General features: G+C 72.5%; 51 protein-coding genes (1 of these 51 only partly in view). 20 read left to right on the top strand and 31 right to left on the bottom strand.

What is annotated here, in order from left to right; translation table 11 throughout:
* The 3 genes from AB0G15_RS27745 to AB0G15_RS27735 form a co-directional block, all read left to right on the top strand.
* A protein-coding gene (locus AB0G15_RS27745) for an amino acid permease (protein WP_362845381.1) crosses the window boundary here: on the top strand, positions 1-68 show its 3' portion. 1,357 nt of this gene lie to the left of the window's left edge; the window shows 68 of its 1,425 coding nt (coding positions 1,358-1,425); the start codon falls outside the window, past its left edge; its stop codon occupies positions 66-68.
* 407 nt (positions 69-475) lie between these two features.
* A complete protein-coding gene (locus tag AB0G15_RS27740; RefSeq protein ID WP_329424589.1) occupies positions 476-970 on the top strand; it encodes a transcriptional regulator in 495 nt (164 codons plus the stop codon).
* 217 nt (positions 971-1,187) lie between these two features.
* On the top strand, positions 1,188-2,321 hold the full coding sequence (locus AB0G15_RS27735) for a PP2C family protein-serine/threonine phosphatase (protein WP_362845379.1): 1,134 nt from the start codon (positions 1,188-1,190) through the stop codon (positions 2,319-2,321).
* Between the two features lie 258 nt (positions 2,322-2,579).
* On the opposite strand, the gene AB0G15_RS27730 is transcribed toward AB0G15_RS27735, so the two are convergent.
* Positions 2,580-3,029, bottom strand: coding sequence for an SAV_6107 family HEPN domain-containing protein (locus AB0G15_RS27730; protein ID WP_362676510.1), 450 nt, complete (start codon positions 3,027-3,029; stop codon positions 2,580-2,582).
* 405 nt (positions 3,030-3,434) lie between these two features.
* A complete protein-coding gene (locus AB0G15_RS27725) occupies positions 3,435-4,238 on the bottom strand; it encodes a L,D-transpeptidase family protein (protein ID WP_362845377.1) in 804 nt (267 codons plus the stop codon).
* A gap of 119 nt (positions 4,239-4,357) precedes the next feature.
* Here AB0G15_RS27725 and AB0G15_RS27720 point away from each other — a divergent pair, with 119 nt between their 5' ends.
* Complete coding sequence (locus tag AB0G15_RS27720) at positions 4,358-4,834, top strand: YbaK/EbsC family protein (RefSeq protein WP_362676514.1); 477 nt, start codon at positions 4,358-4,360, stop codon at positions 4,832-4,834.
* A 94-nt stretch (positions 4,835-4,928) separates the two neighbouring features.
* Positions 4,929-5,477, top strand: coding sequence for a GNAT family N-acetyltransferase (locus AB0G15_RS27715; protein WP_362845375.1), 549 nt, complete (start codon positions 4,929-4,931; stop codon positions 5,475-5,477).
* Between the two features lie 199 nt (positions 5,478-5,676).
* Here the strand turns inward: AB0G15_RS27715 and metF are convergent, their stop codons facing one another.
* Entirely contained in the window at positions 5,677-6,609 is a 933-nt protein-coding gene (gene metF, locus AB0G15_RS27710) for a methylenetetrahydrofolate reductase [NAD(P)H] (RefSeq protein WP_362845373.1), read from the bottom strand.
* Positions 6,610-7,024: 415 nt separating this feature from the next.
* Between metF and AB0G15_RS27705 the strand changes: the two genes are divergently transcribed.
* Positions 7,025-8,092 (top strand): polyprenyl synthetase family protein, encoded by a 1,068-nt coding sequence (locus AB0G15_RS27705; protein WP_362845371.1) that lies wholly within the window; start codon positions 7,025-7,027, stop codon positions 8,090-8,092.
* Positions 8,093-8,215: 123 nt separating this feature from the next.
* On the opposite strand, the gene thiE is transcribed toward AB0G15_RS27705, so the two are convergent.
* Genes thiE through AB0G15_RS27690 form a run of 3 tightly spaced genes read right to left on the bottom strand, consistent with a single transcriptional unit; the run spans position 8,216 to position 10,423 of the window.
* On the bottom strand, positions 8,216-8,857 hold the full coding sequence (gene thiE, locus AB0G15_RS27700; RefSeq protein WP_362845369.1) for a thiamine phosphate synthase: 642 nt from the start codon (positions 8,855-8,857) through the stop codon (positions 8,216-8,218).
* Positions 8,835-9,209 carry an Rv2175c family DNA-binding protein gene (locus tag AB0G15_RS27695; protein WP_362676524.1) on the bottom strand — a complete coding sequence of 125 codons (375 nt, stop codon included), beginning with the start codon at positions 9,207-9,209 and terminating at the stop codon, positions 8,835-8,837. The genes thiE and AB0G15_RS27695 overlap by 23 nt, the downstream gene beginning before the upstream one ends.
* A 50-nt stretch (positions 9,210-9,259) precedes the next feature.
* Entirely contained in the window at positions 9,260-10,423 is a 1,164-nt protein-coding gene (locus tag AB0G15_RS27690) for an FAD-dependent oxidoreductase (protein WP_362845367.1), read from the bottom strand.
* Positions 10,424-10,764: 341 nt separating this feature from the next.
* Between AB0G15_RS27690 and thiO the strand changes: the two genes are divergently transcribed.
* The 4 genes from thiO to pknB all read left to right on the top strand — a co-directional run bounded on the left by thiO (position 10,765) and on the right by pknB (position 15,134).
* A complete protein-coding gene (thiO, locus tag AB0G15_RS27685; RefSeq protein ID WP_362845365.1) occupies positions 10,765-12,078 on the top strand; it encodes a glycine oxidase ThiO in 1,314 nt (437 codons plus the stop codon).
* A complete protein-coding gene (gene thiS, locus AB0G15_RS27680; RefSeq protein WP_344745009.1) occupies positions 12,075-12,275 on the top strand; it encodes a sulfur carrier protein ThiS in 201 nt (66 codons plus the stop codon). The genes thiO and thiS overlap by 4 nt, the downstream gene beginning before the upstream one ends.
* A 60-nt stretch (positions 12,276-12,335) precedes the next feature.
* A complete protein-coding gene (locus AB0G15_RS27675; RefSeq protein WP_362845424.1) occupies positions 12,336-13,124 on the top strand; it encodes a thiazole synthase in 789 nt (262 codons plus the stop codon).
* 75 nt (positions 13,125-13,199) lie between these two features.
* Complete coding sequence (pknB, locus tag AB0G15_RS27670; protein WP_362845363.1) at positions 13,200-15,134, top strand: Stk1 family PASTA domain-containing Ser/Thr kinase; 1,935 nt, start codon at positions 13,200-13,202, stop codon at positions 15,132-15,134.
* A 30-nt stretch (positions 15,135-15,164) separates the two neighbouring features.
* On the opposite strand, the gene alc is transcribed toward pknB, so the two are convergent.
* The 9 genes from alc to uraD all read right to left on the bottom strand — a co-directional run bounded on the left by alc (position 15,165) and on the right by uraD (position 23,726).
* Positions 15,165-16,130: an allantoicase gene (gene alc / locus AB0G15_RS27665; protein WP_362845361.1), complete on the bottom strand. Its 966-nt coding sequence runs from the start codon at positions 16,128-16,130 to the stop codon at positions 15,165-15,167.
* 72 nt (positions 16,131-16,202) lie between these two features.
* Entirely contained in the window at positions 16,203-17,516 is a 1,314-nt protein-coding gene (gene allB / locus AB0G15_RS27660; protein ID WP_362845359.1) for an allantoinase AllB, read from the bottom strand.
* 73 nt (positions 17,517-17,589) lie between these two features.
* Complete coding sequence (locus AB0G15_RS27655) at positions 17,590-18,831, bottom strand: glycerate kinase (protein ID WP_362845357.1); 1,242 nt, start codon at positions 18,829-18,831, stop codon at positions 17,590-17,592.
* 264 nt (positions 18,832-19,095) lie between these two features.
* The gene (locus AB0G15_RS27650; RefSeq protein ID WP_362845355.1) at positions 19,096-20,466 is read right to left on the bottom strand and encodes an 8-oxoguanine deaminase; all 1,371 of its coding nucleotides are present in this window, start codon (positions 20,464-20,466) and stop codon (positions 19,096-19,098) included.
* A 43-nt stretch (positions 20,467-20,509) separates the two neighbouring features.
* Positions 20,510-20,983 (bottom strand): (2Fe-2S)-binding protein, encoded by a 474-nt coding sequence (locus AB0G15_RS27645; RefSeq protein ID WP_362677918.1) that lies wholly within the window; start codon positions 20,981-20,983, stop codon positions 20,510-20,512.
* A complete protein-coding gene (locus AB0G15_RS27640) occupies positions 20,983-21,858 on the bottom strand; it encodes an FAD binding domain-containing protein (RefSeq protein ID WP_362845353.1) in 876 nt (291 codons plus the stop codon). The genes AB0G15_RS27645 and AB0G15_RS27640 overlap by 1 nt, the downstream gene beginning before the upstream one ends.
* Before the next feature lie 15 nt (positions 21,859-21,873).
* Positions 21,874-22,776, bottom strand: a complete 903-nt coding sequence (gene pucL / locus AB0G15_RS27635) for a factor-independent urate hydroxylase (protein ID WP_362845351.1) — start codon at positions 22,774-22,776, stop codon at positions 21,874-21,876.
* A 1-nt stretch (position 22,777) separates the two neighbouring features.
* Complete coding sequence (uraH, locus tag AB0G15_RS27630; RefSeq protein WP_362845349.1) at positions 22,778-23,089, bottom strand: hydroxyisourate hydrolase; 312 nt, start codon at positions 23,087-23,089, stop codon at positions 22,778-22,780.
* A gap of 43 nt (positions 23,090-23,132) precedes the next feature.
* Positions 23,133-23,726: a 2-oxo-4-hydroxy-4-carboxy-5-ureidoimidazoline decarboxylase gene (gene uraD, locus AB0G15_RS27625; protein ID WP_362845347.1), complete on the bottom strand. Its 594-nt coding sequence runs from the start codon at positions 23,724-23,726 to the stop codon at positions 23,133-23,135.
* A gap of 196 nt (positions 23,727-23,922) precedes the next feature.
* On the opposite strand from uraD, the gene AB0G15_RS27620 reads away from it, so the two are divergent.
* A complete protein-coding gene (locus tag AB0G15_RS27620) occupies positions 23,923-24,762 on the top strand; it encodes a deoxyribonuclease IV (protein WP_362845345.1) in 840 nt (279 codons plus the stop codon).
* 861 nt (positions 24,763-25,623) lie between these two features.
* On the opposite strand, the gene AB0G15_RS27615 is transcribed toward AB0G15_RS27620, so the two are convergent.
* The 3 genes from AB0G15_RS27615 to AB0G15_RS27605 all read right to left on the bottom strand — a co-directional run bounded on the left by AB0G15_RS27615 (position 25,624) and on the right by AB0G15_RS27605 (position 28,354).
* Positions 25,624-26,421: a LytTR family DNA-binding domain-containing protein gene (locus AB0G15_RS27615; protein WP_362845343.1), complete on the bottom strand. Its 798-nt coding sequence runs from the start codon at positions 26,419-26,421 to the stop codon at positions 25,624-25,626.
* Positions 26,422-26,497: 76 nt separating this feature from the next.
* A complete protein-coding gene (locus AB0G15_RS27610) occupies positions 26,498-27,691 on the bottom strand; it encodes a histidine kinase (protein WP_362845341.1) in 1,194 nt (397 codons plus the stop codon).
* A gap of 48 nt (positions 27,692-27,739) precedes the next feature.
* Positions 27,740-28,354: a molybdopterin-dependent oxidoreductase gene (locus tag AB0G15_RS27605; RefSeq protein WP_362845339.1), complete on the bottom strand. Its 615-nt coding sequence runs from the start codon at positions 28,352-28,354 to the stop codon at positions 27,740-27,742.
* Between the two features lie 376 nt (positions 28,355-28,730).
* On the opposite strand from AB0G15_RS27605, the gene aroF reads away from it, so the two are divergent.
* Entirely contained in the window at positions 28,731-29,768 is a 1,038-nt protein-coding gene (gene aroF / locus AB0G15_RS27600; RefSeq protein ID WP_362845337.1) for a 3-deoxy-7-phosphoheptulonate synthase, read from the top strand.
* A gap of 32 nt (positions 29,769-29,800) precedes the next feature.
* Here the strand turns inward: aroF and thiI are convergent, their stop codons facing one another.
* The 3 genes from thiI to AB0G15_RS27585 form a co-directional block, all read right to left on the bottom strand.
* Positions 29,801-31,003, bottom strand: a complete 1,203-nt coding sequence (gene thiI / locus AB0G15_RS27595) for a tRNA uracil 4-sulfurtransferase ThiI (protein ID WP_362845335.1) — start codon at positions 31,001-31,003, stop codon at positions 29,801-29,803.
* Between the two features lie 147 nt (positions 31,004-31,150).
* A complete protein-coding gene (locus AB0G15_RS27590; RefSeq protein ID WP_362845422.1) occupies positions 31,151-31,780 on the bottom strand; it encodes a response regulator transcription factor in 630 nt (209 codons plus the stop codon).
* Between the two features lie 18 nt (positions 31,781-31,798).
* Entirely contained in the window at positions 31,799-32,941 is a 1,143-nt protein-coding gene (locus tag AB0G15_RS27585) for a DUF5931 domain-containing protein (RefSeq protein ID WP_362845333.1), read from the bottom strand.
* A 77-nt stretch (positions 32,942-33,018) separates the two neighbouring features.
* Between AB0G15_RS27585 and AB0G15_RS27580 the strand changes: the two genes are divergently transcribed.
* Complete coding sequence (locus AB0G15_RS27580) at positions 33,019-33,876, top strand: MHYT domain-containing protein (RefSeq protein WP_362845331.1); 858 nt, start codon at positions 33,019-33,021, stop codon at positions 33,874-33,876.
* A gap of 164 nt (positions 33,877-34,040) precedes the next feature.
* On the opposite strand, the gene AB0G15_RS27575 is transcribed toward AB0G15_RS27580, so the two are convergent.
* Both AB0G15_RS27575 and AB0G15_RS27570 read right to left on the bottom strand, forming a co-directional pair.
* The gene (locus AB0G15_RS27575) at positions 34,041-35,066 is read right to left on the bottom strand and encodes a 6-phosphofructokinase (protein ID WP_362845329.1); all 1,026 of its coding nucleotides are present in this window, start codon (positions 35,064-35,066) and stop codon (positions 34,041-34,043) included.
* A 310-nt stretch (positions 35,067-35,376) separates the two neighbouring features.
* The gene (locus AB0G15_RS27570) at positions 35,377-36,378 is read right to left on the bottom strand and encodes a beta-propeller fold lactonase family protein (RefSeq protein ID WP_362845327.1); all 1,002 of its coding nucleotides are present in this window, start codon (positions 36,376-36,378) and stop codon (positions 35,377-35,379) included.
* 150 nt (positions 36,379-36,528) lie between these two features.
* Here AB0G15_RS27570 and AB0G15_RS27565 point away from each other — a divergent pair, with 150 nt between their 5' ends.
* Together AB0G15_RS27565 and AB0G15_RS27560 are read left to right on the top strand one after the other, a co-directional pair.
* Positions 36,529-37,449, top strand: coding sequence for a bifunctional helix-turn-helix transcriptional regulator/GNAT family N-acetyltransferase (locus AB0G15_RS27565; RefSeq protein ID WP_362845325.1), 921 nt, complete (start codon positions 36,529-36,531; stop codon positions 37,447-37,449).
* 235 nt (positions 37,450-37,684) lie between these two features.
* Positions 37,685-38,767, top strand: coding sequence for an LLM class flavin-dependent oxidoreductase (locus tag AB0G15_RS27560; RefSeq protein ID WP_362845323.1), 1,083 nt, complete (start codon positions 37,685-37,687; stop codon positions 38,765-38,767).
* A gap of 203 nt (positions 38,768-38,970) precedes the next feature.
* On the opposite strand, the gene AB0G15_RS27555 is transcribed toward AB0G15_RS27560, so the two are convergent.
* Complete coding sequence (locus AB0G15_RS27555; protein WP_362845321.1) at positions 38,971-39,963, bottom strand: hypothetical protein; 993 nt, start codon at positions 39,961-39,963, stop codon at positions 38,971-38,973.
* Between the two features lie 361 nt (positions 39,964-40,324).
* Between AB0G15_RS27555 and AB0G15_RS27550 the strand changes: the two genes are divergently transcribed.
* Positions 40,325-43,687, top strand: a complete 3,363-nt coding sequence (locus AB0G15_RS27550; RefSeq protein ID WP_362845319.1) for a P-loop NTPase fold protein — start codon at positions 40,325-40,327, stop codon at positions 43,685-43,687.
* A 40-nt stretch (positions 43,688-43,727) separates the two neighbouring features.
* Here the strand turns inward: AB0G15_RS27550 and AB0G15_RS27545 are convergent, their stop codons facing one another.
* Together AB0G15_RS27545 and AB0G15_RS27540 are read right to left on the bottom strand one after the other, a co-directional pair.
* Complete coding sequence (locus tag AB0G15_RS27545) at positions 43,728-45,170, bottom strand: hypothetical protein (protein ID WP_362845317.1); 1,443 nt, start codon at positions 45,168-45,170, stop codon at positions 43,728-43,730.
* Positions 45,171-45,435: 265 nt separating this feature from the next.
* Entirely contained in the window at positions 45,436-45,858 is a 423-nt protein-coding gene (locus AB0G15_RS27540) for a nuclear transport factor 2 family protein (protein ID WP_362845315.1), read from the bottom strand.
* Positions 45,859-46,174: 316 nt separating this feature from the next.
* On the opposite strand from AB0G15_RS27540, the gene AB0G15_RS27535 reads away from it, so the two are divergent.
* Together AB0G15_RS27535 and AB0G15_RS27530 are read left to right on the top strand one after the other, a co-directional pair.
* A complete protein-coding gene (locus AB0G15_RS27535; RefSeq protein WP_362845313.1) occupies positions 46,175-46,654 on the top strand; it encodes a cation:proton antiporter regulatory subunit in 480 nt (159 codons plus the stop codon).
* A gap of 4 nt (positions 46,655-46,658) precedes the next feature.
* Positions 46,659-47,804 (top strand): cation:proton antiporter, encoded by a 1,146-nt coding sequence (locus AB0G15_RS27530; RefSeq protein ID WP_362845311.1) that lies wholly within the window; start codon positions 46,659-46,661, stop codon positions 47,802-47,804.
* A gap of 165 nt (positions 47,805-47,969) precedes the next feature.
* Here AB0G15_RS27530 and AB0G15_RS27525 read toward each other — a convergent pair whose 3' ends face one another.
* The 5 genes from AB0G15_RS27525 to AB0G15_RS27505 all read right to left on the bottom strand — a co-directional run bounded on the left by AB0G15_RS27525 (position 47,970) and on the right by AB0G15_RS27505 (position 53,441).
* Positions 47,970-48,494, bottom strand: a complete 525-nt coding sequence (locus AB0G15_RS27525) for a hypothetical protein (RefSeq protein WP_362845309.1) — start codon at positions 48,492-48,494, stop codon at positions 47,970-47,972.
* A gap of 334 nt (positions 48,495-48,828) precedes the next feature.
* Positions 48,829-49,551, bottom strand: coding sequence for a hypothetical protein (locus AB0G15_RS27520; RefSeq protein ID WP_362845307.1), 723 nt, complete (start codon positions 49,549-49,551; stop codon positions 48,829-48,831).
* Positions 49,552-49,603: 52 nt separating this feature from the next.
* Entirely contained in the window at positions 49,604-50,158 is a 555-nt protein-coding gene (locus AB0G15_RS27515; RefSeq protein ID WP_362845305.1) for a YetF domain-containing protein, read from the bottom strand.
* 189 nt (positions 50,159-50,347) lie between these two features.
* Positions 50,348-52,786, bottom strand: coding sequence for a PEP/pyruvate-binding domain-containing protein (locus AB0G15_RS27510; protein WP_362845303.1), 2,439 nt, complete (start codon positions 52,784-52,786; stop codon positions 50,348-50,350).
* Positions 52,787-52,973: 187 nt separating this feature from the next.
* The gene (locus AB0G15_RS27505; RefSeq protein WP_362845301.1) at positions 52,974-53,441 is read right to left on the bottom strand and encodes a DNA starvation/stationary phase protection protein; all 468 of its coding nucleotides are present in this window, start codon (positions 53,439-53,441) and stop codon (positions 52,974-52,976) included.
* Between the two features lie 124 nt (positions 53,442-53,565).
* On the opposite strand from AB0G15_RS27505, the gene AB0G15_RS27500 reads away from it, so the two are divergent.
* Complete coding sequence (locus AB0G15_RS27500) at positions 53,566-54,396, top strand: MerR family transcriptional regulator (RefSeq protein ID WP_362845299.1); 831 nt, start codon at positions 53,566-53,568, stop codon at positions 54,394-54,396.
* Positions 54,393-56,738, top strand: coding sequence for a VIT domain-containing protein (locus tag AB0G15_RS27495; RefSeq protein WP_362845297.1), 2,346 nt, complete (start codon positions 54,393-54,395; stop codon positions 56,736-56,738). Before AB0G15_RS27500 ends, AB0G15_RS27495 begins: the two co-directional genes overlap by 4 nt.
* Positions 56,739-56,859 lie beyond the last annotated feature (121 nt).

Raw genomic sequence — 56,859 nt, 5'->3', positions numbered from 1 at the left:
CGGCCGGCCTGCTCGCCTACTTCCTCTACGGCTACCGTCACTCGCGTCTCGGCCGGGGCGTCCGGTGACCGGGACCGTCGCACCGGGTATCGCCCGCCGCCGCGTCTTTCAAGATCATACGCCCGTCGCCACGCCCGGGGACGACGTCGTCCCGAATCCCGGAGAAGAGCCGGGAATCATGCGAAAGTCCCGAAAAAATCGGAGGTTTCGTGATGTGAGGTAGGACAAGTGCGGCGTTTGAGGCGGACCCCACCGGACCGGATTCGACATCTTTTTTCCAATCAGCTTGACCTTAGGCGCCCACAGCTTTACCGTCACTGTCCGTAACCACACCTCGTGGCGTTATCGGGTGAACCCTGACGCATCGGTCACCGAAGGTGCCTACCCCGGGCACCAACCCGGTGAACGGGGCATAAGTTGCGAGGTAGCACAATCATGTTGAGAGCACTACATAACAGAGCCGGGGGGCCACACCATGCCGTCTGAGTACGCCAAGTCGCTGGGTGCACGACTCCGCGCCATCCGCACCCAGCAGGGCCTGTCCCTGCACGGAGTGGAAGAGAAGTCCCGCGGGCGCTGGAAGGCGGTCGTCGTCGGCTCCTACGAGCGTGGCGACCGTGCCGTCACCGTGCAGAAGCTTGCCGAACTGGCTGATTTCTACGGAGTGCCGGTCTCGGAGTTGCTGCCGGGAGGGGCCGCTCCGAGCCCCCTGGGCCCGACACCGAAGCTTGTGATCGACCTTGAGCGTCTCGCCCAGCTCCCCAAGGAGAAGGCGGGCGCGCTCGCCCGTTACGCGGCCACCATCCAGAGCCAGCGTGGCGACTACAACGGCAAGGTGCTGTCCATCCGCCAGGAGGACCTCCGCTCCCTCGCCGTGATCTACGACAAGTCCCCCAGCGAGCTCACCGAGGAGCTCATCAGCTGGGGTGTCCTGGACCCGGAGGCGCGCCGAGCCGTCGAGTCCTTCTGACGACCCCTGACCGGTCGTGGGTGCGCCGGAACCGGCGTGCCCACCCCGCAGAGATTCCCGCTCTCAGCAGAACGTGCCCTTCGTCCCGCCCCGGGCTGACCGCCACTGTGGTAGGAAAAGGCAAACATGCGTTTAGCGAGATGTGGTGGACATGGCCTCGGGAGATGATCGGCTCGATCACTCTCGATCACGCCGGAAAAACCGTCTCCGCGCCGTCATGACGTCGCTGGGGTCGACCAAGACGCGTGCGTTCCTGCGGCTGCTGACCTCGATAGGCACCACCAAGACCCAGGACACCCTGAAACTCCTGCCGTTCGTCGTCATGGCCGTGGTGGCCCTGATCGACTTCGGCTCGGGCCCCACGTCCGGCCTCCTGCCGCTGCTGGCCCTCGGCCCGGCCTTCGCCAGCGTGGCCTGCGGCCTGGCCCGCACCACGGTGGTCGGCGTCGTCGCCCTGGTGCTGTGCCTCGCGCTCGGCGCCTACAACGACATCCTCTGGATGCCCCGCACCGACATCACCCTCATCGCCATCCTCGGCGTCACCATGGCCAGCGTGCTGGCCAGCGCCGGGCGGCTGCGCCACGAACACCAGCTCGCCGACGTGCGCTCGGTGGCCGAGGCCGCCCAGCGGGTGCTGCTGCGCCCGGTGCCCCGCCGCGCGGGACCGGGCATCGGCGTGGCCGTCTCGTACACCTCCGCCACGGCGGAGGCCAGGATCGGCGGCGACCTGTACGAGGTCGTCACCACCCCGCACGGGGTGCGGATCATCGTGGGGGACGTCCAGGGCAAGGGCCTGGAGGCCGTGGAGACGGCCGCCGTGGTGCTCGGGGCCTTCCGGGAGGCGGCCCACGACGAGAGGACGCTCCAGGGCGTCGTGGCGCGTCTGGAGAACGCCCTGACCCGCGAACTGTCCGGCGAGCAGTTCGTGACCGCCGTGCTGGCCGAGATCAGCGGCGGTTCCACCATCACCGTCATCAACTGCGGCCATCCGGCGCCCATGGTGCTCGACGCCGAGGGCGGGATCTGGTTCGCCGACCCGCCGGACGAGGCGCTCCCGCTGGGCATGAGCGCCCTCAAGGCCAGCGAGCCGCAGCCGCACCACATCCCGTTCGAGCCGGGCGACCAGGTGCTCTTCTACACCGACGGGGTCATCGAGGCGCGCGACGGGGTCGGCGAGTTCTACCCGCTGCTGGAGCGGGCGCACCTGCTGGACGGCGACGACCCTCAGGGCTCGCTGGACGCCCTCCGCGCCGACCTGCTCGACCACGTGGGCAGGCCTCTGAGCGACGACGCCGCCATGCTCCTGCTACGTCACCGCGCCGCCCGCCAGAACTCCACGACGGCGGCGTGAGAACGGACGAAGCGAGGACGGCCCGGGGGCGGCCCAGGACGGGCGGGCGGCACGGCGGGGACAGGCGGCACGACGGAGACGGCACGACGGACGGGCGGCACGACGGACGGGCGGCACGAAAAACGTCCCCGTACGTCCTCGTGCCGTCCGGGGGGACCGGCGGGCACGAGGACGTACGGGGACGGCGCCGGTGAGCCCGGGCGGTGACCCCGGGTGGGAGGCCGCTCCGGCTCCAACCGGCTAGGGAGACCCGGGGCTCTAACCGGCCAGGGGGACCCGGCCGGGGAGCATGGGCTGGCTCGGCACGCCGAGCAGCTTCTCCACGGCGGTGACGAAACGCTCCGCCTCGGAGATGAGCTCCTCGGCGTCCCGCGAGGACACCGTGCGGGTCAGGCCCGCCTCGGCGGCGGCCCGCTTGGCCGCGCTCGTCTCGAAGTAGGGTGCCCACTCGGCGAGGCGGGGCTCGGCCTCGGGCAGCATTTCCCAGGCGCTGCGCAGCCTGCGCCTCCTGCGGCCCTCCATGGGACGGGGACGGGCCGCCAGGACGGCAGCGGCCGCCCTGAGCGCGGCGAGATGGGCCGCGACGTAACGCGCGGCGGAAGTCCGGGCGGCGGCGGCCTCTTCGAGGCAGTCGCGCGCGTCTGAAAGGTGTGCCCGCACCGTGGGGGACAACCGGGGCCCACCGGAATCGCCGAGCCGAGGGGTCATAGTGCTTCAGCCTCCTTGGTCGCGAGCGGCTCCGGCGTTTTCGCCGGCGGTATCACACTCGCAGACCCCACCGACAAATCCACCGGACGGCCGGACGAGGAGCTTCCCCTCTCCCCGCCCGTCCTGACCTGGCCCGATCGTCTCCGCCGACGACGTGGACCGGATCGGCCGCCCTTGGACACGAGCCGCGAGCGCCGTGTCATCACATCGAACATAAATTCGATCACTAATACTGTCAAGTAAAACGGCGAACAAAAGTTCGATCTTCGGATGTGTGAAGACACCTGCGGGCACGGAAGATCGGTGCGTGCGGGCACGCGAAAGGGCCCCGGGAGATCACCGTCTCCCGGGGCCCCGGTTCACGACCGGCGGGGCCACGCCCGCCGGACCGCCCGTTCCGCCGCCCTACCGGACGAACCTGCCCCGGACGTGCACCGGCACTCCCGTACCGAGCAGGCCGGGAAGGACCTCCGCCACGTGCATCGGCAGCCGTACGCAGCCGTGGGAGGCGGGCGCCAGCGGCACCGACAGCGCGCCGTGGAAGGCGATGCCCCCGTTGAAGAAGATCGGGTTGTAGAGCTGGCCCAGGTAGGACTTGTGCCAGCCGTCCCTGCGCCAGGTGGTCTTGTAGTCGCCCGTCGGCGTGCGGGCGTCACCGCAGAACCGCTGGGTCCTGCCCTCCCAGGTGGCCGTCTCGCAGTAGGAGATCCCGCTGCCGGAGGAGGTGTGGCTGACCAGCTTCACCACACCGCCGACGTAGAGGACCATCACCTGCTTGGCGAGGTTGACCTCCACCCGGGTCGGCTTCCCGTTGGGAACGAGCACCTTCGGCGCCACCGGGGCCTCCAGGGCGGCCCAGGTCCTGCGCGCCACGGTGCTGGTCGGCGTGACGCCGTTGACCTTCTGGAAGGCCCAGACCGCCGCCAGGGTCGCCCCGCCGTAGCGGCCGTCGATCCTGCCCGGCGCGTAGCCGAGCTCGGCCAGCCGGGTCTGGAGCACCTTCACCGTGGCGCCCTTCGCGCCGAGCTTGAGCGTCTTGCCCGGCGCGACGAACGGGCTCGCCCCCGTCGCCGTCACGGCTGTCACGGCCGGGACGGCCGAGGTCTGGGCCGCGGCGGCGCCCGCGAAAAGGGTGACGCCCGCGGAAGAGAGGAGCACGGCCCCCGCCGTCATCAGCGCGGCCACTCCCTGCCGCTGTCCAACCCCCACTTTCAATCAACTCCTCATATCACTGTGGATCAGGTCAAGGGACCATAGCGCACGGGTTCCCCGTGCAGGCCGCCGGTTATAAAGCGGCAATCAACGGTCAATCTGTTTAGAGTGGCCGCGTGCCAGAAAAGTTGCATCCGAACATCGAGAAGGTCGCCGCCGTCCTGCGCGAGCACGGCGTCCCCGGCGAGATCGTCGTCTTCGCGGAGGCCACCCCGACCGCCGCCACCGCGGCCGCGCAGCTCGGCTGCGAGGTCGGCGCCATCGCCAACAGCCTGATATTCGACGCCGACGGCGAGCCGCTCCTGGTGCTGACCAGCGGAGCCCACCGGGTCGACACCGACCTGATCGCCAGGACGGCGGGCGCGGCGAAGGTGCGGCGCGCCGACCCCGCCTTCGTGCGGGCGGCCACCGGTCAGGTCATCGGCGGCGTCGCCCCGATCGGCCACCCCGCGCCGGTCAGGACCCTGGTCGACACCTGGCTCGGCAAGCACGAGGTCGTCTGGGCCGCCGCCGGCCATCCGCACACCGTTTTCCCGACCTCCTTCGAGGAGCTCGTCCGCATCACCGGTGGGGTCCCCGTCGAGGTCGAATGACGACCTTCCACGGCGCTTGAGCGCCGCACCCACCAGGCGCGCACCCGCGTCCCGTGCCGACCCGCGCCACGTCCGCACTGCTAGGGTGCGACGCGTGATCGGACTGCGACGGATCGGACCCGACGAGTTCAGGCTCCGACTGGACGCGGTCCTCCACGTCTACACCGAGGCGATGGACCCGCCCGCCGACCAGATCGCCGGCCGCAGGCTCATCATGGGAAACCACGCCACCCATCCCGCCTTCACCTGCCTGTTCGCCGAGCTGGCCGACGGCACACCGGTGGGCATCGCCTACGGCTTCCACGGGGTTCCCGGCCAGTGGTGGCACGACGTGGTCAGGCGGGCCCTCGTGGAGAAACACGGCGAGGGCGGCGCCCGCGGCTGGCTGGGCGACGCGCTGGAGCTCGCCGAGATCCACGTCCACCCCGACTACCAGGGAAAGGGCATCGGCCGGGCGATGATCGCGGGCATGTGCGCGGGCCGCCTGGAGCGCACCGCCGTGCTGTCGACCCGCGACCAGCCCACCGCGGCCCGGCACCTCTACCGGAGCGTCGGCTTCGTGGACCTGCTCACGCAGTTCGTCTTCCCCGGCGGGCACGAGCGCTACGCGATCCTCGGGACCACCCTGCCGCTGGGCGGCTGAGCCACCGGCCGGAGCTCCGGATCCCCGACGGGACGCCGCCCTCCCGGGACGTCCCGCACCGGCGTGCCTCGTCCGGGGAACCGGCCGCCCGGCCAGGCGCGCCGGGCGGCTCCGCGGCGGGCCCCGCTGACCGGGCCCGGCCGGACAGGGACCGCCCACCGGCCGCCGCGCCCCCGGCGGGAGCGGGGATGCGACGGCGTCAGACCGGCAGCGGGGCGGCCTTCGACGTGTGGTCGAGGGCCTGGAAGACCTCGCGGGTCGCGCTGGAGCGGTTGAAGGTGATGAAGTGGATGCCGGGCGCCCCCTCGTCGAGCAGGGTCTGGCAGAGCTCGGCCGCGTGCTCGATGCCGAGGCTGCGCACGGCGGCCGGATCGTCGGCGACGGCCGCGAACCTCTCGGCCACCTCCGGCGGGAACGGCGCGCCGGAGAGCTGCTCGGACCTGGCGATGGTGCTCATCTGCGTGACGGGCATGATCCCGGGGATGATCGGCGTGTCACAGCCGCTGGCCGCCACCCGGTCGCGCAGCCGCAGGTAGTCCTCGGCGCGGAAGAACATCTGGGTGATCGCGTAGTCGGCGCCCGCCCGGCACTTGCGCACGAAGTACTCGGTGTCGGACTCGATCGAACTCGACCTGGGGTGCTTGTACGGGAAGGCGGCCACGCCCACGCAGAAGTCGCCGGACTGGCGGATGAGCCGGACGAGCTCCTCGGCGTACTGGACGCCCTCGGGGTGGCGCACCCACTCGCCCGTCACGTCGCCGGGCGGGTCGCCCCGCACGGCGAGGATGTTGCGCACGCCCGCCCCCGCGAAGCGGCCGATCAGGTGGCGCAGCTCGCGGACGGAGTGGTTGACGGCGGTGAAGTGGGCCACCGGGGTGAGCGTGGTCTCGTGGGCGAGCCGCTCGACGATGTCGACGGTGCGGTCGCGGGTGCTGCCGCCCGCGCCGTAGGTGACGGACACGAAGGTGGGGTGCAGCGACTCCAGCTCGCGGACTGCGCGCCAGAGCTGCCGCTCTCCCTCGTCGGTCTTCGGTGGGGAGAACTCGAAGGAGAACGAGCGGGCACCGGCGGCGAGGAGCTCGCGGACGGTGGCGACACGATCGGGGAGGACAGATGCGCGACCCAGAGCCATGGGGCAAGGATACTTGCCCGGCCGCCCGGGCGCCCGATCAGATCATCTCCGCCACCCGCAGAACGGCCTTGTGTCAATTATCGCGCAAATCAACCACCCCTCTAGATCGAAATGTCCTCTTGGACCGTTAATCTCATTACCTGACCTCCTCCCGCCGTCGAAGGCGGGGGATTCCGATTTTCATAGATTGGGTTTCCTGCCTCATCGCCAGTCGCAAGGAACCCGGAGGTGTCGTGCCTTACATCGGCTCCACAGGCGTTCCACCTCTCCGCCGGACCGGCGGAGAGGATCTTGTCGATCATGCGTACGGTGGTCGGTGCGTCATCACCGCTGGTCACGCTGCCGATACGCACGGCAACGTACCGCGTTTCCCCCCCAGAGCTGAAGCCCAGGGTCTCCACACTGGAGGTATTTGATGATCACTTCTGCAGCCGCGCTGGATACGATCCGGTCCGAGGTGGACCGCTCCCTTCGGCGATTCGTCGAACGGCAGCGCCCGCAGGTCAGCGCTCCGGAGCTGGCCCCGCTCATCTCGGCGGCCGAGGACTTCCTCGCGGGCGGCAAACGGCTGCGACCCGCCTTCTGCTACTGGGGCTGGCGTGGCGCGGGCGGAGGTGACGATCCCGCGCTCTTCGCCGCCGCGGCCTCGCTGGAGCTGCTCCAGGCCAGCGCCCTGGTGCACGACGACGTGATGGACGCCAGCGACCTGCGCCGGGGCATGCCCTCGGCGCACCGCAGGTTCGAGGAGCTGCACAGGAAGGCGGGCTGGCACGGCTCGGCCGAGCAGTTCGGCGAGGGGGCGGCCATCCTGCTGGGCAACCTGATGCTCATCTGGTCCGGTGAGATGTGGCGCAACAGCGGCCTGCCGGCCGCCTCGCTGGCGGCGGCGCAGAAGGTCCACGACGACATGCGCACCGAGCTGATGTGCGGGCAGTACTTCGATCTGCTGGAGCAGGCGCACGGCGAGGGCACCTTCGACAGCGCGCTGCGGGTCGCCCTCTTCAAGAGCGGCAAGTACTCCGTGGAGCAGCCGCTCCGGCTCGGCCTGGTACTGGCCGCCCGGGGCAGGGAGCCGTGGATCGACCGGCTCTGCGAGGAGTACGGGCAGTCCGTGGGCATCGCCTTCCAGCTGCGCGACGACATCCTCGGCGTGTTCGGCGACCCCGGCGAGACCGGCAAGCCGGCCGGTGACGATCTCCGCGAGGGCAAGCGGACCATGCTCATCGCCCGCACGCTGGCCGCGGCCTCGGAGTCGCAGGCCCAGGTGGTGCGCACCACGCTGGGCGACCCCGGCCTGGACGAGGCGGGGGTCGACCGGCTGCGCCGGATCATCGAGGAGACGGGGGCCCTCGTGGCGTGCGAGGACCTGATCAAGGGGTATCTGGAGAACGCCCTCGGCTCGCTGGAGGGCGCCCCGATCCTTCCCGAGGCCCGCGCGGCCCTGGCCGACCTCGCGGTGGCCGCCACCTCCCGGCGGACCTGACCGCGCGCCGGACGCGCACCCGGCCGGCCTGCGGCGGGTTCCGGGCAGGCCGGTCCGCGAAGACGCTCGCGGGCAGGCCGGCCCGCCCGGCGGGGGACGTGATCCTCGCCGGGCGGAGAGATCTCAGGCGGGGGCGGCCAGCCTCCGCTTGAACTCCTCGGCCGCCGCCTTGGGGTCGTCGGCCTCGGTGATCGCCCGCACGACCACGACCCGGCGCACGCCGTACGACATCACCTCGTCGAGGTTGGCGAGGTCGATGCCGCCGATGCCGAACCAGGGCCGGCCGGTCTCCAGGGCCGCGGCGTGGCTGAGCAGGCCGGGGCCCGGGGCGAACCTGCCGGGCTTGGTGGGCGTCGGCCAGATCGGGCCGCAGCAGAAGTAGTCGACACCGGGCTCGACGGCCGCGGCGGACGCCTCCTCGGGGGCGTGAGTGGAACGCCCGATGAGGATGTCGTCGCCGAGCATGTCGCGCGCGACCCGCACCGGCAGATCGTCCTGGCCGAGGTGGAGCACGTCGGGACGGATCGCGTAGGCGATGTCGGCCCTGTCGTTCACGGCCAGGAGGGTGCCGTGCCGGTCGCAGGCCTCGCGGAAGACGGCGAGGAGGTCGAGCTCCTCGCGCGCCTCAAGGCCCTTCTCGCGCAGCTGCACGATGTCGACCCCGCCCGCGAGGGCGGCGTCGAGGAAGTCCGCGAGGTCTCCCCGGTCCCGGCGTCCGTCCGTACAGAGATACAGGCGGGCGTCAGAAACCGAGGGCCTGGGCACGTCTCTTCACCTCGGTGTGGCGGCCCGCCAGGATCGCGTCGACCGGCGATCCCGGAAGCGTGTCGTCTGGGGTGAAGAGCCAGCGAAGGGACTCGACGTCGTCGTATCCGGCGTCCAGGAGCACCGTGAGGGTGCCGGGGAGGCCCTTGACGACGTCTCCGTCGGCGAGGAACGCGGCGGGGACCTGTGGCTCGCCACCGCCCCTGCGCACTCCGATGAGCTTGCGGTCCTTGAGAAGTTGCTTGGCGCGACCGGCGCTCAGGTTGAGCCTTCTGGCCACCTCGGTCAGGGTGAGCCACTCGCCCACCAGCTGGTCGGTTTCCCGGTCGATCTGCGCAACAGAAAGCGTCACGAATCCACCACTACCACATCGAGCCCTTCGCCAAACACCTGGCGGCGAGGTTACGCCACCGTACAATCGCGCAACGCTACCGCAGGGTCGGCGAGGCGATCGACGTCGAGGCGCTGCCCGCCCTCGATGAGGCGGCGTCCCTGGACGAGGTCGCGGGGGCGGTTGACGGAGAGCACCGCGGTGAGCCGGTCGTCCTCGGTCACCCAGCAGATCGCCCACCTGGGTTTTCCCTCGGCCGCCGGGTCGCCGCGCAGGATGAGGCGGGCGCCGTCGTGGTGGCCCGCGTACTGGACCATGTGGCCGAACTGCTCGGACCAGAAGTAGGGGACCGGGTCGTAGACCGCGGCGTCGCCGACGAGGGTGGCCGCCGCGACGTCCGGGGCGCCCAGGGCGGTGTCCCAGTGCTCGACGCGGAGGCGGACGCCGTAGCGGCGCGACCACCAGGCCGCGCAGTCGCCCACCGCGACCACGCCGGGCAGCGAGGTGCGCAGGTGCTCGTCGGTGACCACGCCGTTGTCGAGCCTGATGCCGGACCCGGCCAGCCACTCGGTCGCGGGCCGCACGCCCACGCCGGTGACGACCACGTCGGCCTCGACCGCCGAGCCGTCGGCCAGGGTGAGCCCTCCGTGGTCGACGGAGGCGACCATCGTGCCCAGGCGCAGGTCGACGCCCACCTCGGCGTACCAGGGGGCGGTGTACGCGCCGGCCTGGCCGAGCGCGGCGGCCAGCGGGGTGCCGGCGGCCTCGACGACGGTCACGGCGCAGCCGGCCCTGCGGGCGGCGGTGGCCACCTCGGCGCCGATCCAGCCCGCGCCGATGACCGCGACCTTGGTGCCCTCGCCGAGCAGCGAACGCAGCCGGAGCGCGTCGTCGATGGTGCGCACCACGTGCTGGGGGCCGTCCCCGCGCAGCCTGATCGGGCGGGCGCCGGTGGCGACGACCAGGCCGTCGTAGGCCAGCTCGCCCTCGGTGGTCTCGACCACGCCGGGGTGGAGCCCCTTGGCGGACACGCCCGCGCGGAAGTCGACCTCGAGCGCGTCGAGGTCGGAGTCGACGACCGTGGAGTCGGTCTCGCCGAGCAGCACCCCCTTGGACAGGGGCGGGCGGTCGTAGGGCCGGTGCCGTTCCTCTCCGATCAGGGTGATCTCGCCGCCGAACCCACGGGCCCGTAACGCCTCGACGCTGCGCACACCGGCGAGGCCGGCCCCAACCACCACGACATGATTCACACTTCCCGACCATAAGCGGGAACCCCGTACTCCTACCAACGGTCGTTGATAACGAAAACGGGATTTACCTCACATCTGACGCGCTAAGCGTGTTGCCCGAACCCTTAGGGTGGGGGTGAAGACGCGCGGGAGCCCGGAACGCACCGGGCTGAGAGGAGGGCTGCGGGCGAAGAAGGACCCTGTGAGTCGGTGATGTGCGAGGAGACGCGCCCTGGGGCGCGATCGGGCACGGCACGGGCGAGCGAGGTCCGGACAGCGGCCGCGAGCGAGCCCTCGACCGCCACGAACCTGATCCGGGTCATGCCGGCGAAGGGAGCGGAGCACGTATGGCGGACCATTTCGATCTTCTCGTCGCCGGCGGGGGCGTGATCGGCCTGTCGGTGGCGTGGCGCGCCGCCCGCCGGGGCCTGAGGGTGGCGGTGGCCGACCCCGCACCGGCCTCCGGCGCCTCGCACGCGGCGGCGGGCATGCTGGCCCCGGTCAGCGAGGTCACCTACACCGAGGAGCCGCTGCTGCGGCTGGGCCTGGCCTCCCTGGAGCGCTGGCCCGCCTTCGCCGCCGAGCTGGCGAACGCGAGCGGGCACGATCTCGACTACCGCACCGACGGCACGCTCGACGTCGCCTTCGGCTCCGACGACCTGGCCGCGCTGGACGACCTCGCCGCCTTCACCGCCAGGCGGGGACTGCCCGCCGAGCGGCTCACCGGCCGCGAGTGCCGCCGCCTGGAGCCCATGCTGGCCCCCGCCGTCCGGGGCGGTCTGCTGGCGGGCGGCGACGCCTGGGTGGACCCCAGGAGGGTCACCACGGCGCTCCTGGCGGCCCTGGAACGTGCGGGCGGCACCCTGGTACGCGCCCGGGTGGCCGAGCTGCTCACGTCCTCGGGAACGGTCACCGGGGTACGCCTGGATGGTGGCGAGGCCGTGGGCGCCGGCCTGGTCGTCCTCGCCACCGGAGCCTGGTCCGGCTCCCTGGAGGGGGTGCCCCCGGAGGCGCTGCCCCCGGTGCGGCCCGTCAAGGGCCAGATCATGCGGCTGCGCTCCCCCGAGCCGATCCTGCGGCGGTGCGTGCGCGGGGTCGTCCACGGCTCGCACGTCTACCTGGTGCCGCGCGGCGACGGCGAGACGGTCCTCGGCGCCACCCAGGAGGAGATGGGCTTCGACACCCGCGTCACCGCCGGGGGGCTGTGGGAGCTGCTGCGCGACGCGCGGGAGCTCGTCCCCGGGGTGACCGAGCTGGAGGTGGCCGAGGTGGCCGCGGGACTGCGCCCCGGCACCCCGGACAACCTGCCGCTGATCGGCCCCACGATCGTGCCCGGTCTCCACCTGGCCACCGGCCACCACCGGGGCGGGGTCCTGCTCGCGCCGCTCACCGCCGACCTCTGCGTGGGCGGAGCGGGGGAGGGGGACGGGACAGGTGAGCCGGACCCGGGACTCTCCGGGGTCTGCTCCCCCCTCCGCTTCCAGGAGCCCGGCTCCAGGGAAGGCCGTTCCCGGGAGCGCACCCCGCAGGAGCACACCTCCCGGGAGCACGAATCCCGGGAGCGCACCCCACAGGAGCGCACCCCACGGGAGCACGAATCCCGGGAACACCCGCGGCGGGAACACCGCCTCCGGGAGCACACACAGCAGGAGCACCGATGAACGTGACCATCAACGGCGCCGCGCACGAGCTGCCCCCGGGGGCGACCGTCGCGCAGGCCGTACAGCGGCTGACCGGCGTGCGGAGCGGGGTGGCCGTCGCGGTGAACGACGAGGTCGTCTCGCGCGGCGCCTGGGAGTCCACGGCGCTCGCGGAGGCCGACCGCGTCGAGGTGCTCACCGCGGTCCAAGGAGGGTGACGGGCGATGACGAACACGGCGGACATGATCGACACAGTCGACACGGCCGACACGGCTGACATGACGGGTGCGGCGGACGAGCTGATCATCGGCGGCGAGAAGTTCTCCTCCCGTCTCATCATGGGCACCGGGGGCGCCCCGTCCCTGGAGATCCTCGACCGGGCGCTCGCCGCCTCGGGGACCGAGCTGACCACGGTCGCGATGCGGCGGCTCGACCCGGCCGCGCGCGGCTCGGTGCTCGACGTGCTGCGCCGGCGCGACATCAAGGTGCTGCCGAACACCGCGGGCTGCTTCACCGCCGGCGAGGCCGTGCTGACCGCCAGGCTGGCCAGGGAGGCGCTGGAGACGAACTGGGTCAAGCTGGAGGTCATCGCCGACGAGCGCACCCTGCTGCCCGACCCCATCGAGACCTTCGACGCGGCGGAGCGGCTGGTCGCCGACGGGTTCACGGTGCTGCCCTACATCGGCGACGACCCCGTGCTGGCGCGCAGGCTGGAGCAGGCGGGCTGCGCGGCGGTGATGCCGCTGGGCGCGCCGATCGGCTCGGGGCTGGGCATCCGCAACCCGCACAACATCGAGCTGATCGTCGAGTTCGCGAGCGTGCCGGTGATCCTGGACGCCGGGATCGGCACGGCCAGCGACGCGGCGCTCGCCATGGAGCTGGGCTGCGACGCGGTCCTGCTGGCCACGGCGGTCACCCGGGCACAGCGTCCGGACCTGATGGCCCGGGCGATGCGCTCGGCCGTCTCCGCGGGCCGGGCGGCCCGTATGGCCGGGCGGATACCCCGGCGTCGCTACGCGGAAGCCTCCTCTCCCTCGATCGACAGCACGCCGGTGGTTCATCGATAGAAAACCACCACGTCTCGGCATCGGTTTGGGATTCGGGGATCCTGTCGGCGCCAAATCGCCCGTAAACTCGGCCACGTGGACACGACGCTTACGGACCCCCTGGTCGGGAAACTCCTCGACGGGCGTTACCGCGTTGAGTCCCGGATCGCCCGGGGCGGAATGGCGACCGTCTATCTGGCCCTGGACGTCCGGCTCGACCGCACGGTCGCCGTCAAGGTGATGCACCGCTCGCTCGCCGAGGACCCCGCCTTCGTGCGGCGCTTCATCGGCGAGGCCAAGTCGGTGGCCAGCCTGTCGCACCCCAACGTGGTGCACGTGTTCGACCAGGGCACGGACGGCGACAACGTCTACCTCTCGATGGAGTACGTACCGGGGCGGACCCTGCGCGACGTGCTCCGCGCCCGGGGCAGGCTGCCCGCCCGCGAGGCGCTGGAAGTCATGATCCCCGTCCTCGCCGCGCTGGGCGCCGCCCACCAGTCCGGTCTGATCCACCGGGACGTCAAGCCGGAGAACGTGCTGCTCGCCGACGACGGCCGGGTCAAGGTCGTCGACTTCGGCCTGGCCCGCGCGATCGAGGCGAGCAACCAGACGCGCACGGGTGTCATGATCGGCACCATCGGCTACATGTCGCCCGAGCAGGTGACCTCCGGGGGCGCCGACGCCCGCAGTGACGTCTACGCGGCCGGCATCATGCTGTTCGAGCTCCTGACCGGCCGCCAGCCGTACGAGGGCGAGACCCCGATGTCGGTGGCCTACCGGCACGTGCACGACACGGTGCCCGTGCCCTCGGCGCTGCTGCCGGGCTCTTCCCCGCTGCTCGACACCCTGGTGGCCAGGGCGACGGCCCGCGACCCCGCGAACCGTCCGGCGGACGCCACCGCGCTGCTGGTCGCCGCCGTCGAGGCGCACCGGATGCTGCCCAGGGAGAGCGGACCGGTGCCGTCGGTCCCCGTCGGCCCGCCGCACGGCCAGGAGATGGTGGCGCCCGCGCCTCCCGCCCCGGCCAACCACACGCTGATCCAGCCCCGCGCCGACCTGCTCACCGGCCCGGCCGGCGACCGTCACGAGGCCGCCCCCAGGCCGCGCAGGGGGTCGGGGGCCCGCTGGTTCCTGATCGGGCTGGCCGTGGTCATGGTGATCGCGGTGGGGGTGACCGGCTGGCTGTTCTCGCAGAACACCTCCATCGTGGTGCCCGCCACCCTGGTGGGCAAGAACATCATGGCCGCCACCGGCGAGGCCAAGCGGAGCGGCTTCACGGTCGAGACGGGCAAGGCCGAGCACGACGAGAAGGTCCCCAAGGGAATCGTGCTGCGCACCGATCCCACGGCGGGCACCGAGGCCGAGCCGAAGAGCAAGCTGATCCTCATCGCCTCGGCAGGCCCCAAGCGGGTGGCGGTGCCCAACGTGGTGGGGATGACCGAACCGCAGGCCAGGAGCAAGCTGGCGGAGTCCTCCCTCCTCGTCGACGACGTCAGGAAGCAGGCCAGCGAGACCGTGCCGCGCGGCCAGGTGATGCGGACCGTCCCCGCGGTGGGAAACCCGGTCAAGGAGAACAGCAAGCTCGACCTGATCGTGAGCGCGGGCCTGGTCATGCCGGACATCAGGGGCATGCCCCGCGACCAGGCCGACGCGGTGCTGCGCGGGGGCGGGTTCGTTCCCGAGTTCGTCGAGCAGACCGACTCCGCCCAGCCGTGCACCGTCATCGCCCAGGACCCGCTGCCGAAGGCCGAGGTCGACAGGGGCGCCGTGGTCCGGCTGACCCTGTCGCAGTGCAACGGCGACTGGCACTGGCCCTGGGAGCGCGAGGGCGAGCCGCCGCCCGGCGACCAGAAGATCGTGGTGATCCCGAACATCGTGTTCAAGGACTACAGGGCGGCGAGGGACGAGCTGCGCGCCGCGGGAGTCACGGTGAAGCTGAGGCGCACCCTGGGCAAGGGCAGGGTGCTGGCCCAGGTCCCGTCGGGCGGCCAGGCTGTCCCGCCCGGCACCGAGGTCACCATCTGGTACTGATCCCACTCCTCCGGACCGTGCCGGGGCGGATCAGCCCTCGGTGAGGAAACCGTGCAGCCGGATCCGCGCCAGGCCCCCGTCGGGGTGGATGTCCACCCTGGCGTACGTGGCCGCGGGCGCGTCCCGGATGCGGAAGCGGTGCCGGGTGTCGGGCAGCAGGCGGGTCCTGGGCAGCAGCGGGAACCAGGTGGTGCCGTCCGCGCTGCCCGTGACGGAGACCTCGGCGGGGGCGTTGAACACCAGGTTGGTGGTGTCGATCTCGGCGAGGCCGACGACGCCGGAGCCCGCCAGGCGGATCACCAGCCAGTCGTTGCCGTCGTCGCGGCGGCGGGCGGTCTCCCAGCCCTCGGCCTGGTGGCGGGCGAGGCCGGGTGAGATGGCGTTGTTGGGCGAGGAGTAGAACTCGTTGGAGCACGCGGTGACGAGCGCGCCGTTCTCCAGGGCGGCCAGGTCCAGGCCGAGCCCCTCGTACAGGGACAGGTCGGGTCTGACCTCGCCGTGCACCCGCAGGCGGGCGATGCCCCCGTCGGGGAACATGTTCAGCCGTACGTGCGTGTGGCGGTGCTCGCCGGACACCGCGAAGAGGTGCTCGGCGTCCCCCTTCAGCTCGCTTTTGGGAACGATCTCCACCCAGTCGGCGGTCTCCAGCTCGGCGACCGTGGGGTAGCCCTCGACCTCGGCGGCCTCGACGGAGGCGTACGGCGGGTAGTTGCCCTTGAACCAGGCGGTGTCGATCACGACGCCCCTGATCACCCCGGGCATGCCGAGCCTGACCAGGGCCCAGTCGTGGCCGGGCTCGCGGCGGCGGCGGGTCTCCCAGCCGTCGTAGACCTGGCCCTTGGCCCCGAAGGTGTGCGGCATGAAGCCGGGGCGGCCCGGCCTGATGAGGCTCTCCCTCTCGGCGAAGGACTCGTCGTTGGCCGCGATGACCGAGCCGCCGAGGGTGCGCAGGGCGAGGTCGGGCAGTGCGGTGAATCCAGTCGTGAACTCGGTCAAGGAAGAGAACCTTTCTCGCGGGGAGCCGGCCCGGCCACCGGGGCGTTCCACGGCCCTTCGGGTCCAAGGGCCCTACAGGAGGGCGCCCCGGGGTTCCCTACCCACGGCCCGGCCGCGCAGCCACGTCGTGCGCACCTCTCCCACCAGCGTCCTGCCGTGGTAGGGCGTGACCGGGTTCCTGTGGTGCAGGGCGGAGACGTCCACGGTGTGGACGGCGTCGGGGTCGAAGGCGACCAGGTCGGCGTCCGCGCCCACCGCGATCGCGCCCTTGCCGCGCAGTCCGGCCAGCTCGGCCGGGTTGCCCGCCATCCAGCGCACGACGTCGCCCAGGTCGTGCCCGCGCCGCGCCGCCTCGGTCCAGACGGCGGTCAGGCCGAGCTGGAGGGAGGAGATCCCGCCCCAGGCGGCGGCGAAGTCGGGCACCTTCAGGTCGGGGGTGGACGGCGAGTGGTCGGAGACGACGCAGCCGAGCACCCCGTCGGCGAGACCGCGCCAGAGCTCGTCGCGGTTGGCCGAGGAGCGGATCGGCGGGCAGCACTTGAACTGGGTGGCGCCCTCGGGCACCTCCTCGGCCGTCAGCGTGAGGTAGTGCGGGCAGGTCTCCGCGGTGAGCCTCACCCCCTCCCGCCGGGCCTTCGCCAGCGGTTCCAGGCACAATGCGGACGACACGTGCAGGATGTGCGCCCGCACCCCGGTCTCCCCCGCCAGCGCGGCGACCTGTTCGACGGCGCGGCGCTCGGCCTCTCCCGGCCGGGAGCCGAGGAACTCCGGGTATCCCGGCCCCCCGGGGTCGGCGAGCAGCGCGGGGTCCTCGGCGTGGACGACCAGCAGGCCGTCGAAGGAGGCGATCTCCACCATGGCGGCCCGCAGCCCGTCCGCGTCCAGCGGCGGGAACTCGTCCACGCCCGACGGGGACAGGAAGCACTTGAACCCGCGCACACCCGCCTCGTGCAGCGCCCGCAGGTCCCCGGCGTTTCCGGGGACCGCCCCGCCCCAGAAGGCGACGTCCACCGCGCACTGCCCGTCCGCGGCCCGCCTCTTCACGGCCAGGGCGTCCGCGTTCACGGTCGGCGGCAGCGAGTTGAGCGGCATGTCCACGATGGTGGTCACCCCGCCCGCCGCGGCCGCCCGGGTGGCGGAGGCGAAACCCTCCCAGTGGGTACGGCCGGGCTCGTTGACGTGCACGTGGGTGTCGACCAGGCCGGGCAGCAGCGCGACGTCGCCGAGGTCGACCCGCTCGACGGCGTCCGGCTCGGCGTCGTGGGCGTGCACCCCGACGATCCTCCCGCCCCGTACGGCGACCACCGCCGGTCCCTCTCCCCCGGGCAGCACGACCCTGCGGGACCGGATGACCAGATCCGGTACGTCCTCGGCCCCTGCGCTCATCGGATACCTCCAGCGTGGAGACCCCGGGCCTCAGCCCTGGGGAGGATGTCGGCCGCTCTGCGTTCCTCGCCTGTCAAAGGTGCCTTTCCGCGACCCTGCGGGCGAGCCGCTCCAGCAGCGGGCCCGCCTGGGACATGCACACGGCCGGGTCGGGCTCGATGTCGGTGAGCGCGTAGGCGGCCGTGATGCCCGCCGCGTTCAGCTCCTCGTCGCCGAGACCGCGGCGCCCGCAGACCGCGACGACCGGGACCCCCGCCTTGGCCGCGGCGCTCGCGACCCCGGCGGGTGCCTTGCCGCGCAGCGTCTGCTCGTCGAGCGAGCCCTCGCCGGTGATGACGAGGCGCGCGCCCTCGAGCCGGTCGCGGAAGCCGAGCAGCTCGAGGAGGTAGTCGATGCCCGGGCGGAAGTCGGCGGCCAGGAAGGCCAGCGCGGCGAAGCCCACTCCCCCCGCGGCGCCCGCGCCCGGCTGCCCGGCCACGCCCATCGAGCGGACGACGCCGTCGTGCTCGATGGCACCGACCAGGCCGTGGGTGTGCGCGGCGACGGCGGCGAGCCGGGCGAGGGCCCGGTCGAGCAGCTTCACGTCGTCGGGGCTCGCGCCCTTCTGCGGTCCGTACACGGCGGCGGCGCCGTGCGGGCCCAGCAGCGGGTTGTCCACGTCGCCCGCGACCACGAACTCGATCCCATCAATGGGGATAAGTCCGGATGTGTCAATTCTTTCCAGGTCGCGGAGGGCCGCTCCCCCGGAGGGGAGTTCCCGCCCCTCGGCGTCCAGGAAGCGGACGCCGAGCGCCCGCATCATGCCCGTGCCGCCGTCGGTGCAGGCACTGCCGCCGAGGCCGAGCACGACCCGCCGGGCCCCGCGCCGCACGGCGTGGGCGATCAGCTCGCCGGTGCCGTGACTGGTCGCGGTGAGCGGGGCCAGCTCGACGCCCTCGTGCGCGGGGGATCCCGCCGGGGCGGCGGGCCCGGAGGCGACCGGCAGCCGCCGCAGGCCGGACGCCTCGGCCAGCTCGACGACCGCCGTCGCCACGTCCCCTGCCGAAGAGGCGTCCCCCGGCGAGGAGGCGTCGCGCCAGGCGTAGGAGGCGAGGACCGGTGCGCCGACGGGACCGGTGACCTCGGCCTCGACGCGGGTGAACCCGCAGGCCACGACGGCGTCCACCGTGCCGTCACCGCCGTCGGCCACCGGCAGCGCGACCGTGGCGACGCCGGGCCCGAGGCCCGCCGCGACCCGCGCGGCGACCTCGGCGCCGGTCAGCGAACCCTTGAACTTGTCCGGGGCGATCACGACGTGTCCCGACGGCTCAGACAACCCTGCTCCCTGGTGACGGATGGGGGGCACGCGCCCCCGGCCGGTACGAGCGGACGGGAGGCGGATGCCGGACCCCGGTGAGACGGAGCACCATCTTGACATCCGCCCCCGGACGACCCGGACGCCCGGCCCCTCCCCGCAGACACCCCGGACGCCCGGCCCCTCCTCCCCGGATGTCCCGGGCGTCCCGGACGTCCCGGACGTCCTGGACACCCGGGCTCCTGGTCCTGCCCGGCGACGCCTCCGGGCCATCGGCGGGAAGCGTCACGAGATCCCGAAGCCCTGCTCCGCCGCCAGGCGCATGAGGCGGCGGTGCGCCTCACCTCCCGCACGGCCGAGCCCGTCCTGGGCGACGGTACGCAGCTCGTCGTCCTCGACGACCGTCCGGCCGCCGACCAGCAGCCGGGCCAGAGGAGGCTGCCGGGTGCCGAAGACCAGGGCGCAGACCGGGTCGGCGACCGCCGAGGCGAAGGCCCCGGTACGCCAGAGGGCGATGTCGGCGAGCTTCCCGGCCTCCAGGGAGCCGAGCTCCTCCTGCCTGCCCAGGTTCCTCGCCCCGCCGAGGGTGGCGATCTCCAGGGCTTGGCGGGCGGTGAGCGCGGTGGGCCCGTACCTGGCCCGCTGGAACAGCAGGGCCTGCCGCATCTCGCCGGAGAGGGAGGTCAGCTCGGCGGAGGCGCTGCCGTCCACCCCCAGGCCGACGTTCGCGCCCCGGTGGAGCATCTCGGAGACGCGGGCGATCCCGGCGCCGAGACGGCCGTTGGAACTGGGGCAGTGCGCCGACCCCGTACCGGTCTGGGCGAAGACGTCGATGTCGCCGTCACTCAGGTGGACGGCGTGGGCGAACCACACGTCCGGGCCGAGCCAGCCGAGCTTCTCCATGTAGTCGACCGGTCGCTGCCCGACCTGCCGCAGGCAGTGCTCCTCCTCGTCGAGGGTCTCGGCGAGGTGGGTGTGCAGGCGCACGCCCTTGGACCTGGCCAGCGCGGCGGCCTCGGTCATCAGGTCGGCGCTGACGGAGAACGGCGAGCAGGGGGCGACCGCGACGCGGAGCATGGAGGAGAAGGACGGGTCGTGGTAGGTGTCGACGGCCTCGGCCGTCGCGTCGAGGATCTCGTCGAGCCGTTCGACCACGACGTCCGGCGGCAGGCCGCCCTGCGACTTCCCCCGGTCCATCGAGCCCCGGGCGGGGTGGAAGCGCAGGCCGACCTCCCTCGCCGCCTCGATCTCCGCCGCGAACAGGTCCCCTCGCCCGGAGGGGAAGATGTAGTGGTGGTCGCTGGAGGTGGTGCAGCCGGAAAGCGCCAGGTGACCCAGCCCCGCGCCCGCCGCGCCCCTGACGACCTCGGCGTCCATCGCCGCCCACACCTGGTAGAGCGCCGTCAGCCATTCGAACAGGGTGGCGTCCTGGGCGAGTCCCTGGGAGGCCCACTGGTAGAGGTGGTGGTGGGTGTTGACCAGGCCGGGGGTGGCCAGGCAGCCGGTGCCGTCGATCCTGGCCGCTCCCGGGACGTCCGGCGCCGGACCGGCGCCCACGGCCGCGATCCTGTCGCCCTCGACGTGGATGTGCCCCGAGGGGATCTCCGGTCCCACGACCGGGGCGATGTGGACGTTCTCGATCAGGATGGAACTCACAGGCCGCCGCCTTCCACGCGGACGCTCTCGATCAGGACGGGGTTCACCGGGCCGCCGCCTTCCGCGCCGCGGCGAGGCGTACGGCGTCGAGGATCTTCTCGTAGCCGGTGCACCGGCACAGGTTGCCCGCCAGGGCCTCGCGGATCTCCGCGTCGGACGGCTGCCCGACCCGTTCGATCAGGTCGTGGGCCTGGACGAGGAGGCCGGGGGTGCAGAAGCCGCACTGGACGGCGCCGCACTCGACGAAGGCCTCCTGGATCGGGTCGAGCCGGTCGCCGTCGGCGAGCCCCTCGACGGTGCGGATCCGGCGCCCCTCGGCCTGCCCGGCCGCGACCAGGCACGCGCAGACGGGGATCCCGTCGAGATAGACCGTGCAGGAGCCGCACTCGCCCTGCTCGCACGCGTTCTTGGAACCCGGCAGGCCGACCCGCTCGCGCAGGACGTACAGGAGGCTCTCACCCTCCCAGACGTCGTCGGCGGTCTCGGTGCGGCCGTTGACGGTGAAGGTGACGCGCATCATCCGGCCCTCCTCTCGAAGTGTCCGGAGCGGAACTCGTTCCATGCCCAGGTGAGGGTGCGCCGCGCCATCACCGCGATGGCGTGGCGCCGGTAGTCGGCGGTGCCGCGCACGTCGTCGATCGGCGAGGCGGCCTCGGCGGCCAGCTCCCCGAAACGGCCGAGCACCGCGGGGTCGAGCCGGGCCTCCCAGTCGAGTTCGGCGGCGAGGAACTCCTCGGCGGCGACGGCGCGGCGGGGGGTCGGCGCGGCCGAGCCGATGCCGGTGCCGACCCGGCGCTCATCGGGGTGGAGCGCGATCGCGAACGAGCAGACCGCGATCACCATGGCGTTGCGGGTGCCGACCTTGGAGAAGTACTGGGGGCCGCTCGCGGGGCTCATCCAGAACGCCCGGATCAGCTCGCCGGCCTCCAGCGCGCTGCGCTTGACCCCGACGTAGAAGTCGGCGGCCGGGATCATCCGCACGCCCCCGGCCGCGGACTCGACCTCGACGACCGCGTCCCCGGCCAGCAGCGGCGGGTGGCTGTCCCCGGCGGGCGAGGCCGCGCCGAGGTTGCCTCCCACGGTGCCCCGGTTGCGGATCTGCGGCGAGCCGACCGTGCGGGAGGCCTGGGCCAGGCCGGGCAGCCGGTCGCCCAGCTCGGCGATCAGCCGGGCGTACGTCACGCCCGCGCCGACCCTGAGCCTGCCGTCCGGCTCCTCGCTCCACTCCGCGAGCTCGGCGACCCGGTTCAGGTCGAGCAGCGCGCCGGGCCGCCGCATATCGAAGTTGAGCTCGACCATCATGTCGGTGCCGCCCTGGATGGGCACCGCGTCCGGCCGGTCGGCCCTGGCGGCGAGTGCCTCCGCCCACGTGGCGGGTCGCAGGAAGTCCATCGTCGTCACTCCCAGTCATTCCCAGGCGAAGCGGGCGTCGGGGGCGTCGTCGCGCAGCACGCTGCCCTCGATCAGCCCGTAGGGACGGTCGGCCGCGTAGAACACCTCGTTGGGGTTGTCCAGCCCGAACGGGGTGAGGTCGACCGGGAAGTGGTGCTTGTTCGGCATCGCCAGGCGCACCTCGCAGAGCTCCTCGCGGGCGTTCAGGACCCGCTCGCCCATCGCGTAGAGCGTCTGCTGCAGCGACAGGCTGTAGGTCTCGGCGAACGCCCCGAGCAGGTGGCGGCGCACCTCGTCGTACGACTCCCCGTACGCCGCCGGTGAGGTCGCCGCGCCGGGCAGGTGCCGCCAGCGGGCCGAGACGGCGGTGGCCAGGACGCGGTCCTTGGTGGGCGGGAGGGTGGTGTACTCGTCCTCGACGAAGCCGGAGAACTCCGAATCGGTCGAGTTGAGCACCACCAGGTCCCGCAGCCCGGAGACCACGGTGGTGGTGCCGTCCCGGTCGTGGTGGACGGCGCAGGTGCGCGTCTCCCGGCCCGAGCGGACGAAGGAGTGCCGCCCGCGCTCCCCGGCGATGTCGTCGGACACCGGGATGCGGTCCCAGAAGTGCTCCTCGATCTCCACGCGGGCGTGGTGCACGGTGGGCTGCGACTCCACGTAGTGGCGGGCCAGCAGGACCGCGAAGTCCTCGATCTCCGTCACGCCGTACTTCCTGGCGAAGGCGTACACGGTGTTCTTCTGCGTGTCGGTCGGCAGGACCGCGGCGTTGTCCCCGGTGAGGTGGACCGCCTCCATGTCCCCGGACAGCGCCGAGCCGACGGTGACGTCCTTGACGTGGTGGACGGCGCCGTCCCTGACGACGCGGACCAGGCGGGTCTCCGCCTTGCCGTAGCGGTTGGGGCCGAGAACGACGGGCATGCTAGCTCCCTCGATACGTCGAGTAGGCGAACGGGCTGAGCAGCAGGGGCACGTGGTGGTGCTCCCCCGGGTCCGCCACCGTGAAGTCGATCGAGACCCGGGGGTAGAAGGCCTCCACCGCGCGGGCGGCGAAGTAGCCGCCGGTGTCGAAGACCAGGCGGTGGTCACCGGCCCCGCAGGTCCATCCCGCGATCCGCCCGTCGGCGTCGGTGACGCCCTCGGCGAGCACCTCGCCGTCCCTTTCCAGGCGTACGGCGACCCCCGCCGCGGGCCTGCCCAGGGCGGCGTCCAGTACGTGGGTGGACAGGCTCATGCGGCCCCCTCCCCGAAGGTGCGGTTCTCGATGAGTACGGGGCTCACGCGGCGGCTCCCAGGAGTTTCGCCAGCCGCAGACGGGTGATCTTCGCGAGTTCGGCCCTGACGACGTCCCGTTCGGTGTCCTCGTCGTTGCCGAGCCGCTCCGTGAGACGGGCCAGCATCTCCCCTGCCGACAGGCCGGTGGCGCAGATCAGGTAGACGTGGCCGAACCGCCGCTCGTAGGCGCGGTTTCCCTCCGCCAGCCGGTCGAGGACCTCCCGCCCGGCCGTGCCGACCCCCGCCTGCTCCCCCCGCGACCAGGCCGCCTCCGTTCCCGAGCGCCCTTCGGCGTGTTCTCCCGGGTGGCCGGGCGGCTCGGAACCGGCCGCCGGACCACCCTCCCGGGGCGGCTCGCCGATCCGGGGGTGGGCGGCCAGCGCCTCGCGGACGCCGGACCAGTCCAGCCCCCGCACGGCGGCCTCCGCCGCCTTGGCCAGCCGGTCCAGGTCGCGGTAGGGGCGCAGCGCGGCCACCTCCCGGGCGAAGGCCCGGCAGGCGCAGCAGGCCAGCAGCCCGGCCTCGGCCTCCTCGGCGCCCAGCGCGTTGAACGCGGCCAGCCCCGGGACCGGCGGCGCGGGGTTCACGTTAGGCATGGGAGCAGTACACACACCGCCGGTGTGCGCGGTCCAGCGTCACGAACCGCAAAGTGAGCCATGATTTGCCCCGGATTTTCGTAACATGCTCCAAACTCGCCTGAACGACGGGTGCCGGCGGGCGACGGCGGCGGCGAGGAACACCGGCCGCCGGGGACGGGCCGGCCACCCGGCCGGCGTCTAAAATGGGGTCACTATGACTTCACTCTCCCCCATCGGCGGGCACGTCACCGTCACCGGCGGTCTCGCCAAGGGCGGGCTGCGGTACGCCGCGGACATCGGCGCCGAGATGATCCAGGTGTTCGTCAGCAACCCCCGCGGCTGGGCTCTCGCCGCGGGCGACCCCGCCCAGGACGCCAAGCTGCGCGAATCGGGCGTGCTGTCCTTCGTGCACGCCTCCTACCTCGTCAACGTGGGGTCTCCCAGTCCCGAGACGCTGGAGAAGTCGCTGGCCACCGTGCGGCACAACCTGCTGCGTGGCCACGCGATCGGCGCGAAGGGAGTGGTCATCCACACCGGGTCGGCGGTGAGCCAGCCCCGTGACGCCGCTCTGCGCCAGCTGCGCGAGCACCTCCTGCCGCTTCTGGAGGAGATCCCCGACGACGGGCCCGACCTGCTGCTGGAGTCGATGGCCGGGCAGGGCGGGGTGCTCTGCGCGACCGTCCAGGACCTGGAGCCCTACCTGGAGGCCCTCGACTGGCACCCGAAGGCGGGCATCTGCTTCGACACCTGCCACGTCTTCTCCGCCGGGCACGACCTGTCGACCTCCGAGGGCGTCAAGGAGACCCTGGACACCCTGCACGCGCTCGCCCCGGGGCGGCTCAAGCTGGTCCACGCCAACGACTCCAAGGACCCGTGCGCCTCCAGGAGGGACCGGCACGAGAACATCGGCGCCGGCCACATCGGCGCGGCCCCCTTCGCCGAGATGATGCGCCACCCCGCGGTGGCGGGGGTGCCGTTCTGCATCGAGACGCCGGGCGGTGCCGAGAAGCACCGCGAGGACATCGACACGCTCAAGAAGCTGCGCGCCACCTGATCCGGCGACCGGCCGCCTGCCGGTGATCACCGGCGAAAAGGGCCCGCGTCCCCGGGGTCCGCGAGGTCAGACGGGACGCCCGTCCTCGTGATCCGACCGCCCCCGTGTGGCCGGATCACGGTCCGGCCCGCTGGCTGGCGCGGGCGTCCCGTCATATCGGAGATCGGCGGCCCCTCCCCTTCCGGCCAAGGACCCGGCGGCCGAGTGACCGGATGTCGCCGGCTCTCGACGGTCACCCGATGTCCGCGCGTCAGGTCTTGTGCGAGCCTTCCGGCTCTGTCCCCCCTGACGCGGCGGGTCTCGCTCTCCGATGAGGGAACACTAGAGGCGCGTCCAGACGAGTGAGCGGCGCTTTCCCCCCAGCGCGATTAACGGTCCGTAGTTGTCGATGTGCGGAGAGTACCGGTACGACGAGCGGCCGCCGGCGGACGACGAACGGTCGATCGGGGGCTTCTGGGGCCCGTGAGACCACCGGTAGGGGGAACGCCGCCGGGGCGCGCGAAACGCGTGCCGGCGAACGGAGATCAGGGGCCGGGAGCCCGGTGAGGGCAGGCAGGCGTCCCGGGCGAGGGTGCCCGAGGCGAGCGCGGGACGCCGTCCGGGCCACGGCCGGGACGGCGATCGGAGACACGGCCGGCGGCCCGGCGGCCCGGGAGTGGGCGTGCCGGGGTCCACCCGGGCGTGAATCGCCGCACGGGGGCGTGAGAGCGCCACGGCGGGGCCCGGCGAAGACGTGGCCGCACGGCGGTGTGAGAGCGCCACGCCGGGGCCCGGCAAAGACGTGGCCGCACGGCGGCCGTACGGCCCGGAGAGGGGCGAGGATCCCCGGAAACACGCCCGAGGGCCCGCGACCCCGCGCGGCTAGCGCAGGGCGGCGGAGGGCAGGGACCTGCCCCGGGCCACCCCGGGGACGGCCGGGCGGTCGCGGAACTGGCGGATGAGCCGCTCGCGGACCTGGCGGGTGTGGCGGCGGCTGACCGGGAGCGTCTCGGTGCCGACCCTGAGCATCACCCGGCCGCCGTCGAAGCGCAGCTCGCTCACGTGCCGCACCGAGACGAGCGTGCTGCGGTGCACCCTGATGAACCCCGACCCGGCCCAGCGCCGCTCCAGGGCGGCCAGCGGCATGCGGACCAGATAGCTGCCCTCGTCGGTGTGCAGCCGGACGTAGTCGCCCTGCGCCTCGGCGAACCAGACGGCCTGCTGCGGCACGAACCTCGTCCGCCCGGCGAGCTCGACCGGGATGACGTCCTCGGCCACGGGGTCGGCCGCCGCGGGGGTCGCGGGGATCAACGCCTCCAGGCGCCGCACCGCCTCGGCCAGCCGGTCGGCCCTGATCGGCTTGAGCAGGTAGTCGACCGCCTCCAGCTCGAAGGCCTGCACCGCGCACTCCTCGTGGGCGGTGACGAAGACCAGCCGGGGCGGGTCGGGGAAGCCCGCGATGAGCCTGGCCAGGTCGAGGCCGTCGAGGCCGGGCATCCGGATGTCGAGGAAGACCCCGTCCAGCCGCTCGCCCGTACCGATCATCTGGACCATGTCCTGGAGCGCGGTGACGCCGCCCACGGCGGTGGAGACGTGCTCGATCCGGGGGTCCTGGCGGAGGAGATAGGCGATCTCCTCAAGGGCGGGGACCTCGTCGTCAACGGCCAGGACTCGCAACATGACCCTACGCTGCCCCCTGAACCACATCCGCCGCAAGCCGCATGGCGACTTCAGGTAATAGTTTGACTACATGTAGCTATTGGCGGGGGAGCTTGGGAATGCGGAGCCTCACCGTGGTACCCGCGTTCGGGGCACTCTCCACGACCAGGCCGTAGTCCTCGCCGTAGATCTGGCGGAGTCGCACGTCCACGCCGGCCAGCCCGTTTCCGCCCTCCTCGTCCCCGTGCGGGTCCTCGTGCGGGAAACCGCCGTCGAGGAGCGGCCGGGTCCGCTCGGCAGGCGTGCCCGGGCCGTCGTCCTCCACGCTGACGTGCGCCTCGGGGCCGGCGTCGCTGACCACCACCCGGACCTCGCCCCGACGTCCCGCCGCGGCCACCCCGCGCTTGACGGCGTTCTCCACCAGGGGTTGCAGGCAGAGGAACGGGACGGGGAGCGACAGCACCTCCGGCGCGACCCGGAGGGTGACGCGGAGCCGGTCGCCGAACCTGGCACGTTCCAGAAGCAGGTAGCGGTCCACGCAGTGCACCTCCTCGGCGAGGGTGGTGAAGTCGCGTGCCCGGCGCAGCGCGTACCGGTTGAAGTCGGCGAACTCCACCAGCAGCTCCCGCGCCCGGTCGGGGTCGGTGCGGACGAAGGAGGCGATGGTGGTCAGCGCGTTGTAGACGAAGTGCGGGGACATCTGGGCGCGCAGCACCCGCATCTCGGCCGCCATCGTCCGCCGCCGCGAGGAGTCGGCCTCGGCCAGTTCCAGCTGTCCCGAGACCCACCGGCCGACCTCGGTGACGGTCCGCACCAGCGCCGGGCTCACCACGGTGTCGTACGCGGCGAGCGCCCCGACCACCCGCCCGTCGACGGTGAGCGGCACGACGACCCCGCCCCGGATGGCGCAGCCCGGCGTGTCGCAGGCCAGCTCGTCCTCGGCCACCGTGCGCGGGCGGGCGGAGGCGAGGACCGCACGGGCGCGCTCGGGCGCGTGGTCGCGGTGGCAGCCCGCCACGCCGTCCCAGGCGAGCAGGCCGCCGGAGTCGGTGACCGCGATGGCGCCGGTGCCCAGCAGGGCGCGCAGGTGGCGGACCGCCTTGCGGGCGGAGTCGCGGGTGAGCCCGGCCCGCAGCGAGGGCGCCGCCATCGCCGCGATGTGCAGGGTGAGGAAGGTGGCCTCGTCCGTCGGGCCGCCCGGAGGGTCCGGGTGCCGCCGGCGCGGGCGGGGCAGGAGGAATCCGAGGAGGGCGCTGAAGGCGCACAGCAGCACCCAGCCGGTGGTCGACATGCGGGAAACCGTAGTCAACCCACCCCGCTGATCAGGGGCGAACGCCGATCACGGCGGACCTTCGCCCGCTTCCTCCTGATAGGAGTAGCGCTGCTCGCGCCAGGGGTCGGCGATGTTGTGGTAGCCGCGTTCCTCCCAGAAACCGCGCTTGTCCTCCACCAGGTACTCCACGGCGCGGACCCACTTGACGCTCTTCCAGGCGTACAGGTGCGGGACGACCATCCGCACCGGGAACCCGCGTTCCGGGGAGATGGGCTTCTCGTCGAGCTCCAGCGCGAACATCGTCTGGGAGCGGGCGAAGTCGCCGATCCGGACGTTGGCGCTGTAGCCGTACTCACCCCAGATCATCACGTGCTTCACGTCGGGCGCGGGCGGGGCGATCTTCATCAGCGTCTCCGTGGACACCCCGCTCCACTCGTTTCCCATGATCGAGAACTTGGTGACGCAGTGGAAGTCGGCCAGGATCGTGGTGCGCGGCAGCTCGGAGAACTGGGGCCAGGTGAAGCGGTGCTGCTCGCCCGAGGCGGTCGCCCCCATGACGTGCAACTGCCAGGTCGCCGGGCGGAAGGTGGGCACCCGGCCGTAGTGGATCACCGGCCTGCCCCGGGGGACGTACTGGCCGGGGGGCAGTCGAGGCTCCTCCGGCGATTCGGACTGCTCCACCGTCACTCCCCTCGCCGTTTCCCCGCTGGCACGGGGTAATCCTGCCATCGTCGGTTTCCCACCTCCTCGGTGGCCACCGCATTGCACCCTTCCCCCTCCGGACCCCGGGTCACGGGAGAACGCGTTCTCGTCGTGCGCTATCATTTGCGGCTATGCGCACCGCGTTCTGGTTTTGGTATGGCGACGGACCCTCTGGTCGGACCGTTCGCCTCCAGATGCTGCGCTGACAGCCTGGCGAACAGAAGGCCCCGGGTCCGGTTTTCGGACCCGGGGCCTTCTGCTTTTCCCGGCCTTCGCCGAGAACGTCACAACCACGAAAACCATCGGGGCCCGCCGGGATCGGCAGGCACCGGCGGAGCGATCGAGAGGGAGAGAAATGGTCATCGTCATGGGCCCGGACGCCACGCGAGAGGACGTCGAGGCGATCGTGGAGATCATCAGTGCGGCGGGCGGCGAGGCGTTCGTCAGCAGGGGCGTGAGCCGCACGATCATCGGCCTGGTCGGCGACATCGCCCAGTTCGCCACCCTGGACCTGCGCGGGATGCCGGGGGTGGCCGACGTGATGCGGGTGAGCGCGCCGTACAAGCTGGTGAGCCGCGACAACCACCCCGAGCGGTCCACCGTGCGCGTCGGCGGCGTGCCGATCGGCCCGGACACGGTCACCCTGATCGCCGGGCCGTGCGCGGTGGAGACCCCGCAGCAGACCCTGGAGGCCGCCCTGATGGCGAAGGCGGCCGGGGCCACCCTGCTGCGCGGCGGTGCCTACAAGCCCCGCACCTCCCCGTACGCCTTCCAGGGGCTGGGCGAGGCGGGGCTGCGCATCCTCGCCGACGTGCGCGAGGAGACCGGGCTTCCCGTCGTCACCGAGGTCGTCGACGCCGACAACGTGGAGCTGGTGGCCTCCTACGCCGACATGCTCCAGGTCGGCACCCGCAACGCGCAGAACTTCGCGCTGCTGCAGGCCGTCGGCGCCTCCGGCAAGCCGGTGATGCTCAAGCGCGGGATGAGCGCCACCATCGAGGAGTGGCTGATGGCCGCCGAGTACGTCGCCCAGCGCGGCAACCTCGACATCGTGCTGTGCGAGCGCGGCATCCGCACCTTCGAGACCGCCACCCGCAACACCCTGGACGTCTCGGCGGTACCGCTCGCCCAGCGGCTGTCGCACCTGCCGGTGATCGTCGACCCGTCCCACTCCGGCGGCCACCGCGACCTGGTCCTGCCGCTCACCCGCGCGGCCATCGCGGCCGGCGCCGACGGCGTGATCATCGATGTCCACCCGCACCCCGAGCAGGCCCTCTGCGACGGCCCGCAGGCGCTGGTCGACGGCGACCTGGACGAGCTCGCCCGGGTGATGGAGCGGTTCCCGCCGCTGCTGGGCAAGGTCGCCGCCGGTGACCTCCTGGCGCCCGCCTGACCTCTCGGCCCTCCCCCGGGCGTGCCCGGGGGTCAGGTGTCGATCTTGTACTCCTGCAGGGAACCGGCCAGCTGGACGGCGAGCTCCTCGGCGTCGAGGCGGCGCTCGATCTTCTTCAGGTCGGCGACCTTCGCGGCGGTCTCGGCCCTGCGGGGGGCCAGGAGCGTGCAGCAGTCCTCGTCCGGCAGCTCGGAGATCGCCAGGGTGCCGATGCGGCGGGCCTCGGCCATGATCTCGGTCTTGTCGAGGCCGATGAGGGGACGCAGGATCGGCATGTCGACGGCGTCGTCCTGGGCGGTGATGTTCTGCAGGGTCTGCGAGGAGACCTGCCCCAGGGAGTCGCCGGTGACCAGGGCCCCGGCGCGCAGGCGGCGGGCGACCTCCTCGCCGGTCTTCAGCATCAGGCGCCGCTGGGTGATGATCGCCAGGCGGTCCTGCCCGGAGGCCTTGATCGACTGCTGGGCCTTGCCGAACGGGACGACCCACAGCCGGGACCCGCCCTGGAACTTGTCGAGCGCCCTGACCAGCGCGTACGCCTTGTAGATGGACTCCGAGGTGGTGAAGGGGATGCCGGAGAAGTGCAGGAAGTCGACCCGCAGGCCGCGGCGCATCATCCGGTAGGCGGCCACCGGGGAGTCGATGCCGCCGGACATCAGCACCAGGCCCCTGCCGCTGGTGCCGACCGGCAGCCCGCCCTGGCCCGGCTGCCCGCCGGTGAAGACGAACGCCTCGTCGCGGTCGACCTCGATGGAGACCACCAGCTCGGGGCGCTTCAGGTCGACCGGCAGGCCGTAGATGTCGTTGAGCTCGCCGCCGACCGAGCGGTCCAGCTGCATCGAGGTGAGCGGGAAGCGCTTGTCGCGGCGGCGGGAGCGGACCGCGAAGGAGACGCCGCGCCTGACGTCGTCACGGTCGGCCAGCAACTCGATGGCGGCCTTGATGATCGCCGAGGGGTCCTTCTCCACCCGCCAGGCGCGGTGCACCCAGACCAGGCCGGGGACGTACGAGACACGCTCGGCGACCGCGTCGGCGATCTCCGCGTCGCTGCCGTCCGGCAGGAAGAGCGCGATGACACCGTGGCGCTGCCGCACGTCGACCTTGACGCCGACGTCCTTCAGGGCGGCCTTGATGTTGGCCTGCAACCTGCGCTCGAAGAGCTCGCGGTTGTTGCCCTTGAGGACGACCTCGCCCAGTTTGAGCAGAACGCAGGGCTCGCCCAAGGCGGACATGGTCATGGTGCGACCTCCGGTGGAACTTCGAGGGGAACGGGGAGTCGGGGGACGTCAGGGAGACCCGGAGAACCCGGGAGCCCGGGAACCACAGTCAAGTCTCTCGCGTACTCACGCAAAGACAACGTCTCGACCTTGTCACTTTAGTCGCGCTTACGACTCGTCGAGGCCCTGCTCGATCGCGTAGCGGACCAGCTCCACCCGATTGTGGAGCTGGAGCTTGTTCAACGTGTTCTGGACGTGGTTCTGCACCGTCCGGTGGGAGAGCACCAGACGCTCGGCGATCTGCTTGTACGACAGGCCCTTGGCGACCAGGCGGAGCACCTCGGTCTCCCGCTCGGTCAGGCGGGGGGTCGCCTCGGGCACGGGCCGGGCGGCCAGCCTGCGGTACTCCCCCAGGACGAGTCCCGCCAGGCCGGGGGTGAACACCGCGTCGCCCTCGGCGGTGCGCCTGACCGCGTCGAGGAACTCCTCCTTGCTCGCCGATTTCAGGAGATATCCGGACGCGCCCGCCTTGACGGCCTCCAGCACGTCCTCCTGCTCGCCGCTGGCCGACAGCATCAGCACCCGGGGCGGCGGCTCCGACGCGGCCAGCCTCCTGGCCACCTCGACCCCCGGCAGGTCGGGCAGCTGCAGGTCGAGCACGACCAGCTCGGGCCGGACCGCCGCGGCCACCCGGACCGCCTGCCGCCCCTCCCCGACCGTCGCCACGACCTCGTACCCGGCCTCGGCCAGATCCCTGGCCACCCCGTCCCTCCACATCGGGTGGTCGTCCACCACCATCACGCGCATTGGCCCACCTTAGGGCTGTTCTGTCCCGACCGGCCGGTCTTCTTCACCGGCCGGAACCGACATCTCGATCTCGGTGCCCCGGCCCGGGTCCGAGATCACGGTGACCGTGCCGCCGAGGTCGGCGATGCGGCCCCGGATGGACTGCGCGACGCCCAGCCGCCCGGCGGCGGCGGCCTCCTCCAGGCGTCCGGGCGCGATGCCCGGCCCCTCGTCCCTGACGGTCACGGTGACCAGCCCGCCGTCGCCCTCGGCGAAGACCCACGCGGGCGCCCGCGCCCCGCAGTGGCGGGCGACGTTGTCCAGGGCGGCCCCGACCGCGGCGGCCATCTCGGCCGCGGTGGCCGCGGGCAGGGTCAGCGGGGTCGCCGGGGCCGAGACGGTCACCGTGGCCGAGCCGTACCTGTGCAGCAGGGCGCACAGGTCGGCGGTGCCGAGGGCGGACGCCTCGGGCCTGAGCCTGACCAGCTCGCGCAGCGCGGCCTCCTGCTCGCCCGCGAGCCTGCCCAGCTCGGCCGCCTCGCCGCCGATCTCCTGCCCGCGCCGCTGGACCAGCGCGAGCACCTGGAGCACCGAGTCGTGGATCCCCCGGGCGAGCCGCTCCCGCTCCCGCCCGGCGGCCTCCAGCTCGATCGCCTGCTGCATGCGCTCCTCGGCCTTCTTGGCCAGCCGGGCCACGTGCCCGACGACCACTCCGGCGAGGAAGAGCAGGACGGTGCCGTTGATCGGCAGCACCTCGAAGCCGCCCCCGGGGACGCCGTGCAGCCACAGGTCGGCCAGCGAGACGATCAGCGCGGCCGCCGCCCCCAGCCGCCGCCCGCCGTACACCGCCCAGGCGAGCACCGCCCCGCCCATCCAGGTGCCGGTGATCGGCAGGCTACCCTGCTGGTAGGCGCCCTGCACGGCCGGAGTGGCGAGCAGGCAGCCCACGGTCACGAGCATGTCGGCGGCGAGCAGGGGCCGGCCGCGCAGCTCCCTGACGGAGTAGGCGAAGATCGTCGCCACGGTCCACAGTGCCATGACGCCGATCACCAGCCAGCCGGTCACCGGGTGGGCGTACCCTCCGGCGCGGATGAGCAGGAGCGCCGCGTATCCGAGGGATGCGACGCGGAAAACCGCGACCGCTCGCCAGAACGGATCCTCGATTCCCGTCATCGGGCGCCCGCGCCTTTCTCCGGAAAGGCCGCGAGCTGCAATAATCCCCTGATTTCCCTCTCACTAGAAACTGGAACATGTCCCACGTAGATCACTTCTCCTATGGCCTGCTCACCCCCGTGCTGGCCTACGTCATGTCGAGTGTCGGATGCATGCTCGGTCTTCTGCTCACCGCCAGGGCCCGCGCGGCGACGGGCGCGGCCCGCGCCCGCTGGCTGGCGGGCGGGGCGCTGTCCATCGGCGGCACCGGCATCTGGGTCATGCACTTCGTCGCCATGATGGGCTTCGCCGTCGGCGGTGGCCAGATCCGTTACGACGTGCCGTTGACGGTCGGCTCGGCGGCCCTGGCGGTCGTCATCGTGGGCGCGGGCCTGCTGCTGGTCTCCTACCAGGGTGAGAGGCCGCTCCCCCTGCTGTCCGGCGGCGTGCTCACCGGCCTCGGCGTGGCGGGCATGCACTACATCGGGATGTTCGCGATGAACATGTCGGCCCAGGTGTCCTACGACCCGCTGCTGGTCGGGCTCTCGGTGCTGATCGCGATCGCCGCCTCCACGGTGGCGCTCTGGTTCACCCTGCGGGTCAGCGGCGCGCTCGCCACCGGCGGCGCCGCGCTGATCATGGCTCTGGCCGTCTGCGGCATGCACTACACCGGCATGTTCGCGCTCGAGGTGCGGCCCCTGATCTCGCTGACGCCGGTCGAGGGGGCCAGGGGCGTCGACTTCATGCTGCCCACGCTGGCCCTGGTGAGCCTGCTCACCCTCGGCCTGCTGCTGGCCGTCATCCTGGCGCCGTCGCCGCGGGAGATGGAGAACGACGCCGCCCTGCTGGCCAAACTGGAGAGCCTCCGCGACGAGGACCGGCTCCGGGAGCCGGTCGCCCCGCCGCCGGCCCCCGCACGGAGGGGCCCGTCGCTGTTCGACTCCCAGGGGCGATGATGTACGGCTTGCGCCCCCGCTGGTGCCTGGTCAAGGCGCAAGCCGTACATGGAGGGGAATCGCGGGCGGCCGCCCTGTCGGGAGGCTAGGGGAGGCCGCTTGCAGAACACTTGCCGGCGCCCCCGGAGAGACGCCTCGGGGGCGGCCTCCGGGGGCGATCCGGCTCAGCCGAAGAAGACCTCGGCCTCCTCGTAGCGGCCGGCCGGCACGGTCTTCAGCTCCTTGGTGGCCTCGTCGAGGCCGACCCTGACGATGTCGGTGCCCTGCAGGGCGACCATCTTGCCGAAGTCGCCCTCCTGCACCGCGTCGATGGCCTGCAGGCCGAACCGGGTGGCCAGCACCCGGTCGAAGGCCGTGGGGGTGCCGCCGCGCTGGATGTGGCCGAGCACGGTGGTACGGGCCTCCTTGCCGGTGCGCTTCTCGATCTCCTTGGCGAGGTTCTCGCCGATGCCGCCGAGCCGCACGTGGCCGAAGGCGTCGAGCTCGCCCGCCTGCAGCGCCATCTGGCCCTCGACCGGGTGCGCCCCCTCGGCCACGACGATGATCGGCGCGTACCGCGTCTTGAAGCGGGACTCGACGTAGGCGCAGACCTTGTCGATGTCGAAGGGCTTCTCCGGGATGAGGATGACGTTGGCGCCGCCCGCCATTCCGGCGTGCAGGGCGATCCAGCCCGCGTGGCGGCCCATGACCTCGCAGATCAGCGCGCGGTGGTGGGACTCGGCGGTGGTGTGCAGGCGGTCGATCGCCTCGACGGCGATGTTGACGGCCGTGTCGAAGCCGAAGGTGTAGTCGGTCGCGTTGAGGTCGTTGTCGATCGTCTTGGGCACGCCGACGACCTTCACGCCCTTGTCGAAGAGCTGCTTGGCCACACCGAGGGTGTCCTCGCCGCCGATCGCGATCAGCGCGTCGACCCCGCCCTTCGCGAGGTTTTCCTTGATCTTCTCAACGCCACCCTCGATCTTGATCGGGTTGGTCCTGGAAGAGCCAAGGATCGTTCCGCCACGCGGCAGGATTCCGCGTACGGCCTCGATGTCAAGCGGCATGGTGTCGCCCTCGAGGGGACCGCGCCAGCCGTCGCGGAACCCGACGAACTCGTGCCCGTGAACGCCCACTCCCTTGCGCACGACGGCGCGGATAACGGCGTTCAGGCCAGGGCAGTCGCCGCCCCCGGTGAGCACTCCGATACGCATGGCATCCTCCGGTAGTGAGTTCGATACAAGATGGCCAGACTAAGTGGCACGGTCGGACCGGCGACGGGTTTTCGCCACCGACGCAACGCATTCTGCCCGCAGATGCGCCCAGTGGTCTAGACCAAGGGGAGTAGTCCTCACATGTCCTTTCCCATGATCGACAGGTGAGCCGCCCGGCGGAGCAGGCTCCCCGCACCCGGCCGGGCGCGCACATCAGAGGCGCATCAGGGGCACGTCAACGGCACGCCAGAGGCACGCCAGGGCACATCGGAAGCGGGCCGGAGGTCCCGGGAGGCTCCTGGGGGAAATGCTACGGCAGCGGCAGCACGCAGGAAGGGGTGCCGACGGCGAAGACCTCCTCCGCGGGCTGCGGCACGCCTCCCTTGAGCGGGAGCACGGCGACGCCGTCCGAGCGCTGGTTGGCCACGTACACGCGGTCGTCGGCGATGGCGAAGTGCCGCGGCCACACGCCGCCGCAGGGGACCTCCGCCACCGGCTCCAGCCCGGGACCCGCGAAGACCGAGATCGTGTCGGGTCCCCGGTTGGCGACGTAGACGAGCCCGCCGGAGACCTCCAGGTGCGAGGGCTGGTTGTGTCCGCCGGTCCCGCCGGCCGGGACGGCGGCGACCTCGCGCCACTCCCCGCCGGAGACACCCGGGGTGCCGGAGGCGCCGGAGTCGTCGAGGCCGCCGGAGACCTCGTAGACGCGCACGGTGCCGTCCAGTTCCCCCGCCACGTACCAGTGGCCGTCCGACCAGGCCATGTGCCGGGGGCCCATGCCTGACGCGAGCCGCACCGGGCCCGCGGGATGCGGGACCACCTCGTCCCCGACCAGGTAGCGGCGGACCTCGTCGGAACCCAGGTCGCTCACGTACAGCACCCCGTCGGGGCCGAAGACCGCCTGGTGGGCGTGGGCGCCCTCGCGGTAGGGGAAGATCCACACGTCGGTCAGGAGGCCGGAGCCGTCGATGCCGTGCACGCTGACCGTGCCGTCGCCGTAGTTGGCCACCGCGAGGCGCGTGCCGGTGGGGTCCACCGCCAGGTGGCAGGGCGCCGACCCCTCGCTGGGCCGCTGCGCGAGCGGGCTCAGCGTGCCGTCCCCGGCGCGGGCGAAGACGCAGACCGTGCCGCGCTCGCTCTCCCCCACCGCGTAGAGGACCGGGAGGGTGGGGTGGACGGCGAGGAAGGAGGGGCCGGAGGCCGCCGTCTCCCCGAGCCGCGCGAGGCTCCCCAGCTCGACCAGGGTGATCCCCGGCCCGGACCCGTTGGTGTCCGGGGTGTATCCGCCGATGTACGCGACCTCAGCCATCATGCTCCCGCCGTGGGCGCGGCACGCGCCGCCCCCGCTCATCATCCGTTCTCGGCCAAAGTGCGAAGTTAGCGCAGCGGGCCGCCGATCTCACAGGAGGCCGCGTCGGCCAATTCATTGACTCCGTCAACGAATTGGTTGATTCTGTCAAGCATGGAGAGACACGTGGCGGACGTCCGCGCCTTCAACCGCTTCTACACGAGGCTGATCGGCCTGCTTCATCAGGGCCTCCTGGACAGCCCCTACTCGCTGACCGAGATGAGGGTGCTGTTCGAGCTGGACCGGGCGGGCCGGATGGAGGTGAGCGACCTGCGGCGGCTGCTCGGGGTCGACGCCGGATACCTCAGCCGGATGCTCGGCAGGTTCGAGGGCGACGGCCTGGTGGTGCGCGAGCGGTCCGCCGCCGACGCGCGGCGGCAGGTGGTCGAGCTGACCGCCGAGGGCAGGACCAGGTTCGCGGGCTTCGACGAGCGCGCGGCGGAGGAGGTACGCGACCTGATGGCAGGGGTGACCGACGAGGACGGCGACCGGCTGGTCGCGAGCATGGCGACGATCAAAGAGATCTTCGGCCGGACACCGAAGGCGGAGCGGCCGTACGTCATCCGCCCGCCGCGCTCCGGCGACCTCGGCTGGGTGGTCTACCGGCACGGCACGCTCTACAGCCAGGAGCGGGGCTGGGGGATGGACTTCGAGGCGTTGGTGGCCAGGGTCGTGGCCGACTACGTGGACGGCCACGACCCCCGGCGCGAGGCGGCCTGGATCGCCGAGGTGGACGGCGAGCGCGCCGGATGCGTCTTCTGCGTGCGCAAGGACGACGAGACCGCGCAGCTGCGGATGCTGCTGGTCGAGCCGTCCGTACGCGGCATGGGGATCGGCACCCGGCTCGTGGACGAGTGCGTGCGCTTCGCCAGGGCGGCCGGCTACCGGCGGATGGTGCTGTGGACCAGGGACGTGCTGGTGGGCGCCAGGCGCATCTACCAGGCGGCGGGCTTCGAGCTGGTCGAGAAGGAGCGGGGCGGGGGCGGGCCGGGCGGCGGGGACTTCGTCGAGGAGATCTGGGCCCGCGACCTCTGAGACCGCCTCCCCGGCGGCGGGCCCGCGCCACGAACCCACCGGCCCGCCACGACCTCGCCGGACCCGCCGGGGAAGGGGACGAAGGCGCCGGCCCGGGCCCGCCGGCCGGACCCGGGCCCGGGATCCCTGTTCAGGGGCCGTCCCCGGCCTCACCCTAATTCCCTCTTTATAGATAGGTATTATGTGGTTAATATCAGGGACACCACCCGTTCCGTATGAGCCCTGTGAGGCGAAGATGCGCTTGCACTGGTTCCTGCCCACCACCGGCGACGGCCATCACGTCAGGCCCGCCACGACCACCGTCGCGGCGGGAGGCGCCGCGGCCAGGCCCGCGACGCTCGACTACCTGTCCCAGGTGGCCCGCGCCGCCGAGGCGGCCGGTTTCGAGGCGGCGCTGACCCCGGTCGGAGCGGGCTGCCCCGACCCGCTGGTGGCGTGCAGCGCCGTCGCGGCACGGACCGAGCGGCTCAAGCTGCTGGTGGCCTTCCGGCCCGGCTTCACCCTTCCCACGCTGCTCGCCCAGCAGGCGCAGACCCTCCAGGAGATCAGCGGAGGGCGGCTCCTGCTCAACGTGGTCACCGGCGGCGACCCCGGGGAGCAGCGCGCCTACGGCGACTTCCTCGACCACGACGCCCGCTACGAGCGCACCGGCGAGTTCATCGAGGTGCTCAGGCGCACCTGGGCGGGCGAGCCGTTCGACCACCTGGGCGCCCACTACCGGGTGTCGGGGGGAGGGCTCGCCACTCCGCTCCTCGACACCCCCGACATCTACTTCGGCGGGGCCTCCCCCGCCGCGGAGCGGGTGGCCGCCGCCGGAGCCGACGTCTACCTGATGTGGGGCGAGCCCCCGGCGATGATCGCCGAACGGGTCGCCAGGATGCGTACGCTCGCCGCCGAGGCGGGCCGCGAGCCGCGGTTCGGCATCCGGCTGCACGTCATCGCCCGCGACACCTCCGAGGAGGCCTGGGCGCACGCCCGGCGCCTGCTCGACGGCATGGACCCGGACAGGATCGCCGCCGCCCAGGCGCGGTTCGCCCGGATGGACTCCGTGGGGCAGCGCCGCATGGCCGGCCTCCACGGAGGTTCCGCGGACGCGCTGGAGATCTCACCCAACCTCTGGGCTGGGGTCGGGCTGGTCAGGGAGGGTGCCGGCACCGCGCTGGTCGGCAGCTACGCGGAGGTCGCCGAGCGCATCCGCGAATACTCCGAGCTCGGCCTGTCGGAGTTCGTCCTGTCCGGCTGGCCGCACCTGGAGGAGGCCTGGCGGGTGGGCGACTTCGTCCTCCCCCGGCTGGCCGCTCCCGCGCTCGTCGCGTGAGCGTTCTCCCCTCTCCGTCCCCGCCACGTGAACGTCCCCGGCGCCGGACCCGACCCGGACTCGTCCCGCGCCGCCGTCAGCACACGCGCCGACTTCGGGAGGCGACGCTTCTCATGAACCGCTACGCCGCCGGTCCTTCATGGGAACCGGACTCCGACGGGCCCCGAGACCGTGTCTCGTTCGGTGATCGATCGTTGATCCGATCATGAAGATGTTCTCAGGGCGCGCGGGACGGCGAACCCATGAGAGGGACAGTCCGGCCTGGTCAAACCGTAGTAGGACATAGAGGCGGCGAGCAGGCCCAAGCCCCACGACGTATAGCCGAACATTTCCATCGACACCTTCCAGACCGGGGCTTGAGCCAGGTTGCCCTTGCCGAGGAGCCATGCCGTCATCCCGGCCACGCCGAAGTAGCCGGCCAAGCCCGCGCCGACGAACAAGGCGGGCCCGAGCACGAGCCATCGCGGCACGTCACGTCCCGCCAGCGGGACCACCCAACGCGGCCAGATCCTGCCGAACCGGTGGACCAATGCCAGCGGCAGAAGGGTGCCGGCCAGGATCAGCAGGGCGACGAAGATCCCGAAGGGCGCACCGAGCGCGAACGGCAGCGGCTTGTGCGTCGTGATGGAGTCGACTACCAGCACGATCACACGAGCTGCGCAACCGGCGATCGCGACGTAGGCGGCGAGGTAGGCCCACCGCGGTGTGGGATCGGTGCGCCGCTCCGGCGAACGGCCGTGGACTCGGGCGCAGTGAGAGCAGGCCCGCCTCACCCTGCGCTGCTCGGCGACGGCACACGCCAGCGTCAGCGCGCCCGCCGTCGCCCCGGCCGCGCGGGTCAACAGGCTCCCCCAGTCGTCGACCTGGCCGAACAGCATGGTGGCGAGGCTGATGGCGAGCATGTACGAATAAACGATCAGCCCGGCCCCGATCACCCACGCCAGCGCCACCAGCATCCACCGCACAGGCGCCGCCCAGTGGTGTCCGATCCCGGCGGCGATCACCGAGCACACCGCCGTGGCCGTGAAGGCGAGCGTCACCGCCACCCACCGGCCAGGCGAGAACGCCTCCTCCGGGGGAGCCAGCGGCGACCCCGGGTCTGCCAGCCACCACACGTGGGCCGCACCGTAGAGCGAGCTCCACACCGCGGCGACGCACGGCCACCTGCGCCGTTCGCCCAACCCCTCGCCTCTCATCCAGACTCCTCAACCCCGTGACACGATGACCCGGTGAAGCCTGCTACGCCGGACCTGTGACCTCGCTGAGGGACACTGAGAATTCACTCAACCCATGACACGGCGACAAGCCTCGGCGCGGTCCCGCGGGACGCGGGTTCAGCAGCCGGAGCAGGTCGCCCGCCTGCGCCGGTGACAGGCCGACGCGGGAGGCCGAGGTTCCACACCGCCGCAGGTGACGCCGCCCCGGCTCACCGCCGCAAACTTTGCGGAAACCGGCGAGCAAACATCCGTCAAAACAGGTCGACCTATCGCCAAGATCGCCATCTGTCCCGTCCGACGCGTCCACAGTGGGATGACCGCCGTCAGATCGGGAGGACCGTTGAGCGAGGGACTCGCGTTCGCGAATCCAGTTTTCGAGACCACGCCCCACGTGGGCACCCGCCGAGCTCTCGTCTTCCTCGACTCCCTCACGGCCGCGACCCCGCCACCGTCACCTGTCCCGTCCTCGTCCTCGTCCCCGCCCCCGCCGGACGCGGGCGCCCCCGCCACCGGGCCGCACACCGCCCCGCCGGACGCGCGGCTGGCGAGCGCGCTGCGCGCCGAGGGGTTCACCGTCGACGCCGGGACCAGCGAGGGGGCGGGCGCGGACGGCGAGCGCGTGTGGAACCTGCTGCGCTCGGCGCGGGAGGGCGACCTGCTGGTGATCCGGCTGCCCGCCGACGGCGGCTGGACCTCGGGACAGCTGGGATCGATGATCGGCGCGTTCGGGCGGCAGGTCGGCGAGTCGCTGGCGGCCGCCGTGCTGATGATCGTCGACTTCGGCTGGAGCGCCCTGGACGGCTCCGCCGAACCGGTCAGGCAGCTCGCCGTGGCCGGGGAGCCGAGGGTGGCCGCGGCGGCCCTCACCCTCACGCTGAGGCTCGACGAGACGGTACCCGGCCCGGTGCGCACGCTGACCGACGTCATCGCGGAGGGCCTCACGACGCGGGCCGCCGACCTCGACGGGGACGGGACGATCAGCGTCGGGGACCTGCACGCCTACGCGCTCGCCCGCTACGCGGCGGTCTCGGCCGCCCGCACGCCCATCCTGATCTCGTACGGGGCCGTCGCGGGGGTCGCCATCACACCGGCGAGGGACACCGCCGCCGTGCCGCACGCCGCCTTCGCCCGCGTCCTGGCGCGGCTCGGCGACCACGCCCCGCCCGCCTGCGGGGTCGAGATCGTCCGGCGGGTCTACGAGCTCCACCTGAGCGAGCCCGCCAGGGAGATCCTGCGCAGGGCGGCCCTCCTCGACGAGGACGAGCCGATCGACGAGATCCTCGGCGACGCCGCCGAGCTGAGGCAGTGGGGCCTGCTGGGCGAGACGACCACGTTCGTCCACCCGGACGTGCGGACCTTCGGCCACTCGCGGCTGTCGGCGGCCGAGCGGGCGCAGACCTCGGCGCTGCTGCGCCGCCGCCGGGCCGGGTCGCGGACGGTACGGCCCAGGGCCAGGCTCACCGCCGACCGGTGGACCACCGAGGACCAGCTCGGGCACCGGGTCTACGCCGAGGCCATCGCCGCGTTCGTCCGCCACCCCGAGACCCGGCCCCCGCTCACGATCGGCGTCAAGGGCCCCTGGGGCGCGGGCAAGACCTCGCTGATGCGGATGATCCAGGACCTGCTGGACCCCGGGGCCGCCGGGGACGACCCCGCCCCGATCCACCTGCCCGGCTCCCGCGCGGAGCGGACGCTGACCAACGCCGAGGTGCTCGCCAGGACGGGACGGCGTCCCCGGGAGAGCGCCGGGCGGGCCGAGCCGGGCCCGCTCCCGCTGCGGCGGGCGGACTGGCGGCCCACGGTCTGGTTCAACCCGTGGATGTACCAGAGCGGCGAGCAGGTCTGGGCCGGGCTGGCCCACGAGATCATCACCCAGGTCACCCGGCGGCTGCCCCGCGCCGAGCGGGAACGGTTCTGGCTGGAGCTGAACCTGTCCAGGATCGACCGGGAGGCGGTCCGCAGGCGCGCCTACCACCTGGCGATGACCCGCCTGGCGCCGGTGGCCCTCGGCCTGGTCGCCACCGTCGTCCTCACCGGGGCGCTCCTGGCCGCCGCCGCGCTGCTGCCCGCACTCGGCGCCTTCCTGGGGAACGCCGCCGCGGCCGTCGGCTCCGCCGGGTCGGCACTGGTGGTGGGGGCGGGCGCCGTACGGCTGGCGCGGTTCTTCGGCGAGTCGGCGGACAACGCGTTCCGCGGCCTGGTCACCCAGCCCGACCTGCTCGGCCCCGGCGCGGCCGACGGGTTCGTCAACGAGGTCGCGACCGCCCCCGGGTACCGTTCCAGGACCGGCTTCCTGCACCTGGTGCAGACCGACATGCGGCAGGTCCTCGACCTCGTCGCCACCGGGGAGCGCCCGCTGGTGGTGTTCGTGGACGACCTGGACCGCTGCTCGCCGGGAACGGTGGCGCAGGTCATCGAGGCGATCAACCTCTTCCTCGCCGGGGAGTTCCCCAACTGCGTGTTCGTGCTGGCCATGGAACCGGAGGTGGTCGTGGCGCACGTCGAGGCGGCCTACCCGGAGCTGGCCGGGACGCTGCCGGGCGGCGGGCGGTCCGGCCTGGGCTGGCGGTTCCTGGAGAAGATCGTGCAGCTCCCGCTGAGCGTGCCGCTGCTGGACGACGCCGACCGGCTGCCCGCCTTCGTACGGGCCCTGCTGGGCGTGTCCGACCTGGCGCGGCCCGCGACCGTCCCCCCGGACGATCCCGGCGCGCACGCCGGTCCTGCCACCGTTCCCGCCGCTCCCGCGGGCACGGGTACCGCGTGGCCGCGGGACCCGGACACCGCACGGACACCGAATCCGGCCGGACCGCGTCCGGCGGGTCCCCCAGCCGCCCTGGAACGGCTCGACCCGCCGCCGGATCCGGCCGGGCCGCGTTCGCGCGGTCCCCTGCCTCCCGCACGGCCCTCCCCCCTCGGCGCGGTCACACCGGGCTCGCCCGGCACCACCACGCCACCGGGAGCGGCCGTGCCGGGACTGCGGGCATCGGTGCCCAGGTTGCGAACCCCGCTGGAAATACCGGGACTCGGGCTGCGGGCGACGATGGAACTGCAGGGATTCGGGCCGCGAACGCCGGCGGAGACCCCCGACCCCGGATCGCGGGCGGCGGAACCGCCGGACCCGGTCCAGGTGAGCCGGTTGCAGGACGCCATCTGGGCGCTGCGCCCGACCACGACGACCCTCGACGAGGCGGCGCGGCTGGCGCAGGACGCCCTGGGCATCGAGTGCTCCGACGCCGTCGGCGGGCTCTGCGCGGCGACCCGGGAGGCCGCCGACCGGGTCTTCGACGACCTCTACAGCGACGAGAACGCCTACCGGGCGATCGAGTTCGTGCTCCCGGCCCTGACGTTCTTCAACCCGCGCGAGATCAAGCGGTACGTGAACGTGTTCCGCTTCTACTCGTTCCTGACCTACCGCCGCGCCCTCGCCGGTGCGGCCCCCGCCTCGGACGGCGAGGTCGCCAAGCTCGCGGCGCTCGCCGTCCAGTGGCCGCACCTGCTGACGCTGCTGGCCGGGGAGACGGACGGGGCGAGTGTGCTGCGGCGACTGGAGGAGGCCGCGAACGACGACGGGAGCTGGGAGCGGGCCGTCCACGACACCGGCCTCGTCGCCCACCACACCTCGGGCGGCACCCACCTGGACACCCTGCGCGACCTGCTCTCCGGACCGCACCCCATCGCCGACCTGGCCCGCTATCTCCTCTGAGCCCAGGGATCTTCTCTGAGCCCAGGTGTCTTCTCTGAGCTCAGGACGACAGGGAGTCGCGGTAGATCCTGGGCTCCCTCTCCTTTCCGGAGAACACCATGATCAGCAGTTGGACGGTGCCGCCGGGAACGTCGGCGTTCTCCCGTACGGCCTCGCGCCCCCGGACGTGGACCCGGACCCGGTAGCTTCCCGGCCCTCCGGCCGCGAGGTCGGGAAGTCGCCGGCCCTGACCGTCGACGATGGACAGGATCCCGTCGCCACTCCGGTAACCGACCTCGACGACCTGCTCCCAGCCCCGTGTCTCCACCGGCGGGCGGCGCCGGTAGGACTCCCCCGTCACACACGCGTGGCCGATCTCGTCCGCCGCCCAGATGCTCAGCGCACCGGGTCCGCTGCCCACCAGGTCGGCCACCCGGTCGTCGGCCTCGTCGCCCTCGTTCCCCTCGTCCCAGGCGTGGATCTCCCAGAACTCCGTCCACATGGTCTCGCGGACCTGCCGTACCGGTGTGATCCTCGGCCGGTGCCGGGGATGGGCGGCGCACCCCCTCTCCCCCGCCGCGAAGTAGGCGTCGCTCTCCTCCCGCGCCCGCCGCCCCTTCTCCCTCTGCACCTGGGCCACCCTGGGACACAGCAGACTCAGCGCTCCGGCCAGCGAGTGGCTGTGCAGCTCACCGATCGCCTCCGCCACGGCGGGCGCGTCGACGTCGCCTCCTCCGAGGCGCACCGCCAGGTCGCACAGCCCGCGGCCGTACGCGAGAAGATCACGGTCGGGCATGTCCTCGAGCTCCGGTATGCCCCACCTGTAGTCGTCCCGGACCCGGCACAGGAACTCCTTCTCGCTCTCGTCCAGCCCCGAGACGGTGCCGTCGCCGAATCCGGCGCAGTCGAGCGCGGACCCGTCGCTCACCTTCCCCCGCGCGGCGTCGCCCACCGCGCCGAGGAGCACCACGATCACCAGCGGCACCGCGATCGCCGTACGGGTGAGGCCGCCTCTCGGAGTGCGGGGGGTACGGACCGCGAGGAGCACCAGGATCGCGGCGACCAGGCCGCAGAGATCCCTCGTGACACCCCAGTTCGTCAGCCCCGGTCCCCAGATGACCCCGCACCCGGGATCGGCGGATATGTCGATCACGAGCAGCAGCAGGGACGGGAGATAGCGAACGATCATCACCAGGGCGGCGAGGCGTCCCAGGACCTGGCCGATCCAGGGACGCCCGGCCCGCCCGCTCAGGAACCGGCTCCCCCAGGCGAGGACGATCAGCGGCACGGATCCGAACCACAGGAGCGGGAGGTCCCAGACCGGATCAAGCAGTTCGTTCAGCCATGAGCCGATCCGGCGACCCTCGCAGAGACTGGACGAGAACCAGACGCCACCCCCGCCGCCCCCCGTGCCGGGCACCATCGTCCTGATCCAGGAATGGATACGGGGAACCAGGGCGGCCAGAATCGCCGCTCCCCAGAGAATCGATGATCGTTTCGGCACGAAACAGAAGCCTATAGGCGGAATGCCGGGCAAATTTTTTACATGAGAGTTCCGTCAAAACAGCGTGCGGCGCGGTGTCGACGCCCTTGTTCGGCTCCTCGTCCGGCCGTCGGGAGTCTCGCCCCGGGCGGCCGGGCGCGGATCCGGTTCCGGGCGTCACCCGGAGGGCGAATCTCCGGAAAACCACGGATCTCGGAAGAGGGCGATGCCTGACGGGCAGCGTGGGCCCTTTCCCCGGCACCGCGACGGAAGGGGCCCTTCGCGATCACATTTGAGCGCTGAGGGCCCGCGCGACCGTGAGGCTGTCCTCGTAGATGTGGAAGCGGGTGACGAGCCCGTCCTCGACGGTGAGGTGCAGCGCGAACGGTGAGGTGTACGAGGCCCCGCCGTCCCGCACCGTCTGCGCGATCTCCCCGAGCACGACGGCGTGCGCCCCGTCGACCAGGATCCGCGCCACCGACGTGCCGTTCAGTTCGGGCACGTGGTGGGCCTCCAGCGATCGGAAGTGGTCCGCCACATCGGTCCGGCCGGACCGGGGGCGAATCCACGGCACCGCCGGATGCCCCTCGGCGGGCCAGGCGAGCCGCCAGTCGACCGGCTCGGCGAACAACTCCGCCGTACGGTCGTGATCGCCCTCGGCCATCCGGCGCAGCAGCTCTTCCACAACGTCACGGGTTTCATCACTCATGCCGCAAGCATCCAGGTTCCGGGCGCCGCCCGTCGATTACCACCGAGGTATGACGGGACCCGCAGAGGCGGGGATCGGAAAGCGCCAAACTCGACCGCGTCCCATCACCCCGAACCGCCACGCCGTCATCCGAGGGCGTGCCTCATCGTCAACCGGTACAGCCAATGGGCAGGGAAGTCGAACTCGCCCTCCCTGACGCCGCCGACGAACGCCTCTCACTCGGCCCGGGGGTGGACGATCACTTCCCGCGCGACGCAGACGCGACACGGACCCGTCCCCGCAGAGCGCCGGGGGTGCCCACCGTGATGATGAGCACATGGACGTCAACGAGGTGCTCCTGCCCGGTGTCGGGCTGCGGTACGAGTTCACCAACCACGAAGGGGACCTGATCGGCGTCGTCGCACGCCGTACGGGTGACTTCGAGGTGGTTGTCTACGGCGACGACGACCAGGACGAGGCCAGGCCGGTGTTCCGGCTGAACGAGGAGGAGGCCGAGACCCTGGCCCAGATCCTGGGAGCGCCGCGCATCGCCGAGCGGTTCGCCGACCTGAGCAGGGAGGTGCCCGGATTGAACTCGAGCAGGGTCGAGCTCCCGGCCGGCTCCGCCTACGCCGACCGGCCGCTGGGGCACACCAGGGCTCGAACCCGCACCGGCGTGTCGGTGGTGGCGATCGTCCGCGGGCAGGAGGTGATCGCCTCGCCGAGCCCGCAGGAGGTGCTGCGGGCCGGTGACGTCCTGGTGGTGATCGGGACCGACAGGGGTATCGCCGACGTGACCCGCATCCTGCGGGCCTGAGCGGGTGCACGTCTCCGTCGTCCTGCTGCTGGAGCTGGGCCTCATCCTGGTCGCGCTCAGTGTCCTCGGCGCGATGGCGCGCCGCCTGACCCTGTCACCGGTGCCGCTCTACCTGCTGACGGGGCTGGCGCTGGGCGAGGAAAGCGTCCTGCCCGTACCCGCGGCGGGAGGGTTCCTGCGAGCGGGGGCGTCCATCGGGATCGTGCTGCTGCTCCTGGTGCTCGGCCTGGAGTTCTCCATCGGAGAGTTCACCGTCAGCCTGCGCCGCCACGTGCCCTCCGCCGCGGTCGACCTGGTGCTGAACGCCGCGCCCGGCGCGGTGGCCGGATGGCTGCTCGGCCTGGACGGCGTGAGCGTCCTGGCGCTGGCCGGTGCGACGTACATCTCCTCTTCGGGGATCATCGCCCGGCTCCTGGGCGACCTGCGCCGGCTGGGCAACCGGGAGACCCCGGCCGTGCTGTCGGTGCTGGTCCTGGAGGACTTCGCGATGGCCGCCTACCTGCCGGTGCTGGCGGTGCTGGTCTCCGGCGGCACCTGGTGGCAGGCCGTAATCGGCGTGCTGGTCGCGCTCGGCGCGGTGCTGGCCGCCTTCGCCACCTCCTACCGGTGGGGCCACCACGTCAACCGGCTGGTGACGCATCCGGAGGCCGAGCAGCTCATGCTCAGGCTGCTCGGCATCACCCTGGTGGTGGCGGCGCTGGCGGAGTACATCCACGCCTCGGCCGCGGTGGGCGCCTTCCTGGTCGGGCTCACCGTCACCGGTGAGACGGCCGAACGCGCCGGTGCCGTCCTCGCCCCGCTGCGCGACCTGTTCGCCGCGGTGTTCTTCGTGGCCATCGGCCTGTCCGTGGACATCGGCGAGCTGCCGCCGGTGCTGCCCGCCGCCCTGGCGCTGGCCGTGGTCACCGGCACGACCAAAGTCGTCACCGGCCGCTACGCCGCCTCCCGGGACGAGGTCGGAAGGCGCGGCCGGGCCCGCGCGGGGGCCGCCCTGATCGCCCGGGGCGAGTTCTCCATCGTCATCGTCGGCCTGGCCGCGACCCAGCACCCCGTCCTGGCACCCCTGGTGACGGCCTACGTCTTCATCCTGGCGGTCGCGGGACCGCTCATCACCCGCTTCACCGGTACCCGCCCCGCACGGGTGCGGTGACACGGCGGCCGGCGTCGATCGCACCGGCCCCCATGGGCGGGGACGTGACTCGTGGGGAAGGTCGGCGCCACAAGAGGGTGAAACCACGCGATATCGGGCGTCAAGCCGCCGGGCGGAAGCCGCGCCCGTCGCCGAAGCTCCCGGTATCGAGGCCGGCATCCTCCATCACGAGCCGGGCGACGGCCAGGGCGAGTACGTGGCCCGCCACTGTGAGGGCGGCAGGACGGGCACCTGCACCCGTACGGTCCCGGCATCCTGGAACCGGAACGACACCGGAAGGTAGGTGCCGCTACGCAGGTCCCCGGTCGACCCGGTCAGTAACGCCTGCGGGTTCACGTCCCCGCCGACCGGCTGACGCACCGGAAGGTCCAGGCCGCCTCCGCGGACGCGAAAACCTTCGAACGTGGGCGACGCGCTGACGGAGACGAGCCGGTCCGGCTCGGTTCGCTGGTTCACCAGCGTCACGTAGAGGGGGACACCCGACCCGGGTGGCAGCGGCTCGCCCGCGGGACCACCGACGATGAAGGCGTTCCTCACGTACACGTCGTTGACGATCTCGTTGGCCCCCGTGTTCGGCGCGAACTCCTCCGTGGAGAATCCGGCGTCGCCCTCCTCGCCACAGGCGCATACGGCCAGCAGTAGTACGGCCGCGCACAATGTACTGGTCGTGCTCCACATGTTCTTCACCAACGATCTTCTACTTACGCCGCGTGCGGGCGAACAGCCGTGCCCGAAAGGTGCTGAGGGGCTTTCGCGTCCTCCGGAGGGGTGCCGAGCCGTCCCCTCGACCGGGTCGGCAGATCGCGATCCCCCGCTCGCGCGGGCCCGGACGCGGTCGATCGGCGCCTGGACGGCCTCGGCGGTCAGGTCGATGCCGGCGGGGCCGGGTGTCGACCATTTCGCGCACCGGCATGGCGCGCTCCTTCCGGTGGCGGATGTCGTGTGAAGGGCCGGTACCCGTCGGCCGGTCGGATCACCGCATGCGAAACGGATCGGTTTCGTCAAGCGGGGACATACCAGCACGTCATGGACGGGTGGTCTGGTCGGCCGGGGGCTCGTCGCCCGGACGTTCGCCGTCCTGCGGACCGGAGGGGTGGCGGCTGAGGAAGTAGGCGCCCATCGCGGCGGCGACGGAGGCGAAGACGACCACGGAGTAGACGGCCAGGAACACCTCGACGACGGCGGCCAGGGCCGTGGTCCTGACGGTGAGCGGTTCACCGGTGACGGTGCCCATGACGGCGTCGTGCAGCGCCAGGGCGTAGTCGTCGTATTCGGCGAACTCGTGCAGCACCTGGCTGGAGGCCAGGGCCATGATGGCGCTGAGCGCGGCCAGCCAGGTCATTCGGCCCGACAGCAGGCGCCCGGCCGAATGGCCGCCGCGCACGGCCGAGCCGAGCACGCCGCCGGCCCGGGCGAGCCGGATCAGCCGCAGCAGCCGCAGGAACCGCAGGAACGGCACGAGTAGGAAGATCAACTGCCACCAGGTGCGGCGCAGGAACCGCAGCCGCGCCGGGGCCACGTACAACCTCAGCGCGTATTCGGCGGCGAACGCGGCCCACAGCAGCCAGCCCGCCGCGAAGAGGACATCGGCCAGCACGGGTTGGCGGGCGAGATTCTGCCCGAGCACGACCAGCAGGAACAGCAGGAACAGCAGGAACAGGACGCTCATGAGACCGTTGAGGCGGTCGATCAGCCGCTCGGCCCAGGTCTGGCGGTCGCCGGCCGTTTCCTCGTCGCGGGGGTTCATGCCGGTGCCGGGCCCGCTCCGGCGTGAGGTGGTGGCGCGGCCGGGACAGAGGTCATCGGGACGGCCGGTGCCCGGAACCGGCGGGAGCATCCGGGCCGGCGAATCCGGCCAGGCCGGCCAGGGCGCTGCCTGCGCCGAGCTTCTGGCGGGAAATGATGCTGAAGCTGCCGTCGGTCTCCAGGACGACGGCGGCGACGTCCTCCAGCGCGCCGGAGCCGCTGGCACGGACCGCCTGGCGCACCTCGGAGGCGGTGACGCGCTGGCGGCGCATCGGTTGCTCCAGCAGCCGCCCGTCGCGCAGCACCACGGTCGGTTCGGACTTGATCATCCGCCGCACCCGGGCCGAGCGGATCGTCAGCCAGGCGACGGCGAACTGCAGTGCCACCAGCAGGGCCAGCGCGAGCCCGCCCTCGGCGAGGGCGACATCGGACGAGAGCACCACGGTGGCCAGCGTGGAGCCCAGCGCGACGGTGACCACCAGGTCGAAGGCGTTCATCTTCGCCAGGGTGCGCTTGCCCGACAGCCGCAGCACCGTCACCAGCACGGCGTACGCCACCACGGCGGCGACGACGGTCCGGATGATCCCGCTCCAGGAGTCGAATACCACGCCCGCCTCCTCCCCCGCCGGCCGTGTGGTCCTCCCCGGATTCACCCAGCGCGGACGGCTTATACCTCGGTGACGGCCCGGCCCGTGCCCGTCCTGTCCGGCCTCGGCGGCGCGGCCCGGTCACGTGGCGCGGACGCCGGTACGTGTCCGATGGCCCTCCGAGGCCTGACGGCCCGGACGGCCGGGCCCTCAGCCGTCCTCCTCCACCCGAACCGTGCCCGCGGCCCCGTCGATCGTGATGAGCTGCCCTGTCCTGATCTCGTGCGTGGCGTTGCGGACGCAGATGACGGCCGGAATGCCGTACTCCCTGGCGACGGTGGGGCCGTGCGCCATCGGCGACCCGGTCTCGGTCACCAGCCCCGCCGTCGTCAGGAACAACGGGGTCCAGCCGGGATCCGTCGTGGGGGCCACGAGGATCTCACCCGGCTCGATGTGCGCGCCGGCCGGATCGCGGATCACCCGCGCCCTGCCGGTCGCCCGGCCCGCGGCCCCCGCCATCCCGACCAGCACTCCGGCTTCCGCGGGCCCGGGCGGGGCGAGTGTCTCCACGTCGGTCCCGTCGGACAGCAGGGCTCCCGGGACGGTGGGCCGCCGCAGTTCCCGCTCGTACTCGGCGCGGCGTGCCGCGACCAGGTCCCGGTGGTCGGCCCGGTCGTGTACGGCGGAGCGGGCCTCGGACAGATCGAGGAACATGATGTCGTCGGCGCGCTCCAGCAGGCCGCGACGGGCCAGGTCGCCTCCGATCAGCAGGAGCTGACGGCGGGCCGCCCGGATCACCTGCAACCAGGCGAACTTCGCGATCTCCCGGAGCCCGGTGAGCTTGCGCGACCGGCGCATGAGGAAGATCGCGGGCCGGGCGCGTACCGGTCTGCTGCGCCGCGCCCGCCGCGACAGCGTCTCGATCGTCTTCTCCGCCCGCCGCGCGGCCTGTGCGAACCGCCGGTCTGGCGCCTGCTCGGGGGCGTCCACCCGGAGGTAGTTGGCGATCGTGGCGAACAGGGGGGCCGGCTCCTCCTCCCAGCGGAGCATGCCGACGTCGATCTCGGCGGCGGCGCGCATGCCGTACCTGTCGAGGAAGCCGGCCATCCCGATGTCGGGGAGTTCCCCCGCGTGGTACCTCGCGGCGAGTTCCTCCGGCGGGGTGGCGAGGAACAGGTCGCGGTGCTCGCGCGCGTTCACCGCGACCTGCCAGAGCGCGAGGTCCATCTCCGTGGTCACGTTGTGCGGCATCCCGCCCAGGACGATGTCCAGCTCTTCGGCGGTGGCGACACCTTCGAGCAGTGCGGACGGCGCGACGCCGGCGAGGATCCCGGCCGTCAGCGGCCACACGAGCCCCATCATGTCGGGGCTCATGACCGCCCGGTGGGAGTCCTCGACCACCCAGCGGAGCCGCTCGGCCGACGTGGCCGGTTCGCTCGGCGGCACGGTCAGGCGCTTGATCTCCTCCACGGCGCGGTAGGCCCTGGCCCGGGCGGCGTCCGGCCCGGCCAGGCTACGGGCGAGGCCGAAGACCGCACCGGGTGCCAGCCGCAGCGTGATCTTCACGGCGCTGCGGAGGCGGAACGGCATGCCGCCGCGCGGGGCGAACCGCGGATCGTCCAGGACGCGCTCGACGGCACCCTGCACCCGCGGCCCGTACACCTGCAGAGATGCCCCCAGGCGCTTCCGCATGGACCTGTTGCGGATGAAATCGGTCAGATCGAAGTAGAGCCGCCCGCCGATGGGGACCAGCCGGGGCAGCGGATCACGCGGATCGACCGTGGCGCCCGCGGCCTTGAACCACAAGGCCGAGCCCGTCTTGAGCAGCGACACCCCCATCGGGGTGGTCGGCCGGAGCATTCCCTGGATGTGGCCGAACTCGAGGTAGAGCCGCATGTCGCAGGTCTCCGGCGGGGCGGGGAACAGGGTGGTGATCGGCCGGGACTGCAGCAGCCACAGCGTGCCGCCGGAATCGATCGCCCACTCGATGTCCTGCGGCGAGCCGAAGAGCTCCTGCAGCCGCCGCCCGGCCTCCCGTAGTTCTTCGAGCTGCCGCCCGCCGAGGCACCCGCCGCTGTCAGGTAGGGCCGGCGGTGGGTGGCCGAGGACGTAGTGGTCGGGGACGACGGTGCCGTCGACGATGGCGGTCCCCAGTCCGGGGGCGGCGTCGACGACCGTCTCGGTGCGGCAGCCGGTGATCGGGTTGGCGGTGAACAGGACACCGGCGACCACGGGATCGATCATGCGCTGGACCACCACGGCCATGGCGGCCTCGTCGATGCCCGCCGCGGCGCGGTAGGCCACGGCGCGTTCGGTGTACAGGGAGTCCCAGCACCTGCGGACCGCGTCGATGAGCGGGCCGGCGCCCTCGACGTTGAGGTAGGTGTCCTGCTGACCGGCGAAGCTGGCGTACGGCAGGTCCTCGGCGGTGGCGCTGGAGCGGACGGCCACGCGCCCGCCGCCGAGCCGTTCGTAGGCGTCGACCAGCTCGTCCTCCGGGAGATCACGGGACGTGTAGGCCTCGGTGGTCAGGCAGAAACCGTCAGGAACGCGCTCATCCGCCTTGATCATCCCACCCAGCCCGGCGGCCTTGCCGCCCACCAGTCCGGTCATGGAGGGATCGATCTCCGATAGGTGGATCAGTTTCATCCCGTATCCCCCTCGTGATCCCCCTCGCGGCCTTCGCGTAGGTCTCCATGGAATGGAGTATGGGCGCCCACTCTTCCTCCGTGAACCGGTTCCAGAGCGCCATCCGCGCGTCGACACGGAGAGCGAAGTCGCCGGGAACGCGAAAGGCGCCCCGGCCCTCACGGGCCGGGGCGCCTCGGAAGACGATCTAGCGCTGGGCCTCGATCATCCAGTGGTGCTTCTCCAGGTCCTGCGTGATCTCGATGAGGAGGTCCTGGGTGACCAGGTCGGGCTGCTCGGCGGCCTCGATGCGCTCACGCATCCGGCGGATGATGGACCCGAGGATGTCCGTCATGGCGGCCACGACCTTGCCGTCGTTGAGGTAGCCCGACTCCAGCTGCGGCACCTCGCTGGTGCTCGTGAGCGTGGAGGCCCGGCCGTCGGGGTTGCACCCGAGGGCCACCGCGCGCTCGGCGACGGTGTCCGCGTGCTTCCGGGCCGACGAGACGATCTTGTCGAGCTGCAGGTGCAGCGACCGGAAGTTGTGGCCGATCACGTTCCAGTGGGCCTGCTTGGTCAAGAGCGAAAGGTCGAGCAGGTCGACGAGAGCCCCCTGGAGCACGACGGCAATGGTCTTCTTGTCTTCTGGCGTGAGTGGGCTGGTGATCGCGGACATGAAGTGTCCCCCCTGTTTCGAGCTTAGTTTCCCCTTTGCTACGAAATGTCCGTACCCATCTATCCGCTCCCCCATACCAGCCATCATGTTGACACTGTCATAATTACAGTGTCACTATCGAGGCATGGAATGGACCATCGGTGAACTGGCCGAGCGGGCGTCCGCGGCGCTGACCCCCACCGCCCAGCTCAACGGGCGGGTCAGGGACATGCCCAACGAGCGCCTCATCCGCTGGTATTCGACGATCGGCCTCCTCGACCCCCCGTCTGCCCGCCGGGGCCGCGTGGCCATGTACGGCAGGCGCCACCTGCTCCAGATCGTCGCCGTCAAGCGGCGCCAGTCCGACGGCCGGACCATCGCCGAGATCCAGGCCGAGCTGGCCGGGGCCACCGACCAGACGCTGGAGTCGATCGCCCGGCTCCCCGAGCCCTCGCCGGGAAACACACCGGAAAACGCGCCGGAACCCGTCCCCGGGCACCCGCCCGCGTCTCCGGCCGAGACCGGCTCCCCCCGGGCGGCGCGCCCGCGTTTCTGGGCCGGCCCTTCCGCCTCCCCGGCACCCGCCTCCCCGGCGGCCGCAGCCTCGGCGGTCACCGGCTCCGCTCCGCCGAAGCCGTCTCCGGCGTCCTCCGGCGAAGCCCCGCCGCCCCCTGTTCCGTCCGGCACGCCCTTCCCCGGCACGCCCTCCCCCGTCACGGTCCCGCCGGCTCAGAACCCACCCGGCGGAACTCCCCCTCCCCCGGCGCCGCCCGCCCCGGAAGTCCCGGCGACGCCCGCCGCGCAAGCCGTGATCGTCCACGGCGTACGGCTCGCGAACGGCGTGACGCTGATGCTCGACACGGGCGGGCACGCCCCCTCACCCGAGGACCTCGCCGAGATCGCCGCCGCCTCGGAGGGGCTCCTGTCGCTCCTTCGCGAACGCGGCCTCACACCTCCGGAAGGAATTCACGCATGACCACTTCGATCACCACACTGCCGCCGGAGGAGTGCCTGCCCGTCCCCGACGCCGGGATGGGGGCGCTCGCCACCGAGCGCGGCAACCTGCCGCTGGAGAGCGTGGACGTGACCGCCGCCGTGTCCGGCCTGAGTGCCGGGGTCGAGGTGGTCCAGGGCTTCCGCAACCCGCACGACGTGGCCCTTGAGGCGACGTACGTCTTCCCGCTGCCCGACCGGGCCGCCGTGACCGCCTTCAGGATGGAGGCCGACGGCCGGGTCATCGAGGGCGTGCTCAAGGAGCGCGGCCAGGCCAGGGCCGACTACGACCAGGCGATCTCCCAGGGCAAGCGGGCCGCGATCGCCGAGGAGGACCGGCCGGACGTCTTCACCATGAGGGTCGGCAACATCGTGCCGGGCGAGCGGGTCACCGTGCACCTCACGCTGAACCAGCCCCTCCCGTACGAGGACGGCGCGGCCACCTTCCGCTTCCCGCTGGTCGTCGCCCCCCGCTACGTCCCGGGCACCCCGCTGGACGGCGAGCGCGCGGGCGACGGCTGGGCCCCGGACACCGACGCGGTCCCCGACGCCTCCCGGATCACCCCGCCGGTGCTGCTGCCCGGCTTCCCCAACCCGGTCCGCCTGTCGCTGGCCGTCTCGGTCGACCCGGCGGGCCTGGAACTGCGCGAGGTCCGCTCCAGCCTGCACGTGGTCCGGGAGGAGGGCACGACGATCCGCCTCCAGCCGGGTGAGCGGCTGGACCGCGACTTCATCCTGCGCCTGGCCTTCGACACCTCCACCTCCCTCGCGCTCGCCCCGGACGGGGACGACGAGGGCGAGGGCACGTTCACGCTGACCGTCGTCCCCGAACCGGCGCCCGCCGAGGCCGGGGCCAAGGACGTGGTGCTGGTGCTCGACCGCTCGGGCAGCATGACCGGCTGGAAGATGGTGGCCGCCCGGCGCGCCGCCGCCCGCATCGTCGACACGCTCACCTCGGGCGACCGGTTCGCGGTGCTCTCCTTCGACACCGTCGTGGAGTACCCGGAGGGGCTCGGCGAGGGACTGTCCGAGGCGTCCGACCGCAACCGCTACCGGGCCGTGGAGCACCTGGCCAGGCTGGAGGCGCGCGGCGGCACCGAGATGCTGTCACCGCTGGAGCGGGCCGCCGCGCTGCTCGCCGACTCCGCCGGGGACCGGGTGCTGGTGCTCGTCACCGACGGGCAGGTCGGCAACGAGGACCAGATCCTGGAGCGGCTCGGCGCCGCGCTCGCCGGGGTGCGGGTGCACACGGTCGGCATCGACAGGGCGGTCAACGCCGGCTTCCTGGGCAGGCTGGCCGGGCTCGGCGGGGGCAGGTGCGAGCTGGTCGAGTCCGAGGACCGGCTGGACGAGGCGATGGAGCACATCCACCGCCGGATCGGCGCCCCCCTGGTCACCGACCTGTCCCTCAAGGCCGACGGGCTCGACCTGGTCACCGGGACGGTGAGCCACATCGGCTCGATCTACTCGGGCGTCCCGCTCACCGTGCTGGGCCGCTACCGCGGCACGGCCGCCGGAGCGCTGACCGTACGGGGCCTGGGCGCCGACGGCTCGCCGTGGGAGCGGAGGGTCAGCGCGTCGGCGGTGGACAATCCGGCCGTACGGTCGATCTGGGCGCGGGCGCGGCTGCGGGCCCTGGAGGACCGCTACGCGGCCGGTGACCGGTCCCTGGAGGCCGAGATCGTCGAGACCTCGCTCAAATACGGGGTGCTCTGCCGGTTCACCGCCTTCGTCGCGGTCGACACGCAGGTGGTCGCCGAGGGCGGCCCGGCGCATCGGGTGATCCAGCCGGTGGAGCCGCCCAGCGGCTGGGGGAGCCCGGTCGCCGCCGCGCCGATGATGATGACCTCGATGGCCTTCGAGAACGCCGCGCCGAGCCCGCCGCCGGCTCCCGGGGCGCCTGCGGGGATGCCCCGTCCCGGGTCCATGCCGAGGTTCGCGGCGAGCCCGGCCGTCGGCGGCCTGCCGCAGGACGCGGCGGCCGGAGGCTTCGACGACCACACCCGGATGCTGCGTCCCGCGCCGGCCGGGGCTCCCCCGAGGCAGGGCACGCCGCAGGAGCCGCCGAGGGAGCAGCTCGCCGAGGAGCTGAGGCGGCTGCGCGCCGCGGCGTCCCTGCCCGCCGCCGAGCGGCTGCGCCTGCTGGAGGACCTGGGCAGCCGCCTCGCGGCCCTGGCCGTCTACCTCGGCGGCCACGCGGAGCTGGCGGCCCTGGCCGAGGAGCTGCGGGCCGGCGGGGACGTGGACACCCTGTGGCAGCGGGCCGAGGAGGTCCTGGAGTCCCTGGCGGGCCCCGCAAAACGACGCCCGTTCTGGAAGCGGTGACCTCCCCGATCCCGCCCCGGGAGGCCGTGGCGGCCACCCTGCCGCACGACCACGGAGACGCCCTGGCGGCCTCCCTCGGCGTGCTGACCGACACCTGGCGTTGGATGACCTCGCATAAGGC

Origin of the sequence: Streptosporangium sp. NPDC023825 (assembly GCF_040639575.1) — a bacterium.
Taxonomy (GTDB): Bacteria; Actinomycetota; Actinomycetes; order Streptosporangiales; family Streptosporangiaceae; genus Streptosporangium.
This window is presented reverse-complemented; position numbering and strand designations above follow the sequence as displayed.

Coding starts and splice junctions, on each gene's coding strand:
- AB0G15_RS27740 (WP_329424589.1), top strand. CDS start 476: ATGCCGTCTGAGTACGCCAAGTCGCTGGGTGCACGACTCCGCGCCATC.
- pucL (WP_362845351.1), bottom strand. CDS start 22,776: ATGCCCGTCGTTCTCGGCCCCAACCGCTACGGCAAGGCGGAGACCCGC.
- AB0G15_RS27505 (WP_362845301.1), bottom strand. CDS start 53,441: ATGTCCGCGATCACCAGCCCACTCACGCCAGAAGACAAGAAGACCATT.
- AB0G15_RS27510 (WP_362845303.1), bottom strand. CDS start 52,786: ATGAAACTGATCCACCTATCGGAGATCGATCCCTCCATGACCGGACTG.
- AB0G15_RS27570 (WP_362845327.1), bottom strand. CDS start 36,378: ATGATGGCTGAGGTCGCGTACATCGGCGGATACACCCCGGACACCAAC.
- AB0G15_RS27535 (WP_362845313.1), top strand. CDS start 46,175: ATGGACGTCAACGAGGTGCTCCTGCCCGGTGTCGGGCTGCGGTACGAG.
- metF (WP_362845373.1), bottom strand. CDS start 6,609: ATGGCTCTGGGTCGCGCATCTGTCCTCCCCGATCGTGTCGCCACCGTC.
- uraD (WP_362845347.1), bottom strand. CDS start 23,726: ATGCCTAACGTGAACCCCGCGCCGCCGGTCCCGGGGCTGGCCGCGTTC.
- AB0G15_RS27580 (WP_362845331.1), top strand. CDS start 33,019: ATGTCCCACGTAGATCACTTCTCCTATGGCCTGCTCACCCCCGTGCTG.
- AB0G15_RS27705 (WP_362845371.1), top strand. CDS start 7,025: ATGATCACTTCTGCAGCCGCGCTGGATACGATCCGGTCCGAGGTGGAC.
- AB0G15_RS27585 (WP_362845333.1), bottom strand. CDS start 32,941: ATGACGGGAATCGAGGATCCGTTCTGGCGAGCGGTCGCGGTTTTCCGC.
- AB0G15_RS27675 (WP_362845424.1), top strand. CDS start 12,336: ATGACGGGTGCGGCGGACGAGCTGATCATCGGCGGCGAGAAGTTCTCC.
- AB0G15_RS27615 (WP_362845343.1), bottom strand. CDS start 26,421: ATGTTGCGAGTCCTGGCCGTTGACGACGAGGTCCCCGCCCTTGAGGAG.
- thiO (WP_362845365.1), top strand. CDS start 10,765: ATGGCGGACCATTTCGATCTTCTCGTCGCCGGCGGGGGCGTGATCGGC.
- AB0G15_RS27575 (WP_362845329.1), bottom strand. CDS start 35,066: ATGCGTATCGGAGTGCTCACCGGGGGCGGCGACTGCCCTGGCCTGAAC.
- aroF (WP_362845337.1), top strand. CDS start 28,731: ATGGTCATCGTCATGGGCCCGGACGCCACGCGAGAGGACGTCGAGGCG.
- AB0G15_RS27540 (WP_362845315.1), bottom strand. CDS start 45,858: ATGAGTGATGAAACCCGTGACGTTGTGGAAGAGCTGCTGCGCCGGATG.
- uraH (WP_362845349.1), bottom strand. CDS start 23,089: ATGAGCCTGTCCACCCACGTACTGGACGCCGCCCTGGGCAGGCCCGCG.
- AB0G15_RS27640 (WP_362845353.1), bottom strand. CDS start 21,858: ATGGACTTCCTGCGACCCGCCACGTGGGCGGAGGCACTCGCCGCCAGG.
- AB0G15_RS27620 (WP_362845345.1), top strand. CDS start 23,923: ATGACTTCACTCTCCCCCATCGGCGGGCACGTCACCGTCACCGGCGGT.
- AB0G15_RS27500 (WP_362845299.1), top strand. CDS start 53,566: ATGGAATGGACCATCGGTGAACTGGCCGAGCGGGCGTCCGCGGCGCTG.
- thiI (WP_362845335.1), bottom strand. CDS start 31,003: ATGACCATGTCCGCCTTGGGCGAGCCCTGCGTTCTGCTCAAACTGGGC.
- AB0G15_RS27560 (WP_362845323.1), top strand. CDS start 37,685: ATGCGCTTGCACTGGTTCCTGCCCACCACCGGCGACGGCCATCACGTC.
- AB0G15_RS27730 (WP_362676510.1), bottom strand. CDS start 3,029: ATGACCCCTCGGCTCGGCGATTCCGGTGGGCCCCGGTTGTCCCCCACG.
- AB0G15_RS27555 (WP_362845321.1), bottom strand. CDS start 39,963: ATGAGAGGCGAGGGGTTGGGCGAACGGCGCAGGTGGCCGTGCGTCGCC.
- AB0G15_RS27565 (WP_362845325.1), top strand. CDS start 36,529: ATGGAGAGACACGTGGCGGACGTCCGCGCCTTCAACCGCTTCTACACG.
- thiS (WP_344745009.1), top strand. CDS start 12,075: ATGAACGTGACCATCAACGGCGCCGCGCACGAGCTGCCCCCGGGGGCG.
- allB (WP_362845359.1), bottom strand. CDS start 17,516: ATGAGCGCAGGGGCCGAGGACGTACCGGATCTGGTCATCCGGTCCCGC.
- AB0G15_RS27520 (WP_362845307.1), bottom strand. CDS start 49,551: ATGAACCCCCGCGACGAGGAAACGGCCGGCGACCGCCAGACCTGGGCC.
- AB0G15_RS27735 (WP_362845379.1), top strand. CDS start 1,188: ATGACGTCGCTGGGGTCGACCAAGACGCGTGCGTTCCTGCGGCTGCTG.
- AB0G15_RS27495 (WP_362845297.1), top strand. CDS start 54,393: ATGACCACTTCGATCACCACACTGCCGCCGGAGGAGTGCCTGCCCGTC.
- AB0G15_RS27645 (WP_362677918.1), bottom strand. CDS start 20,983: ATGCGCGTCACCTTCACCGTCAACGGCCGCACCGAGACCGCCGACGAC.
- AB0G15_RS27590 (WP_362845422.1), bottom strand. CDS start 31,780: ATGGTGGTGGACGACCACCCGATGTGGAGGGACGGGGTGGCCAGGGAT.
- AB0G15_RS27610 (WP_362845341.1), bottom strand. CDS start 27,691: ATGTCGACCACCGGCTGGGTGCTGCTGTGCGCCTTCAGCGCCCTCCTC.